This window comes from Caballeronia sp. SEWSISQ10-4 2 (assembly GCF_030464885.1).
Classification (GTDB): Bacteria; Pseudomonadota; Gammaproteobacteria; order Burkholderiales; family Burkholderiaceae; genus Caballeronia.
Genome location: NZ_JALPRJ010000043.1, coordinates 1 through 57189 on the forward strand (window position 1 = coordinate 1; position 57189 = coordinate 57189).

Below are 57189 nucleotides of genomic sequence, written 5' to 3' on the forward strand. Positions count from 1 at the left end.
AAGCCAAGCGCTTGAATCACAATGCAAACTTGTCTATCTCGCCGTGGAATCTCAGACTAGTTTCCGTGGCGCGAGAAGATGTGAGCCGAGCGTTGCATGCAGATTTACGCGCGGGGATCCGTTGGATTGCGTTGCTTGCTAAAATCGTGACGGTCCCCGTGTCTTTGCCATCACATTCATTGTGCGACGATGTTGAACGCGCGGCGGTACATGAGGTGTTGAGAGCCGACGCCAGTCCCCTTTGCGTAGTAGAGGTAGCCCGTCTGATCCGAAGTCCGGTCGGACGGCTGATCAGTGCTGACAATAGTCGGATACCAGTTGAACGGCGATGGCGGCTTCGTCGAGAAGCTCACGGTTGAATCTGGAACAGGAGCTTTCAGAATGACAACGCCCGGCGTCCAGCTAATCAGATCAGGCGACGTCTGGGCGTAAATTCCGCCATTTCCGATACTGACCATTAGAAACTGATTGAGATAGGTATTGAATGAGACTTGGGGTTGTCGCATATCGCCTGGGACTGTGGGATCGAGAACAATGTTCAACGGTGTGAATGTGCCCCCCAGGCCTGCAGTGCTAAAAGTGCCGCCGCTGTACTTTTGCCAACTCCCCGGCATGCCGTCGCTTGCGATCGGTGCTCGTGCGATCGCGAAGCCAGTCACCCTGCTCTGCGGATCGATTTCGCGAAAGACAACGTAGATGTACCCTCCGGACTCGACGGCCGAAGGCGTGAGCGCACCTGCGCCGCCACTCGCCTGCGTCGGCAATTGGGGATCTTGAGCCCCGATAATCTCCCCCTCCCGCGTCCACGTCACGCCTCCGTCGCTAGACCGCGCGAGCCCTATAGCGGCATAGAACGGATTACCCGAAGAGAGAACACCGTTGAAGAGGTGATTCTCGGCGTGATAGATCATCAATAGATCGATCCCGTTGGCAGCAGACGCGAACACGCTGCCCGCACCGACGTAGTCGGCATCGAACGCGGTGGTTCGAGGTCCGGAGGGTAGCAAGACGCCTGTCGGAACGCCTCTGGAAGCCACGAGCGACGTAAAGGACAGCAAATCCGGACTCGCCAATCCGTAGGTCCCTGCACTACCACCGCCAGCGACCCAAAGCCGAAAGCTTCCGTCCGCCTGACGCCGAAACGACAGATGTTCATCCGGGTTGTCCGCTCCGAAGGGTGAGCCCGGGGGGATGACATTTTGTTCGTCTGAGCTCACGATGAACGATGAAATCGACTTTACAGTGGAGACTGGCGCGGCCGTGTTTCCACTGCCTCCGCAGCCACATAACGACAGAATCACCGCAAAGATGATGTTTCGTTTCCGGCTGTAAACTGAGAACCGCAGCGAAGATCGAAAGGACAGCAGCGAATGATTTAGCATGAGACCGTCACCTTGGTTAAGCTAGGTTGGCCGAAGCTAGGGGCACTAAACCAGGAGTGTATTTCAAGCAGAGGGCGGCAACAAAACGCTGCCCTGGTCGAACAGGTGTCGGCCGCGTCGCGAGCGCTTGCTGAGCAGGCGAAGGCATTCCGCAAGACTGTTGCGGTATTACCGTTGCACGATGACTATACGGTGACAGTATTGGGATCTATGGTCTGACTGAGGCCGTCATCAGCCAACCCTTAACCCTTTCGGAGGCGTCTTCCAAATTCGAGCGCCTTGATTGCTATCGATCTGGGCGCCGATGTCGAACAGCCGCAACCGATTCTGGTCTATCGGCCACGAACAGATGTCGAGCCACTGCAGCCACGCAACTTTCTACGGGACGGACACTCGCGATCGACAGACACAACTTCGCCATGTCGAATGAGTTAGTCTCCAGTATTCGCAAAATAAACGACGCGCTCCAACCAATGGGCTACCCGACGCCTGCGTACCGCGATTATTGACGAAGAACACTAAAATGCCGAAAACCAACGTCTTCCCGGCAATGCTTGTTCCTGCACTTTCTGCTGCTATTGCCAGTGCGCTGACGAGCTCGTTCGCACTGGCAACAAGCCTTTCCGGACCAGTTACGTTCGGGTCTCCGAATCAGCCGTTCGGTATGAGGCGGCCGGTTACGGCTGCAGATCATGCACTGATAGCGGGTTATCGTTCAATGTCGCCGACCTTTACAACAACCTTCTCAAACCCTGACGAGCTTCGGTCGGATTGGACGGCTCAGACCGACGATCTCGCAGCCCTCAAATCGTGTCGCCGGCCCGGTAACGTGGAAACATCGAATGTCGGGGCGAGATTCACGACTTTGGTCGCCGCTGATTGTCGTGCGCGCTGGTCTACCGGTTCGATATTTACCAAGGCACAGTACTCCTATGGTTTTTTTGAGGCCACGATAAAAATTGCTGACATCAAGGGCACGAACAACGCTTTCTGGTTGACTACTCAAGACCATTACGAGATCGACATTGGTGAGATCCAGTATCCGAATTACAGCCATATTGGATTGCAGTACTGGCCTGCGGATAAGAGCGAAAAGCATGCTGGGGTTGGATTTGGCGCGAAGTTCACCGATAACCTTTCTTATGGTTTCCATGATTACGGCGTTTTGTGGACCCCGAAAGAGTTGATTTTTGAAGTCGATGGGGAACCCGTCGCAGCGTTGGTAACCAACGACACCATCAAGGGACCTGCCAATATCTGGCTATCCGCTGCACTGGCGGATTGGGCGGGCGGCAGCGTCCCGGATCATCCCGAGGGGCACGGCATGGTAGTGAAGTCGCTTCGCGTCATCGGACTCAAAGCCAGCCAACGGTGAGCGGCGACAGGCCAGGATTTGTCGCGTGAATCCCAGCACCGGCAACGTTTAACTGCGTGGAGAACTTCGTGCGCGTAATGGAGCGATATGGCGGCCTGACGGCTGTCTGCGTTCTTCTCATCACGTTACGATTCGGGGGGGCGGCGCAAGCACAAAACGTCGTGCGCGGCGTCAACTTTGTTCATCCGCTGCAGTACAGCGTGGCCGATCAGAATACCGCCCTCGTCAATCTGAAAGCTGCTGGAGTCCATGTCATTCGCTTTGGCATAGAGGCGGATGTGGATAAAAACATCGATTTTGTCCAGCGAGCCAATGCGCAAGGAATTGCGACGGTTTTGATCTTGCATGGGAAATACGCACCCAATGCACCGGTCCGCCCGTATCGTCCAAATGAATTTCCGGGTATGTGGGCGGGGCCGCCGTTCTCAGCTGTAGACCCTGACATCTCTCGACAATATTTCCAGCAGGTGATGGACAAGCTGGATGCCGACGGGATTGTTCTGGCCGGACTGGAACTGGAAAATGAGATCAACATGGCCGGAAACAACCCGGACTTTAGCTTGCCTGGAGAGGGGAAAGTCCTTGGTTTGAACGATCTCTACCATGATCCGGAAGGGCAACAGGTCGCGAAAGGTTACCTGCAGTATCTTAAAGAGCTGGCTGCCCTAAAGCAGGCAAGGGATCATTCGAAACTAAACCGACAGACGCCACTGCTTCCGACGAGCCTTGTCGATATCGTGCAGGAAGGGCCATGGCCAACGCCCAAGAAATATGATGGGGTCAGCGTTGGAGCAACACTGGCTTTTTTCCGAGCGAACGGGTTGGACAAGCTGGTCGATGCCTACAACCTTCACACCTATCCCTGGGCCGATGGTCCCGGCAATCAGGTCTCCGCCACGCATCGTCTGCGACGCTTGCAGGGGTTGGTTATGCCGGTGTGCTCTCCGGTCGGTTCGCCAAATGGCAAACCTTGCTGGATTACGGAGTGGGGATTTACGAATGCTAGTAAAGTCTGCCCTTCAGATGAAAATTCGCGCAGCGCACTCGCGCAAGAAATGATGGGAGACTTCGGTCAACTGATCCACGAGAAGCGTCTCGCGGCACTGATCTATTATTCCTGGATCGGCGACCCGCCGTTCGATGTTTATCGCTGTGGTGATCTGACGGAAAGCGGCAGAGCGGCGATCGGCCCGATATCGACTCGTTGACTATCAATGGTGAGTTGTAAGTACGAAAGTTTGTCGCAGGAATTGTCAATCACGCGTTCCCCAGACACTTACGAGAAAAATGATGGCCGTAACCTGTGTATAAAAGCCTATAGAGACTCGTTCGGCAATTTGTCACGCTCGATTTTTGGCGCTTGCCCGACAATTTGCTTGATGTCATGGAAGTAAATGGTCGCGAGGTAGGCCCGGATGGCTCCCCAAGCATCATTGAGTGTGGTCAATGCTGTACCTCCCGATTCATTGCCGCAATGCAGTTCAGTCTGCCGGCGTGACCGAAAGAAAGTTCCGGCAGGCTTGAATGGCGTCCGAATGGGACCTCTCCTGGGCGGAATTCGTCTTTCCCTAGTCAAGCTGTGTGGAGCAAAGCATCGGGACGGCCCCCGAATACACTACGCCTCGTCAGGAGGACCAGGGGGCATTTTGCAAAACGATTCGGTACCCATCGAGATCCTCGAATGTTCGACCTGATACGTCCCAATAGGGATTGAACGACGTCACGCAAACGAATCCGTTCTTGATAAGGCGCTCACACGTCGACTGCCAGGCTTCTCGATCCGGAACGTAAAACACCAGCAAATCCTCGGGCGTCGGAGTTGGCGATACAGGGTGTTCGCGACACTGGGTGAACTCGAAGTGATAGTCCATTCCGGAACACCCGAGCATCACCCCATCGAATCCCTGATGATCTTGGAATCGTGCTAGCACAACCAGGTTGAGGGCTGTGCAATACATGCTTTCCGCCCGGAAAAGGTCACTGACAGGTCTCGCGATTCTGAGATGTGCTTGCATCGAATGATGTTATAGAGATCGTTGACTACGGGTGTTCGAACATCTGATTCGAGAGAATATGTCGGACGAAAATCGTCGACACCCATTCTCGCCACCGTGTCGAACCGCCGCTTGTGGCCGGCTGCACCTAGCCGCTTGACACTCCATTCGCGGATTCGCGTTCGCCCCGCTATGGCGCAGAGGAAAGCGCGCGTTGCACGTTAGGATCGAAATGGTTCTGATACCAGTTAATCATTCCCCGCATGTACAGCTCGGCGGGTGGCGCATCGTCCGCGCCTACAAGTTCTGCACATGCGGCCGCTACAGCGGTGAGAATACGCGCTGATTCCGGAACATAAGGAAGGTCGAGATTCTTTTCATGACGCGCCCGGATCACCTCGTAGCGAGCGTTCTCGGGCAACGTCCACGCACTAATCATGAAATCCTGCACGCTTACCTGTTGCCCATTGACCTGGACGGTCTGACTACGATGCTCTTCAGCGTATCCCGCACGTTCCAACCCCTCACAGGTATCAATGGCGGCATTCAATACTTCACGAATCAAATTCCAATCAGTTTTCATATCGCGCCCTTGAGGTCGATTCGATGGAACGTTCAAAACGTCGGATCGTTAAATTCGATAATCACAATGATTGTCGCCGATTCGTCGTAATGCGTCGAATGCCCGTCGTTGGGCCGACCTCTGCCTGCCGACGATCGGCGGCTCGCGATCCGGAGCGGTCACAGGGATTTCACGGGAAGGTCTATTGCGCGATCCCTTCCTGCAAACACAGGGTCAAGGTTTGGATGGATAGAACTCACCGTCGTCGCCCTGCACACGAGCGTGCAAGCTCCGCGCAATGTCTTCCAGCTTGCGGATAGCGGTATCAGTCGGATCCTTCGTATAAAGCTCACCAAGCTGCGCGTTATACCAAAGCGGGAATGATTCTCCCGGCAATGAGACCAGAAAATCCTGCGGGCTGTTGGCAGGGTCTCTGACGACTTGGGGGTCGGTATGGACGTATGCCTGACATTGATCGAACGTGATTTTCGGACCTGAATCATCCGCCCAAAAGGATTTGCGAGTGATGTGGATATCGTAGCCGGCTACCGCGAGGGTACTGGCTAAGGAGAGAAGCAGAACAATGAGAGTGCGCATTCGACCTTCACTCGAGAATTTTGGCCAAGATTGTCGACGAACTTGATGTTAACGTCGAATGACCGGTTGTGACCGGAACGCGCCCGCAACGGGAGATGCCCCGAAGCAGTTGGCTACAGCTTCAACGGCACGGAAGGACGAACGGTAACCCGATTCAGGGCGCGGCAAGCTGGCAGACTGTGGGGCACAACGGCAACCGTTGCTGGAATGCGCCAGCCGGTTAACGTCCAGATGATGAGACGGGTTCGGACAACGAGGCGCAGCCAAGGTCGTTGATACCGGCCCTGGCGTAGCGATAGTTAGCACCCTGCGTTCAAGATCGGCTACGCCCAGACCGATGCGAGTGCGGACATTCGTGGCGGACCTGTCGACCGCGCCGGCCGACGCGGTCTCTGAGGAGTTGCTTGCCGCGACCATATTGCGCGGCAAGCAACGCAAGCGCGTTACTGTTGGCCGTTGTCTGTCGGTACAAAAGCCATGCCGTGCGGGCTAAGCAGATTGCTCACCAACGGCAGGAGTGCTCCGCTGCGCAAATCGAGCTGGCCGACATAGGCCGGCACCGCCGGTGTGGTAGCCGTGGCGGCTACGCCCGTAGATGCGGAAAACGCGGCGTCATGCTCCCAGACATCGGCACTGATCTTGTAAACCCTGTTTGCCTTCGTGTCGGACACAAGGAGAAAACCCCTTGGCGCAGTGGCGAACACGGTGTCGTCGATCTGCACCCGGCCGAGCAGCGGCAGATATTCCACGCGCGGATTAGCGCCCGGCCCGCGCAACAGAACGAGCTGGCCGTCGCCCTGATCATCGAGCAGAACATCACCCGACGGCGTTAGCGTCATCGAATCCGGATCGGTCAGGTTGAGCTGCGCCACGGTGCCGAACGGAATGCTGCTGGCCTGAGGCATGCCGGGCAACGCCGGAGAGACCTGGATCGTGCCGTTTCCGAGGAGCAGCGCGCGAACAATCGCAGGCCCCGTGTTGTGGCCGCTGGCGTCAAGGGTGGGGTTGGACGCGCTGACGAAGGCCTGACCGTCCTTGAAGATGATGTCGTCGTAACCGCCACCGTGCAGCGTCTTGCCGAAAACATAGTTTGTCGTTTGACCGGTCGCCGCGTCGATCGTGACGAGGTTGGCATTCGCATCCTCATTCTGCATCGCCCAGATTTGCCGGGTGTAGGGATTGACCTTCAGGCCATCGTTGTGTCCTGCCACAGTAAAGGTCCGCATGACCTTGCCGTCGAGCGAGTACTCAACGATCTGGCTTTGCGCGCCACCCGAACCATCCGGTGCGCCCCCGTTCGCATAGCCCACCCAGACATGATCGTCGAGCACGGCCAGCGAGTCCGGCGCGCTCGACCCGGCGGGGGCGTTCGCGAAGATGCTGATGCTAAAACCCGGCGTGACCACGGCTTTTGGAGGGTTTTCCGCGTTAGCGACGCCTGTCGCGAGACATAACGCGGCGAAGGCTAGCGCGGTGCGATTGAAAATGCGGCTGGCTGCGGAAATACGTCGATTGTTTGCCATGTTCGTTTCCTGAGATGTGGGTGCGAGCGGGAAAACCGGGGGGCGCAGAATGGATTGGCCTTGGCCCGAGGCTGAGTCGATGTAACGACCGGTAAAAACCAGTAAGACATAGAAACATATGACTATTACTGCGCGGTGACATCACCAACCAAGAGCAGCGCATCTTCGTGTTTGTTAGCTATTCGAAATGTCTGCGGACTGCAACTTACAAATGTCTAACGAGCGATACGAGTCCGGCACGACGCCTCGTTCGGCCTATCAGGCGCGTATTCCGGCAAACATGGCGAGTGCGATGGGCGAGCCAACCACTGCGATCAGCGATCGTGACGCAGGTTGCGCGCGGCATACGGCAGGCCGAGGGGCAGAACCGACCCTGAGCGGACTGTCGAGATGCAGCGACATCAATGGCTCTTTATGAAGCGCCGCAGACGGCGGGAAAGTAGACGCACATGTCCGCCTCGTTTTGCTTCGCTCACCTCGACACGCCCGATTCGCTGCTGCCCGCATTCGACGTCATGCGTCAGTTGCGCCCACATCTGACGGACGCGCACCCGTTCGCCGCGCGCGTGGCCAGCAGCGCGAGCATGGCGGCAGGTACGGCTGCGCAGAGCGCATAGAGCACGCCCGACGGGATGCGTTCCAAAAGCATCTTTGTCGCATCGTGCGAAGGCGTGCCGCGCTGCGCTTATTCGAGATCTGGACACATGCGTTTCGCGTCAGCCGTCCAGACACGCGCGCAACGTTCGCGCGAGACGGCCTGCCTCACCCGCATTGGCAATGTTCGCGAAGCCCATCACGAGGCCGCGCCGCGTGTGCCGCGCGTGGCTGTTCGCGTACCAGATCGAAAGCGGCAGCACCGCGAGCCCCGCCTCGCGGGCGCGCGAGGCGATGGCGACGTCGTCGACCGAGCCATCGGGGCCTTCGGCAAACTGCACTGCGAACTGGATTCCACCCGGCGGCAAATCGACAATCAGCCGTTCGCCAAACGCCTGCTCCAGCGCGTGCACGATCAGCTTGCGCCGTTCGCTGTACAACGTACGCATCCGCTTCAGATGCCGCGCAAAATGCCCCTGCTCAATGAAATCCGCCACGGCTGCCTGCAATAGCGTCGGCGACCCGGCGTTCATGCTGCGCGCAACCCTCCCGACGCGCTCGACGGCCCGCTCCGGTACCACCGCATACGCGAGCCTCAAACCGGGAAACATCACCTTGCTGAACGTGCCGCAATAGATCACGCGATCGCGCCGGTCGAGGCTCTTCAAAGCCGGCAATGGCCGGCCCAGATAACGGAACTCGCTGTCATAGTCGTCCTCGACGATCCAGCTGGATGCTTTCTCTGCCCAGTCCAGCAGCGCCACGCGTCTTGCGAGCGACAGCGTGTGCCCGAGCGGGCTCTGATGTGACGGCGTGACCAGTGCGAAGCGCGCCTGCGCATCCAGCAGTGTGCCGCGCTCCACGTCGATCCCTTCGCTGTCCACTGGCACCGGCACGAGCTGTACGCCGGTCTCGGCCAGAAAACCGCGCGCGAGCAGATAGCCGGGATCCTCGAACCACACGCGATCGTTCGGGCGGGCGAGACTGCGCAACACGAGTTCAAGAGTCGCACGGTAGCCGCCGGTAACGAACACCTGTTCCGGCAGGCAGGTCACGCCGCGCGAAAGCCCGAGATAGGTGGCGATATGTTCCCGCAGCGGTCGGTAGCCGGCCGGATCCGGGTACGCGAGCATCGCGCGTTCGCCGCTGCGCGCGCGCTGCGCAACGAGCCGGTTCCATACCTTGCCAGGAAATGCATCGAGCGCCGGCAGCCCTGGTTGCAACGGCCGTGGCTCGCCGCTCATGGCAACGGTGATGGTCGGCTGGCGCGGCGCCGGTTGACCGCCGCGCGATTCGCCTGGCGTCCCCGGCGTGCCAGTTCCTTCAGTGCTCTGGCTACCGTGCGCGTCCTGAACACCTTGCGCACGCGACGAGCGCATCACCGATGCAGGCAGCGACGGTGATACGAACGTGCCTGCCGCGCCGCGCATCTGCAGGTAGCCCTCGTCGACGAGGATCGTGTAGGCCAGCTCGACCGTGCCGCGCGCCGTGTTCAGCTGCGTGGCGAGGCTGCGCAGCGCGGGCACGCGATCGCCGGGACGTAGATGCCCCGCGGCGATCGCAGTCCTGAAACGCTCACAGATCTGCAGATAGATCGGCAACTGCTGCCGCCGATCGATTTCGATGGTCAAAGCGGGCGTCGGCACGGTCATGACAGTCTCGCGGACAAGGGGCACGGAACCGACTTGGACTAGTCGGCTCGACAGTTCTTGTCACTTTTCGATAGAGCATGATTCTTCCACACTAGCTTCACACGATGCGACGGCGGCGAACACTTCACGCAATACGATGCCCGCTAGCGCCCCGCACGTTCAATTACTTTCATCTGGAGAATCTGCCATGAAGATCGTCGTAATCGGTGGTTCCGGCCTGATCGGCTCGCGTGTGGTCACGCTGCTCAACGAGGCAGGCTATGAGGCGCTCGCTGCGTCGCCGCGTACCGGTGTGAACGCTGTAACGGGCGAGGGCCTGAGCGATGCGTTGACGGGCGCGGACGTCGTAGTGGATGTGACGAACGCGCCGTCATGGGAGCCGCAGGCGGTGCTCGACTTCTTCCGCACCTCGGCGCGCAACCTCGGCAAGGCCGAAGTGGCCGCAGCGGTGCGCCATCACGTCGCGCTATCAATCGTCGGCTGCGACCGCACGCCGGAGAACGCGTATTTCGTTGCCAAGGTTGCGCAAGAAGAGGTGATCGAAGCGGCGGGCGTGCCGTACACGATCGTGCGCGCGACTCAGTTCATGGAGTTCATCGGCGGTATCGCGGATTTCGGCACGAACGACGGCACGGTGCGAATCGGCGATGGACTGTTTCAGCCGATCGCAGCAGACGATATCGCGGCGATCCTCGCGCAGACCGCGCTCGCTGCGCCGCTGAACGGCAGGGTCGACATCGCCGGTCCAGACCGCGCGCCCTTCGCGGAGATCGTCACGCGTTATCTGAAATCGGTAGGCGACGCACGCCCCGTGGTGACGGATCGCGATGCGCGGTACTACGGCGGCCGTGTCGAGGAACAATCGCTCGTGCCGCTCGGCGACGCGCGGATCGGCCGCGTCAGTCTCGACCAGTGGCTGGCGCAGGCTAAAAAGGGTTGATTGCAGGTTTATGCGAAACCTGAATCAACGCGTCTACATTTGCCTTGATCGGAACCGTCGGCGCGATCGGCGTCGAAGCCAAACAAAAAATTTCGGAGTATTGAATGAATACGTCACCAAAGGTCGTCGTCGTTACAGGCGCATCGCAAGGCATAGGCGCCGAGGTCGTCAAGGCGTTTCGCAAGCTCGACTACCGCATTGTTGCGACCGCACGTTCGATCAAACCGTCGTACGATGAGAACATCCTGACCGTAGCGGGTGATATTGGTGATCCGGAGACTGCCCACCGTGTCATTTCCGAAGGTGTCGCGCGCTTTGGCCGGATCGATACGCTGGTGAACAACGCCGGCATATACATCGGGAAACCTTTCACCCAACATACCGCCGAAGACTTCGCCGCGGTGATGAATGTGAATATCGCGGGTTTTTATCACATCACGCAACTCGCCATCGCGGAAATGGAAAGGCATTCGAGCGGCCACGTGGTTAGCGTGACCTCCAGCGCCGTTGACGCCGCGATCAGCGGCGTGTATTCGGCACTGGCAGCCCTGACGAAGGGTGGTCTGAACGCCGCCACGAAGTCGCTGGCGATTGAGTACGCCAGGAAAGGTATTCGCGTGAATGCCGTCGCGCCGGGGATCATCAAGACGCCGATGCACGCGCCGGAAACCCATGAAGCGCTGGGCGCCTTCCATCCGCTCGGGCGCATGGGCGAGATGAGTGATATCGCCGACGCGATTCTGTTCCTTGATTCCGCACCGTTCATCACGGGAGAAATCCTGCACGTCGACGGCGGCCAGAGCGCCGGTCACTAAAATTTCTCGGGCACCGCAAGCCGGTGCCCTTTCGTATCCCAACAGCAACTACATCATTCGAGAGTTCCTGGAATCACGCTTTGCACGCGTGCGAAGGGCCGTTATACACAATCGAACCGACGTCCCAATGTCTGCGCAACAGTTGGGATGAGGGAGGTGACACATTTATTATCGCAATGTTGACAGATCTAATTCGCTCTACGGATGTCGAGCCAGAGGCTTACCTGCGCCACGTGCTTAGTCACATTGCAAATCACCCAATCAATCGTGTCGATGAACTGTTGCCCTGGAACCTGGCGGTGCAGCTTCCCGAAAACGGCCGCATCTAACGGCGCACCATTTAGATTTACATGAGCCAATAACGACATCGAGAATTAGTCTTGCAAAAATCGGGGTGACCATAGGTTTCTTGAGGTCGCCCCGTACAACACAGCTATGAACCTCGCTTGCGGCTCGGCTTAGAATCGATGAATGATCCCGATACCAAAGGCCGCCTGCGACGCCGAAGACGACGGTGTCGTGTTGAAGCCATCGCCGAGGGTCGCGGTCGCGTCGATGATATGCCCCGCGCCGCTGGTTCCAAGCGTCTTGCCGGATGCTCGCTGATAAGCTTGCAATGCATACAGCCCGGTACGCTTGGAAAGCGAGTAGTACTCGGACAGGTTTGCCTGCTGATAGCGCGCGCTGTCTTGAATGCCATTCGCCCGCGTTGCGCGCGTGTAGCTATATCCAGTAGCGAAGTCCCACGCCGCCAGCGGCTTCCAATGCAAGACGGCGCCGCCCGTATTGAAGATCGCCGTATCGGTGAACTTCGAGTTGATGCCCGGGATGTACTGCACGTTCGAGTACGTCGCGGTGAGGTCCCACGCGCTATTGAACTTATAGCTGGTGCCGACCGCGAAGCGCTGCTGCGCCTTCGCCGTCTGATACCCGTTTGTGAGCGCTGATACGCCTGCCTGAGACCCGTTGTTCGACGTCGTCGAATCCGAACCCCAGGCACCGCCGCCCACGGTCGAGTTGTTGATACGCGAAAAACCTACGCCAATGCCAACGGGTCCCATTGCATATTGGATCGCGGTGTTCCAGGTCGAGCCCTGGTTCAGGCTGCCAGCGACTCCGCCCATCGAGTACGAGCCGCTGACAGTCACGCCGTACAAGGTCGGCGACTTGTACAACAGCGTATTGTTTGACCGATAAATCGTATCGAGACCGTCGATGTCGCCTGGGTGCGCGCCATAAAAGCCGGTAAGCCAGGTTGTCGGGCTATACGCGGACAAGAGCTGGTAGTACGAACCATATTGCCGTCCCGCAGTCAATGTCCCGTAAGTGGGATTGGTTATACCGACCCATGCCTGGCGTCCGAACATTGCGTTGGTGTATTGCACCGCACCCGTGGCGGAATTGAAACCCGATTCAAGTTGGAAGATTGCGCTAGTTTTCCCGCCAAGGTCCTCTGCGCCCTTTAAGCCGAAGCGGCTTCCCGCCCATACACCAGGCGTCATCTTTGTCGCAGACTTGCCGCCGCTTGTTGCACCAAGCGACGAGGAGTTACTGACATAGCCAAGACCGTTATCGACGATTCCGTAAAGCGTCACGCTGCTTTGGGCGAATGACTGGGCGCTTGCGGTGAGTGTGAGGGCAAAGAAGGCGTGTCTAATTGCGTTCGATCTCGAGTGCATATCTGTGCCTGCGTATTTAGTATTGTTGAGTTTTCTGATGGAGCGGTTTTACGAGCGGCTTTTTCCCCAAGCTGCTCGGGACGCACTCTATAAGGCAAGTAAGCCTTTAGAAAGAGGGGGTAAAAGTTGAGTCCTTGCCCATCCCTGGAAAGGTGAGGTAACTTGTGGGTACCGTTCTGAAAGACCCGTCGTCGGGAGCCGCATCAGAGACGCATTCTGCAAATGCGCGCGTAAGGATTGGATTGAACGCAAGGCTTTGAGAAACCGTTGGCGATAAGCAAAAGAGATGGGATAAAGCAAAAGTCGCAAGTTGAGCGCTATAGAGCGAGCATCCAAGATGGCGGCACTGGGAATGAACTGCGTCGCGTCGGCGAGCGCAGCAGCGTAGTGAAATGGTTGTCGAAGCATGTTGACGTATTCTTAAAAACCGTGGGGTCGACGATCCAGGAGCATTGTTCATCCGACTGGATGGCACACCGCTCACAGTGAAGTCAGCATCAGAGGCGATCCGGCAGTTGCTCCGGCAATTGTCGATGAAACCACCCAATGGAAGAATCAGGCCCAGGTCATTCGAGTTTCGGCACGCCTTCGCAGTGCATCACCTCATGCTTTAGCCCTGGGTGTGCCAGCAATCCTCGTCGAGTTGCATTGTGGACTACACCTTCAATTGCGGAAGACAGTACCTGTGCCGTTATTCCATCAACTTTCTACCGCTGTGTCCGCGATAGACAGCAACGATAAGCGCATAACTCCGTTGCAGGAACGCCATGCCATTCGAGACAGCCGAGACGACGATGTGGCGACTTGTGCAACTCTACACAGGTCGAGTCGGTTACAAACGAGGCGTGAAGTCTGAAGGTTTGTCGATGACCCCACCGGTCATCGATTGCTCTGGATGGACCGGGCTGCTTCTTATGCGGGCCATGCACGCAGAAAACGAGATGGCCGGTCGCACGATCTTCGGCGTTGATGACGTGCACGCTCTGCAATCGTGGTCGGATCGGATCATCCACGAACTTGAAGCGCGAACGGGATTCATTCTTGAGGGGCGAGATGTCACCGCCCATAACCTCCCGCGATGCGCCACGATCGGACTGAAAATTGGAGAGCCTACTTGGGCGAACAACCATCCTCGTCCGCGCAGCATTACCCATATTGTTCAAGTCGTCCGGCGTCCGGAGGATGACACTCCGTTCGTTTCAGAGTCCTTTGGCGGTTCGGCTCCACCTGGCATAAGCCTTACTCCGCTGGGCGAGTGGCTTGTTCGTGCGGAACCGCGCCTCGACGCAGACGAAATTTGGGCCGTTGATCCTTTTCGGTTGGCCTTAAAAAATTAAACAGCCATCTGGAATTTCTCTTCCTGACAGGCCCCTGCCTGTCGGCGATTGGCCGATGCTTGTCGTACACCTTTAGTCACCAACTTTCGGCTTGAACCGGCTCAATACATGAAGTACGTCGAACGTCTCGCACACAAGAGGCATCGATTCATCTACTACACGCCCGATTCGAAGACACTCATCAGAGAAGAAACGCCAGTGCTGCCTCTGCCAATACGATAGGGAAAGATCCACTTCACCTTCACGAGCCGCAAATCCGACGGTTAGCGTCGGGCGTTTCCACTCTATAGCGTGCGCATGACGAGGACGCTTTTCCGCTAGCTAGAGCCTTCGACGTTATGCGTTCGTATACGGACAAACCCGACGCTCGCCACAAGGCGCATCGAGTCTTACAGCTCAAATCATCCCAAACTGTAGGAGCGCTGCACGCACTGGCATCCCGACTTCCCCTTGCAATCAGCGGTTAACCACTCCCGCCGCGATCCCATCCCGCAACAGGACTGGGGCATACCGGGTTTGATATCGGTATTGCTAAAAACCGATTGGAAAGGAATCGCCTGCTTCCTTAAGATTCACTCGAACATTAAAACTCCGAGACACCGCTGCTTCGATGAAACGCGCATCGCACGTTCCCACGCTATTCAAGCATTACCTCAACGGCGGCCGGGCGACGAGCGCAACCGTGGTCTTTCCGTCAGTCCATCCCGCCCGAGAAACGCGATCCGTCCAGTGCGCAGTCACGTGCACGGCGTTGCTGAACCCTGCGCGGCATGTCGAGCGTTTTAGCTTGAGCACCGCGATGACAGAGAACTTCCGACGACGGCCGCGAAGCCGCATCCGCCGATACAACGCGAATGCAGCGGACTAACGATTAACCAGCAGGACCGCAAGAAGGGGCGAACGGGCTGCAAGCCTGCGCTCCGCTGCAGAACACTTAAGCCATGCAGCCTTTATTCCACCAGGAGACTCCGCCATGAACCACAAGCTTCGCCGTTTGACCTTGTCCGCTATCGCCGCTGCCACGCTCGGCATTCCGTTCGCCTCGCAGATGTCGGCTCACGCCGACGAGCCGCTGAAGGTGGGTTTCCTCGTCAAGATGCCGGAGCAGGCGTGGTTCATCAACGAACAGAAAGCGGCGACGGCACTTGGGCAGAAGGAGAAGTTCTCGGTGGTGAACATCTGCACGCCGGATGGAGAGAAGGTGCTGTCCGCTATCGATAATCTCGGTGCACAAGGCGCGCAAGGTTTCGTGATCTGCGCGCCCGACGTGCGCCTCGGACCGGCAATTCAGGCGCGCGCAAAACGCTACAACATGAAGTTCGTGACGGTGGATGACCAGCTTGTCGATTCGACCGGCAAGCCGTTGCCGAACGTGCCGCACCTTGGCATGTCCGCGTTCAAGATCGGCAATCAGGTCGGCACCGCTATCTCCGATGAAATGAAAAAGCGCGGCTGGAAGCCTGAGGAAGTAGGTGCGCTGCGCATCACGGATTACGAACTGCCCACGGCGAAACAGCGCACGGACGGCGCGACGGAGACACTGCTGGCCAGCGGCTTCAAGAACGAAAACATCTTCGATGCCCCGCAAAAAACCACCGATGACGAAGGCGGTTTCAACGCGGCGTCGCCTGTGTTGTCGCAGCATCCGAACATCAAGAAGTGGGTGATCTATGCGATCAACGAAGAGACCGTGCTTGGCGCCGTACGTGCCACGGAACAACTGCATATTGCGTCGGCGGATGTGATCGGCGTGGGCATCAACGGCGCTGGCGAAGCGTTCGCCGAGTTCCAGAAGAAGGAACAAACCGGCTTCTACGGCACCATCGCGGTGAGTTCGACGAACCACGGCAAGGACAGCACGCAGAACCTCGTCGACTGGATCAAGAACGGCAAGCAGCCGCCCGCCGACACGCAGACCACCGGCAAGCTGATGGTCCGCAGCAACTGGCAGGATGTGCGCAAGGAACTGGGTATCTGAGCGTTTTGCCGGGTGCTTTACGACGGGCGTCGTTGGATCCTCAACGGAACAACGACGCCTCGATTTAGCTTTCAACGAGGAACGCCCAATGATGGATACCGCAGTCGCCACGGCGGCGCTTTATCTTTTGCTCGACAACATCACCGTGCGTTTTCCCGGCGTGCTTGCGCTCGACTCTGTATCGCTTGGTGTGCGTACCGGTGAAGTTCACGGCCTGATGGGCGAGAACGGCGCGGGCAAATCGACTTTGCTGAAGGTGCTCTCGGGTGTCAATTCAACGAGCGGCGGCAGCGTGTCGCTGGCCGGGATAGAACAGCAGTTCACGACAACCAAAGCGGCAATTGAAGCCGGCATCGCGATCATCTACCAGGAGTTGCATCTCGTGCCGGAGTTGACGGTGGCCGAGAACCTGATGCTCGGCGCGATGCCAAGCCGCTTTGGCGTGCTGGATGAAAAAGCACTGGTGAAGCGCGCGATCAGCGAGCTGGAGCGCCTGGGCGAAAAAATCGATCCGAACATGCAGGTCAAGCATCTTTCGATCGGGCAGCGCCAGATAATCGGGATCGGCAAGGCGTTGATGCGCAACGCGCGCGTGATTGCCTTCGATGAACCCACGAGTTCGCTGTCCTCGCGCGAGACGGAGCAGCTGTTCAAGATCATCCGCGCGCTCAGGGGCGAAGGGCGGGCGATCATCTATGTGACGCATCGGATGGACGAGGTGCATGCGCTCTGTGACCGCGTGACGGTGTTTCGCGATGGCCGGCGCATCGAGACCTTCGAGGAAGTGGATGGACTCGAGCGCGACCGGTTGATCAGTTGCATGGTCGGGCGCTCGATCCATGACGTGTACGGATACCGCACGCGCGATATCGGCGATGTGCAGCTTGATGTACAGGGGCTGATGGGACCGGGTTTGTCGGAGCCGGCTTCGTTCAGCGTGCGCAAGGGCGAGATAGTCGGATTCTTCGGGCTCGTTGGCGCCGGTCGTTCCGAGTTGATGAAGCTGATCTACGGCGCGGTGAAACCGGTCTCAGGTCAGATCGTGCTCAAGGGTTCGAGGCGCAAGTTCAGGTCGCCACGCGATGCCGTGCGCGCAGGCGTGGCGCTGTGCCCGGAGGACCGCAAGCAAGAGGGCATTGTCGCGATTGCTTCCGTGTCCGATAACCTCAACATGAGTTGCCGGCGTCATTTCAGTCCGTTCAACGTACTGAACAGCCGCAAGGAAGCCGCCACCACGACCGACTACATCACAAAGCTTGCCATCAAGACACGCAACGGCAACACGCCTATCGGCACGCTTTCCGGCGGCAATCAGCAGAAGGTCATTCTTTCGCGCTGGCTGGCGGAAGACATCGATGTGTTTTTGATGGACGAGCCTACACGCGGTATCGATGTCGGCGCGCGCAGCGAGATATACGGTTTGTTATATGGACTCGCGGAAGCCGGGCGAACAGTCATCGTGGTGTCGAGCGATCTGGCCGAAGTGATCGGCGTGGCGGATCGTGTGATGGTGATGCGCGAAGGCAAGATTGTCGGAAACTTGCCCAAGGCGCAGGTTACACCGGATCAACTGATCAAGCTCGCTCTACCGAACTGATATTACTAGTTGCGCGGGTCAACGCGCTGTGAACGAAAGAGATGCCATGCAAATAACTCCAGTCACCAATCAGTCGAACCCAGCGGAAAGTACCGGCGCTCGCGCCCGCGCTGCAAGGACATAGGACGTCATCAACAAGTCCGGCATCGTCATGGTGTTCGTGATCTTGTTCGTGGCTCTATCCCTGACCGTGCCGGGTTTCGTCAGTTCGCGCAACATCCAGGGCCTGCTGCTTTCGGTCACGCTGATCGGCTCCATCTCCGTCACCATGATGTTCGTGCTTGCGCTCGGCGAGGTGGATTTGTCGGTGGCATCCATCGTGGCGTTCGCGGGCGTGGTGGCGTCCACGCTGATCACCGCGACGCATAGCGTCACGCTCGGCATAGCGGGAGGCGTGCTGGCGGGCGGCGCGGTCGGGCTGGTGAACGGCGTGCTGATTGCGCGCTGGAAGATCAACTCGCTGATCGTCACGCTGGCGATGATGGAAGTCGTACGCGGGCTTGCCTATATCACGTCGAGCGGCGACGCCGTGATGATTTCCGAAGAGAGTTTCTTCGATCTCGGCGGTGGTTCGTTCCTTGGTATCTCGTACCCGATCTGGTCGAACATCATTGGCTTTGTGCTGTTTGGTTTTCTGCTGAAGAAGACAGTCTTCGGGAAGAACGTACTGGCCGTCGGCGGCAATAGCGAGGCGGCGTTGCTGGCGGGTTTGCCGGTCATGCGCATCAAGATTACGGTGTTCGTGCTCCAAGGGCTGGTGACCGGATTTGCGGGCGTGATGCTGGCATCGCGGATGAGCCTTGGCGATCCCAAGACATCGGTCGGGCTTGAGCTCGGGGTGATCTCCGCGTGCGTGCTGGGTGGCGTTTCGCTGACCGGCGGCGTGGCCACCATTTCCGGCGTGCTGGTCGGGGTGTTGATCATGGGCTCGGTGCAGGACGCAATGAGCCTCATGAATGTGCCCACGTTCTATCAGTACCTGATTCGTGGCGGGATCCTGCTGTTAGCCGTTTTGTTCGATCAGTATCGCAGGAGCAAACGAGTCGCTTAATAGGGTTAAAAGGGGTGCTCGCGTTGCCGGGAGAACCGCCCGGAAGCGCGAGCGAAACTTACTCCTCAAACACCTCCACCTCGTGGCGCTTGCCAAGCAACAGTGCATCGGCAACATGTTGAAGCGGGCCGACATCCACGTCGCTGGCGTTAGTTGAAATCAAGTCGAAGAACCGATCGTAAAGACTCGGGTATTCCCGTTCCAGTCCAATGTCGATCATCTCTGCATCGATCTGCAAAAACTTCCCGCCTTGAGCCAAACGCAGAACGCCGTTGCGGGTGATTACCTCGATCTGCCACAACTCCACCGGACCATGCCGCCAGTCGAATTCGGCCCGGATCGGCGTACCAAGGGCATCGCTGAAATCAAGATTTGCGGCAATCGGGTTGTGCCTGTTCGCCGGAACAAACAACTCGGCCGATTTCAGAAAGAACGCGTGCGGCAGGATGCGCGTCATGATGGATAGCGCATTGATACCCGGATCGAATACGCCGAGCCCACCCGGCTGCCAGATCCAGTCCTGACCAGGATGCCAGCGGCGAACATCTTCTTTCCATTGAACGTTAACCGCCGTGATCGCCTTGTCCGCGAGCCACGCACGCGCGGCTTCAACCCCCGGTGCATGACGGGAATGCCAGGACGCAAACAAGGTGCATTGATTTTGCCGGGCCAGCCCGGCGAGCACGCCTACCTCGGTTACGCTCGCCCCCGGTGGTTTCTCCAGCATCACATGCTTGCCTGCCGCGAGCGCAGCGCGGGCCTGAGCGAAACGGACTTGCGGCGGCGCGCACAACGACACGGCTTGCAGCAGAGGCTCCGCCTTCAGCATGTCCTCGACATTCTGATAATTGTTGATCCCATCGATCCGCGCATTCCTGCTCGCACCAGCAATGAGTTTGAACCCGGGGTGACCGGCGATAGCGGGTAAATGCTGATCGCGAGCGATCTTGCCGACACCGGCAATCCCTATCGCAACTTGCTCTGTCATGGTTGGTTGGACCCTATTAATGCGAATGTCGTGGCACATCGGCGCCACGGCATCCTACGAGGAAATCAAAATCGCAGCCCTGATCGGCTTGCAGGACGTGATCGACATACAGCTTTCTATACCCGCTTGTGTCCGCAGTCGCAACTGTCTGCACTTCGGCCCAATTAGCGAGACGCTGGGTGAGTTCCGCGTCGCTGACATCGAGATGCAGCGTCCCGGCCAGGCAGTCCAGCTCAATCCAGTCGCCTTCCTTCACGACCGCCAGCGGACCACCGGCACGTGCTTCGGGCGCGACGTGCAACACCACCGTGCCATATGCCGTGCCGCTCATGCGGGCGTCGGAGATCCGCACCATGTCGGTTACGCCTTGCGCCAGCAACTTTGGCGGCAAGCCCATGTTGCCCACTTCGGCCATGCCCGGATAACCCTTCGGTCCACAGTTCTTCAGCACAAGAACAGAGTCCTTTGTCACGTCCAGTTCTGGATCGACGATGCGGGCTTTGTAGTCATCGAAGTTTTCAAACACGACCGCGCGGCCACGATGCTTGAGCAAGGCCGCTGTTGCCGCCGACGGTTTTACTACCGCGCCGTTCGGCGCGAGATTGCCTCGCACAATGCAGAGACCGCCATCCGGGACGAGGGGCTTGTCGAGTGGACGGATGACTTCTTCATCGTAGATCGGCGCTTCTTTCGTGTTGTCCCATAGCGAATGGCCGTTAGCCGTCAGTGCGTCGGGATGAGGCAGCAAGCCTGCTTCGCCCAAGCGCCGGATCACACCGGGCAAACCGCCCGCATAATAAAACTCCTCCATCAGGAAGCGCCCGGATGGCTGCAGATCGACAAGCGTCGGCGTGCCGCGGCCAATGCGCGTCCAGTCATCGAGCTCCAGATTCACGCCGATACGCCCGGCAATCGCCTTCAAATGAATCGCTGCATTCGTTGATCCGCCGATAGCCGCGTTCACGCGAATTGCGTTCTCGAAGGCTTCTTTCGTCAGGAGTTTCGAGAGCCGTACATCCTGTAACGCCATCTCCACGATACGCATGCCCGACATATGCGCGAGCACGTAGCGCCTCGAATCCACAGCAGGAATCGCGGCGTTGTGCGGCAGCGTGACGCCAAGTGCTTCGGCCATGCAGGCCATCGTGGACGCCGTGCCCATGGTGTTGCATGTACCGGCCGAGCGCGACATGCCCGCTTCCGCCGACATGAATTCGTGTAGCGTGATCTTGCCCGCCTTCACCTGTTCGCTGAGCTGCCAGACGACCGTGCCCGAGCCGATATCGCGGCCATGATGCTTGCCGTTGAGCATCGGCCCGCCGCTTACCGCAATGGCCGGCACGTCGCAACTGGCTGCGCCCATCAACAAGGCAGGCGTGGTTTTATCGCAGCCGACGAGCAGCACGACGGCATCCACCGGGTTCCCCCGGATCGATTCCTCGACGTCCATGCTCGCGAGATTGCGGGTAAACATTGCTGTGGGGCGTAGATTCGATTCGCCGTTGGAGAACACGGGGAATTCGACCGGGAATCCGCCTGCTTCGAACACACCGCGCTTCACGTGCTCGGCGAGCTTGCGGAAATGCGCATTGCACGGGGTGAGTTCGGACCACGTATTGCAGATGCCGATGATCGGCTTGCCCTGGAATTCGTGATCGGGGATGCCCTGGTTTTTCATCCAGCTTCGGTACATGAAACCGTTCTTGTCGGCAGCGCCGAACCATTGGGCTGAGCGCAGAGGGCGTTTTGCGTCGGACATCGATTTTTTCCTTAACCGTTTGCTATTTCAAGATTTCATACGTGCGAACGCGTCATGCGTTCGGGATCTTTTTGCGATTGCGTCAACTCCGCGACCCCAGCGCAACGGGATCGGCTTTGTTCGCGGCGTCGGGTTGCTGTGCCGCATGCCGTCTTAGCTTCGAACTTGCTCGCTCACCCGACGCTGTCCCATCCGACTTGCGCCGTGCCGCATGCCGTTCGATCAGGCGTTGCAACAAGCAGAACGCGCATAACAGGGCGCCAATCACAATGCGGGTCCACCACGAGCTCAGCGTGCCGTCGAAGGTGATGAGCGTCTGGATGGTGCCGAGAATGCCCACGCCGAAGACCGAGCCGATCACATAACCGACGCCGCCCGTGAGCAAGGTCCCGCCTATGACCGTGGCGGCGATTGCATCGAGTTCCATGCCCTGGCCCTGCAAGCCGTAGCCCGACAGCACGTACAGCGTGAACACCACGCCGCCGAGCGCCGAGCAGAATCCGCTCAATGCATAGACGCCGACCTTGGTACGTGCCACCGGCAGCCCCATGAGCAACGCGGAGCGTTCGTTGCCGCCTACCGCGTAGACGTTGCGCCCGAAGCGCGTGAAGTGCGCGACGAAGATGGCGAGCAGAAGCGTCGCGATTGCGATCAGGCCGCCGGCCGTAATCGAGGCGCCGTGAATGTCGATATGGAAGCCTGACAGCGCGTGGAAGCTGGGATCGTTGATGGTGATGGACTGCGTCGTGATCAGGAAACACGCGCCGCGTGCGAGGAACATGCCCGCCAGCGTGACAATGAACGGCTGCAGTTTAAAGAAGTGGATCAGCGCCCCCATTGCTGCGCCATACAGCGCGCCCAGCACGAGCACGAGCGGCACGATCACCCATATGGACCAATGCAGGTGCTCGGTGAATACGGCACAGAGAATGGTCGTCAAGGCGACGACCGAACCCACCGACAGGTCGATGCCGCCCGATACGATCACGAACGTCATGCCGATCGCGACGATCAGCAGGAAGGCGTTGTCGACGAGCAGGCCAAGCAGCACCTGCAGCGAGAAAAATCCGGTGTACATCACCGAGCCGAAACCGAACAGCGCGAAGAACAAAACGATGGTGACGACAATCGGCAGCGTGCGCGGATCGACCAGGCGGTCGAGAAGGTTCCTCATTTTGCAGCCTCGGCAAGGGGCTTCTTCAGGGCGAAGGGGAAGGCGCGTTTCACTTGTCGCATGATTACCGTACGGGCGCTGGCGGACTGGATCACGCTCACCACGAGCACCACGGCCGCTTTCACAACGAGCGTGGCTTCAGGCGGCACCCCGATGGAATAGGTGGTGTACGTCAGCGTCTGGATGATCAACGCGCCGAGCACGGTGCCCGCAAGGCTGAACCTGCCGCCGAGCAGCGACGTGCCGCCGAGTGTCACGGCGAGGATTGCATCGAGTTCGAGCAGCAGCCCGGCGTTGTTGCCATCGGCACTGCGCACGTTGGAACTGATCAAGATACCTGCTATGGCCGCGGTTAAACCGGAGAAGGTATAGACACCGAACACAATCGCACTCGAGCGCAAGCCGACCAGTTTTGTTGCTATGGGATTGATGCCGATCGCGCGGATGAACATCCCGAGCGCTGTGCGATTCATAAGCAGCGCGGTCACTGCAATAGCGCCGGCCGCGACCCAGACGGAACACGGCATGCGGGCCAGATAACCGCCGCCGACCACAAGATATCCCGGCGCGCCGATGGGGATGATCTGGCCGCCCGTAAGCAACTGTGCGACGCCGCGGCCGGCCACCATCAGGATCAGCGTTGCGATGATCGGCTGCATGCCCACGAACGCCACCAGCACGCCATTCCACATGCCGGCGAGCACGCCCACCGCAAGCGCGGCGGCGAGTGCTTCAGCGATATGCGCCGGATTGTCAGCCAGGATGCTGGCCGCCGCCGCGCCGGCAATCGCAACGACCGCGCCGACAGAGATATCAATGCCGCGTGTCGCGATCACCAGAGTCATGCCAAGCGAGACGAGCACGAGCGGGGCGGCACGATTGAGGATATCGATGGGCGCGCCGAACCAATGACCATCGAGCACAGAGATCGACAGGAAGTGTGCGTTCTGGCTCAGGTCGAGCAAGATCAGTAACACGAGCGTGAGGCACGGCCATACGAGAGGGTGCTGCAGTGCGGCCTTGATCCGGTTCATCGGCTGCCTCCCGCAATGAGTTTATAAACCTGATCCTCCGACGCCGCGTGTCCCTCGACCTCCGCCACCTTGCGACGGTCGCGCAGCACGGCAATCCTGTGACTCACGCGCACGACCTCGCTCACCTCCGACGAGATGAAGACAATGCCGAGCCCTTTCGCGCAGAGCGCCAGCACGCGATCCATGATTTCGAATTTCGCCGCGACGTCGATGCCGCGCGTCGGTTCGTCGAGGATCAGCATCTTCGGTTCGGTTGCAAGCCAGCGCGCCAGCAGGACTTTCTGCTGGTTTCCACCCGACAAAAGTCCGATGGGCTGTTCAGCATCGGGCGCCTTGATGCCGAGCTGCTGGATGTAGCTGTCCGCGATCTGGCGCTGTTTCGCTTTGCCGATAGTGCGCCACCAGCCGCGTCTCACCTGCAGCGCGAGGATGACGTTTTCGCGTATCGACAGATCCGCGACGATGCCCTCCTTCTTCCGGTCCTCCGGGCAATACCCTATGCCGCGACCCACCGCATCACGAGGAGAACGAAGCTTTACCGGCTTGCCGTCGATAGACATAACACCGGCATCTGCGCGCTCGGCGCCGAACAGGAGCCGGGCGGTTTCGGTGCGGCCAGAACCGAGCAAACCTGCGAGTCCGAGAATCTGGCCCGGCTGAACGTCGATATCGACGGGATTCATGAGGCCGCGCCGGCCGCTGCCACGCATCTCGAAGAAGGGCGGCACCGCGGCCTTGTGCGCGGGTGGCTCACCGGCCGCGCGCTTCAGGCGCTCGGTCATCCGTTCGTGGCCCACCATCTTTGAAACAAGTAATTCCACCGGCAAATCGCAGGCGAGATATTCGCCTTCACGTTCACCATTGCGCATGACCGTGATGCGATCCGACACCGCGTAGGTCTGCTCGAGAAAATGCGTGACGAACAGGATCGCGATGCCCGATTGTTTAAGCTTGCGCAGGACGTCGAAGAGCCTTGCGACTTCGCCATCATCCAGGCTCGAGGTCGGTTCATCGAGTATCAGGACACGTGCGTCCACCGAGACCGCGCGCGCGATCGCCACCATCTGTTGCACGGCGATGGGATACGTATCGAGCGATTTGGTCACATCCAGGAAGACGTTCAGGTCGGCAAGCGCCGCTTCGGCCCGCGCATGAATGTTCTTCCAGTCGATAGCGCCACGCCGTTTCGGCTGCCGTCCGGCGAACACGTTTTCAGCGACGGACAGATTCGGGCACAGGTTCACTTCCTGATAAAGCGTCCGGATGCCGGCCGCTTCCGCGTTGAGCGGCGCAGCGAAGTTGACGACTTCACCGCCTAGCCGTATCTCGCCGGCATCGTGTGTATGTACGCCGGTGAGCACGTTGATGAGCGTCGATTTACCGGCGCCGTTCTGACCCATCAGCGTATGGATCTCGCCGGGAAACAAGCGGAAATCAACGTTCTGCAACGCCTTTACGCCGGGGAATGACTTGGAGATGCCGATGGTTTCAAGAATGGGCGAGCCGGTCATGAGCGAGGCCGAAGAAGGAGGTTGGAAGTCCGCCGCCGCACTTTTCAGCGGCGGCGGACTCGCGGCAACTCAGTACTTGCGCTGCGGCAGTACTTGCGCGGCAACGCTCATCGGGAACACCGTTTCCTCGGTCACGATGCGCTTGGGTAAGGGTTTGCCTGCCACCACCTCCTTCACTGCTGTCATGAGTTGCGGTCCGAGCAGCGGACTGCATTCCACGTCGACGTTGATCTTGCCCGCGACCATGGCTTCGAAGCCGCCTTTGGTAGCGTCGAACGAGACGACGCTCACGTCCTTGCCGGGTTTCACTCCGGCTTCTTCCATCGCCTGGATGGCCCCGAGCGCCATGTCGTCGTTATGGGCGTAGACCACGTTGATCTGCTTGCCGTAGGTCTTGACGAAGGCTTCCATGACCTGCTTGCCGCCGGCGAGCGTGAAGTCGCCGCTTTGCGACGCGATGACCTTGAACTTCGGATCGTTCTTGATCACTTCCAGCAATCCGGCGCGGCGGTCGTTGGCGGGCGCCGAGCCGACCGTGCCTTGCAACTCGGCGATGTTGATGGGACCTGGATCGTTCTTATAGTGATCTTCGAGCCATTTGCCGGCGCGCCGGCCTTCTTCGAGGAAGTCCGAGCCGATCATCGTGACGTATAGCGACTTGTCTTTAACATCGATATTGCGGTCGGTGAGAATCACCGGAATCTTCGCGTTTTTCGCTTCGATGAGCACCGGTTCCCAGCCCGATTCCACGACGGGAGAGAAAGCGATCACATCGACTTTCTGAGCGATATACGAGCGGATCGCCTTGATCTGATTTTCCTGCTTTTGCTGGGCGTCGGAGAATTTCAGATTGATGCCCGCGTCTTTGGCTGCGCTTTTGACTGAAACAGTATTGGCGGTGCGCCATGCGCTTTCCGCGCCGACTTGTGAGAAACCGAGGGTGATTTTGCTGTCTTCGGCGTAGGCAGTTACGCTTGCGGCCAGCATCAGCGCAGAACCAAGCAGCGCACCGATGACTGCGCGTCGAGCATGTCTCATGTTTGTCTCCGATTTAGTTGTGTTTGTGTTCGGTACTGCCGCGATTGCTGATGCGCGCGGTCGACTGGTTCGAATGCGTACCGTATTGAAGCGTAGCGCCGGGGTTCATGGCGGTCCAATCAGTTATTTCGCGGTTGTGATACCAGAATTGGTATGGGGAAGGGGAGGTTGGCTCGCGCCGATGGATGAATCAGAAATACTGTGTCCGATGCACGCAGGTTCCGAGAACAGCACCACGCGATTGATTTCGTTTCATTTTTCAATCGCAGGAAGGACAGGTCGCAGCGAGGTCACAAATCGCATCGCCAACCGACCCCGGAACAATGACCCGAACCTAAACCCGCAGCGTAGCTGCTGGACATCCGCAAGCCGCCCCCCTGATGCTCCAGGACCGACCGATCTCAACGCCGATTGGGGGAATCTCGAAGGCGCGTCTTGAGGTCGCACTCGTGCAAGAGCGCCGGGATCTACCTGGTTACGGTGGCTCTTCTGAACGCGTCGCGCTAGGCCCAGTGGCGGCCCAGGAAGGCGGCCACCGCGTTGAGCGCGCGGCGCGCGGTCGGCAGGTCTCTCGTCGCGCCTTGGAAAACGTGGTGCAGCCCTTCGAAGACATCGAGCTGCACCTCGCCGCCCTTGTTCGCGGCCGCCTGCGCATAGCGCCGCGCGTCGTCGAGCAGGATCTCGTCGCCGCCCACCTGGATGAGCAAGGGCGGTAGGACCTCGGGCACGGCGTAGAGCGGCGACGCCCGGCCGTCCTTCGGATCGGCGCCGGCGAGATAGGCCGCGGCAGGCCCGGCAAGCATTTCCGGCTGGGAGAAGATTGGGTCGTGGATGTCGGGACTGCTGACCGAGGCGCCGGTCATCGCCAGATCAAGCCAGGGCGAAAAGGCCGCGATGGCCGCTATGGCGGGCGAGGTCGTCGCCGTATCGCCCAGCACGCTGAGAGCCAGACCGCCGCCCGCGGAGTCGCCGACCAGCGCGATCTGCGAGATGCCCTGGCTGCCCAACCAGCGGCGAAGGGCGATAGCGGCCTCGGGCGCGGCCGGGAACACATGCTCCGGCGCCAGCGGATAGTCCGCCACGAACGCCGCCACCCCGGCGCGGACCGCCACCTGGCTGGCCAGGCCGCGATAGGCCTCGGCCGAGCCCAGCATGTAGGCGCCGCCGTGCAGGAAGAGGATTGCCCGATCGGCCGGGGCGCCGGCCGGCCGCACCCACCAGCCGCTGACGCCGTCGCGGTCGATGGCTTCCAGAGTGACGCCATCGGCGATCGGCGTCTTAGTGATCAGCGTGTCATAGGTCTCGCGCTGATTGCCGGTGGGGTTCGAGAACAGTTGGTGGATCTCGGCGAGCACAGTTTGCTCGATTTGGCGCTCGTCGTCGGACAGAACGTGCCGGGTCTCAATAAAGGTCGTCTTGGTGGCGGTGGTCATGGAACTTTCCTCTCGTTTTGGGGCTGGAAAGCTCCAGCCTCGTCGGACGACAGAATTATCCATTTCCATCTGGCGCGGAAGTCCGGATTGCGGAATACAATCCATTCCAAATAGGAAGTATTGGGAACCTTCAATGGACCGCCTCGACGCGATGCACCTCTTCGTCCGTGTGGTCGAACGCGGCAGCTTCTCGGCGGTTGCCCGGGAAGCCGGGGTCGGCCAGTCGGCGGTCAGCAAACAGATCGCCGCCCTCGAAGCCCACCTGGGTGCGCAGCTGCTGCGCCGCACCTCGCGGAGCATGACCCTCACTGACGCCGGCCAAGTTTTCTACGAATCAGCCTTGCGCCTGGTCGACGAATTCGACGCGGCGGAGTCCTTGGTTGGCCGCGGCCAGTCCGCGCCGTCCGGCCTGATCCGGGTGACCGTTGCACCGGTGTTCGGGCGGCTCTACATAGTGCCGCGCCTCCCCGAGTTTTTCGCTCGCTATCCGGACATCTCCATCGAGCTCACCGGCTCCGGGCGCAACATCAACCTGATTGAGGAAGGCGTCGACCTGGCGATTCGCAATGGTGAGCTCGCTGACTCGAGCATGATCGTGCGCCGCATCGGCATGGCGCCTTTCGCGACCGTCGCCACGCCGGCGTACCTCGCAGTCCGCGGCGAGCCGCGGACCCCCACCGACCTCGACGCCCACGCCTGCCTGATTTTCGCCCCGCTCCACGAGCCGCTGCCGTGGGAGTTCCGGGACGGATCGAGGTCAATTCTGCATCACCCAAGGGCGAACTTCCGTACCGCCGACGCCGAACAGATCCGCGCCGCGGTGCTCGCCGACCTCGGCCTGGCCCACGGCCCGGTCTGGGCGTTCGCGCCTGAGATCGCCTCGGGCGCGGTCCGCGTCGTGCTGGCTGACTGCGCCCCCGGCCCGCTGGCCATCAGCGCCGTTCACCCCGCCGGCCGCCGCCTGCCCACCAAGGTCCGGGTGTTCATCGACTTCCTGGTGGAGATTCTGGCGGGCAATCCGGCGCTGACGGGGTAACCGGGCTGAGTCGACATTGAACGGCGTCGCGAAATGCATTAATAGACAGGTCTGCTGCTACGAGAATGATCAACAGACGGCTCTGGTCGACCTGGGGCGGTCTTGCGTGAACTCGCTATAGGGGCGACCGTTTGGGGACCCGAGCAGCCACTCGTGGGGAGTGCCTGAGTTTTTGTGTGAAAGGCGCCGTATACCGCGCCTTTCATTGGCTATCCCAATTTGACGAGATTAAGCACCGGCAGCGGGCCGCCCGGTATTTGAACTAGCCGCCCCCCGCCTTCGAGCGAACCCAGGTCGATGCCGAAGAAGCCGAGCCGCTCGATCAGTCCGCTCACTGCCGCTTTTGCATGCACGTCATCTCCCGCGAAAAACAACACGCGGTGTCCACCCTTGGCCTGCGGATCGTCGGAGATGAGGCGCGCCGGCAGATGATTGAACGCCTTCACGACGCGTGCGCCCGGCACGAGCTCCGCGAATGCTTCGCTCGACGTGCGGCCATGCAATTCGGCTGGTTCGAACCGCGGCGCCTCGATCGGGTTGTTCGCATCAATCACGATGCGTCCGCCGAAGTCCGGCAGCCCGGCTAGGGCGGCCGGCAGCTTCGACCAGTTCACTGCGACGAGGACGATGTCCTGCGCGGCCGCTTGTTCGCGCGTTCCCGGCGTGATCGAGGGGCCTCACTCGCGCGCAAGGCCCGCGAGTGAGGCCGGGCCCCGGCTGTTCGCAATGATGGCCTCGAGGCCTTTGCTCGCCAGCGCTTTCGCGAACGCAGACCCGATGGCGCCTGCTCCGATGATACCGATGGTGCTCATAACGATGCTCCTGGTGAAGGGTGATGAATCAAGTGGTAAAGCCGCCGTCCGTGCCGGCAAGGGCAAGAACATGTGGCGTTCACTCCCCAAGGCTGAATGAGTGAATGTTGCCGCCTTAATTGCTCGATGATTAGCCGGTAATTATTTTAATTATTTTCAATCAATACTTTAAGATTCCCGAATGGAAACCCTCGTCAACCTCGAGTCGTTCGTACGCAGCGCCGAAACGGGCAGCTTCTCCGCGGCCGCGCGGCGCCTTGCGCTGACGCCCGCTGCGGTCAGTCGGAACGTTGCGCTTCTAGAACGCAATCTTGGCGCGCGACTGTTCCAACGCTCGACACGCAAGCTCACGCTGACTGAGGCGGGCGAGCGCTTTCTCGTGGAAATTGGCGGCAATCTAGACGCGCTGCAAGCTGCGATCGCATCCGTCTCGACCGATCGCAGCGACCCGGCTGGCGTGCTGAAAGTCAGCATGGCGCCGACGTTTGGCATTACGTACGTATTGCCGCTGCTGCCGGCGTTCCTCGCCCGGTATCCGATGATTCGTCCGGATTGGCACTTCGAGAACCGACAGGTCGACTTGATTGCAGAGGGATACGATGCAGCGCTGGGTGGTGGGTTCGATCTCGCACCGGGCGTCGTGTCGCGCACATTGGCGCCAGCGCATCTCGTGGCGGTGGCGTCTCCGGCTTACATGGCCGGCCGCGTGCCACCGACCGATCCTGGCGATCTTGCGGACCTCGATGGCATCGTGATGCGCTCGAGCCGAACCGGCCGCGTGCTCCACAGGACGATGCGCGACACGGTGGGTGGCGAGATGCTTGCGCGACTCGGCGAGACCATCACGGTCGACGACCCGGCGGCGATGCGCGAGGCTGCGATTCTCGGACTGGGTGTTGCGCTGCTGGCCGTGTCGGATGTGCTGTCGTCGATCGAACGTGGCGAACTCGTGCGATTGCTGCCGCGCTGGTACGCGGACGCCGGAGCCATTTCGATCTACTATGCAACGCGAGCGCTGCTGCCGGCGAAAACACGGGTGTTTGTCGATTTCGTCGTCGAGGCTTTCGAGCGGGAGCGGTTAGCTGAAAGGTTTGCGGGAAGCGTCGAGTGAGTCGCGCCGGGCAGGCAAACTGGCATGTAACCCGGGGCGTGAGTGATGCATATGGGCAGCCGTGCTTCCATCGCCGCTTCGGCCGGCGTGTACGGCCGCATCGATACAACCATCGGCCCGCGAAAAGCGCCAGCGGATTGCGTCTGAATAGAGGTGCGGTACATTGGAACGACTTTACCTTCGTCCGCGTGGCGCACCCGCAAACCTGCAGATTCCAGCGCGTGCCCGAACGACATCGAACAGCCAAGCACGAAACCATCTCCGCCTGTGACACAATCATTTGGTGTCGGCTGATTCATGGCATTTCCACGATCAGCATCACCCGCGACAACGACCAATTCCAGTTGATGCACCATGCCAGAAAATAGAGAGAAACCTGCAGCCGATACTTCGTCGAACACGGAGCAGTCAAGTGACGAGCCGAGCAAGCCGAAGCGCTGGCGACCGTCCCGTGCTCTTCGCAGCATCCTGATGGTGTTCGTCGGCTTCGTCGCTTTCGTTATCGTCTCGGGCATTGTGCTGTACAAGACGATCATGTATGGCGACATGATCGAAAACTTCGGCATTGTGATGATGCTGACTGTTCCGGTGATCGCGGCCGTCGCGTTCCGCGTTGGCCTGGATTCCTGGCTGGATGCGGAATAAATCGGGTCGGGAAGGCACGGCGCACCGGCCGTGCTTCCAGGTTGACCGTTTCAGTCTCCCCGGCACCGGCGATGAAATGCAAAAATCACTGAGCGCGTTCTTGTTCGCAAGGATGAGGTGCTAGAGGTGTGCCATGGCGGGCGTCACGCGCGCCATCCCAAAGTCACGCCCGCGAGCGTCCGGAGCGCCCGACGTGCCCGTGCGGAACACGGCCACCGCCGCGGTGAGGCGGCGTGCCTGATCTTCCAGCGAGCCTGCCGCAGCGGCCGCCTGCTCGACGAGCGCGGCGTTCTGCTGGGTCACTTCATCCATCTGCACGACCGCGATATTGACCTGATCGATGCCCGAGCTCTGTTCGATCGCCGCCGCCGCGATGTCCCCCATGATCGCGCTGACACTTGCGATCGCCTTGACGATCTCCGTCATCGTCGACCCTGAGCGCTCGACCAGTTGCGCACCCGATTGCACGCGCGCCGTCGATTGTTCGATCATGCCTTTGATCTCCTTGGCGGCTGTCGCGCTGCGCTGCGCGAGCGAACGCACCTCGCTCGCGACCACGGCAAAGCCGCGGCCTTGCTCGCCTGCCCGCGCCGCTTCGACTGCGGCATTGAGCGCGAGGATATTGGTCTGGAACGCGATCCCTTCGATTACGCCGACAATATCCGCCATCCGGTGCGAGTCGTCGACGATCTGATGTATCGTGCCGACGACCTGCTGAGTCAGCTCGCCGCCCTCCGCGGCGAGGCTCGACGCGCCTTGCGCGAGCGAACTGGCCTGCTTGGCGTTATCGGCGGTCTGCTTGACCGTTGAATTCAGTTCCTCGATGCTCGCTGCGGTCTCTTCCAGCGAGGCCGCCTGCTCCTCGGTGCGTTGGGACAGATCGGTGTTGCCCGACGCAATTTCGCGCACACCGGTATCGATCGATTCGGTCCCCTGGCGCACCGTGTTCACCGTCGCGATCAACGAGTCCTGCATCTTGCGCAACGCACTCGCGAGCTTGCCCATTTCGTTGTCGCTGCTCACGACGATGCGGCTCGTCAGGTCGCCGCTCGCAATGCGCTGGAATTGCGCGATGGTGGCATCGACCGGGTGAACGATCGCGCGCACCAGCACGATCCGTCCCAGCCATGAGAACAGCAGCGCCAGCACCATGCCCACCGCGACGGCGACACTGACGGCAGAAAAGCGATCGTGCGCGTCCTGATAGCGCTGCGCGCCGTGATCTATCTGCAGTTGCTCGAGCGTGAGCATCGACTTTTCGTAAGCGTTGTAGAGCGAAGGGAGCTTGTGAGCCTGCAACTGCTGAAACCCTGCCTTGTCTCCGGCCTTCAGCGCGGCCATCGCCGGTTCGATCCCGTCATGCAGGAACGTGGCGCGCTTGTCCTGCATGTCCTTGATCAGACGCTGCTCGTCGTCATCCGTCCCCGCGCTGCTCATATAGTGCGCAAGGCGGTCGTTCGATACCTTCAGATATTGATCGAAGCGTTTGAGCACCGCCGCTGCGCCGTCCTGATCGTTCAGATCGACGAGCGACGCATAGGTCGCGAGTGCAAGGCGCAGACGCAACAACTGTCCGGCGCTGCCCTCGAGATCGGCGACCGCGGGCGTGTCGACCGTGTACATCTGTTGCAGGGAAGCATTGCTCGCGCGCAACGACAGCAATCCAGCTGCTGCGCCAAGCAGCAGCACGATGCCGAAGAAGGCAATCATCACGCTCAAACAGGTGCGAATGGACAGGTTTTTCAGCATTTTCTTTTCCCTCTCTCTTATTTTCTCTGTTACACCGCGCTGATCGGCAAGCGAATGGCGCGCCGCGTGCGGATATGTTGTCTGCGTTCCCGCCGCGTGAGCCTCGATGTGCCAGGCAAATACCATTCGGCAGGATGCTTAACTGCTTACAAGAACCTTCACGGCTTGTCGCCTCACGCGTACTCTGCAGACGGCGGGTCGCTATCGGCTTCGTCCTCCAGCTGCAGGTCCGGCCGCATCGCGAAAGCCAGCAGCGTGCCGCTCAGCATCAGCCCCATCGACACGATGAACGGCAGATTCCAGTTTCCCGTGTGGTCGATGATCCAGCCGCCAACCACCGGGCTCACGATTGCCGCTCCCGCCGAGCCCATGTTCATGATGCCGCTCGCGGTGCCGGCGTATTTCGGTGCGATGTCCATGGGTACGGCCCACATCGGCCCGATCGTCATCTCGTTGAAGAAGAAACCCACTGACAGGGCGAGCGCGGCGAGGGGAATCGACAGCGAGTCGACAAGCATGATCGGCATGAGAGACAAAAGCGTGAGGAACATGCACGTCGAAACCATGATGTTGCGCGCGAGGCGCGGATTACCGGTTCGGCGCATGATGAAATCCGTAAGCTCACCGCCAAGCCAGTCGCCCAGCACGCCCGTGAGGAATACGCCTGACGCGAACAACGCCGACTTGCCGAGTTGCATGTGCTGGTGCTGGAAGTACTGCGGCACCCAGCCGAGGAAGAGCCACAGCACCCAGCCATAGCAGAAATACACGGCGGTGACGGGCAGCATGCGTCGAAGCAAAGCTCGCCAAGGTACGCGCGTGCTCGTTTGTGCCAGGGTGTACTCAGGCAGCCGGTCGGCTTCGGTGGAAGTCATCGAGCGATGCTCGCGCGGGTTGTCGCGGAAATACCAGACCCATATGACAGCCCACAGGACGCTCACCATGCCGGTGATGACGAACGCCCCGCGCCAGTTCGTCGCTAGCATGAGCCATGTGACGAGTGGCGGCGCGAGTGCATTGCCAATACGCGACGCTGCATGCGTAATGCCTTGTGCGAAACCGCGGCGCTCGGGTGTCGTCCAGTTTGACATTGCACGGGTGGCGGCCGGAAAGGTTGCGCCTTCGCCGAGACCGAGCAGCAGGCGGGCGAACACCAGCGAGACGAGGCCGCTCGCCAGCCCGGTCAGCACGGTCGCACCGGACCAGACAATCGCGCAGATCGTCAGCGTGCGGCGCGGACCGAAGCGATCGGCGAGCCAGCCGCCGAAGATCTGAATGACCAGATACGGATAGGCAAAGGCGGAAAATACGAAGCCGATTTGAGTATGCGATAGGTTGAATTCCTTACCGAATTGCGCGGCGGCGGTACTGACATTCACGCGGTCGATGTAGGTGATGCAGTACATGACGCATAGAAGGACGAGTACCTTCGTAGTAACGCGGCGAAACATGGGTAACTCTCCAGATGTCGGATCAAATGGTTCGCCTGGGGCAGGTTGTCCGGCCGCCTTAGCGCTAATCCACGCGCCGCATCCGCCTTGCCTGCCAGTCCCTGATGCCTTTGCTTCGTGCTCCCGCGACAATGTTTAAAGTACAGCATTCATTAGATGATATCGGCGACCCTAAGCTGAACTTGAGCGGGAAATAGGTGTTTCCTCGAATTGGCGTTTACCAAGCGGGATTGTGGGCGCGCGAGGCCTGGCCACATGTGACGCGATTCCTGGAGGACGATCTCTGGCGGGCCGTCAAACCCCTGATGCACAGCAAATTGCGCTGAAATGTTATATGATGGTCGTCATGAAAAAGCCATCGATCAATCGTAAAACCGTCAGCCGCAAGGAAATTACGCACGAGCGCATCGTCGAGGTTGCCGCGCGCGCGATTCGGCGCAGCGGCTACGACGGCACGGGCGTGGCCGACATCATGAAGGAGGCAGGCCTGACGCATGGCGGCTTCTATGCCCACTTCCCATCGCGCGAGGTGCTGCTTGCCGAAGCTGCTGACCGCGCCGGTGCTGAAGCCGTAGCCCTGTCAGAACATATCGCCGCCTCCGTGCCGCCAGAGCAGGCATTGCCCGCGATGGTGCGCGCCTATCTGTCGAAGGAGCATTGTGAAAACATGGAGACTGGCTGCCCGGTCTCCGCGCTTGGCTCGGAGATGCCGCGCCAGGCGCCGGTCGTGCGACGCGCGGCCACCCGCCGCATCAAGGAAATGATCGATGTCGTTGCGCGTCAATTACCTGATTGGGGCCAGCCGGGCGCGCACGAACAGGCGCTCATGACGGTGGCCACCATGGTCGGCACCATGGTGCTGGCGCGCGCCGTTGACGACTCCAAGCTGTCGGAAAATTTTCTTGAAGCCGCAGTAAAAAAACTCGCGTCCATTGATGCGTAAATCCTCCTGCCCGGTGCCGGTTTTTGTTGGATCAAAAATATGATGATCATAATATTTTAACAAGATAAATACTCAATCAACGACGTAAAGACATCCCTCAATATCGGAAGAACATCATGGAAACTGGAATAGCGCTCGTTACGGGCGCATCGTCAGGAATCGGCGAAGCCACGGCAAAGCGGCTCACGAAGGCCGGATACAAGGTCTACGGCACTAGCCGGCGCGGCGCACAAGCCGGCCAGCGGACGTTCGAGATGCTGCCGCTTGATGTGACCAGCGAAGAATCAGTCGAAGCTGCCGTCAAGGAAGTACTGCGCCTGCACGGCCGCATCGACCTGCTGGTGAACAACGCTGGCTTCGGCGTCGCCCCCGCCGCAGCAGAAGAGAGTTCGATTGACCAGGCCCGCGCGATCTTCGATACGAACTTCTTCGGGATTATCCGCATGACGCGCGCCGTGGTGCCTCATATGCGGCAACAAGGCAGCGGCCGCATCATCAACATCGGCTCTGTGCTGGGTTTCTTGCCCATGCCCTATATGGCGCTGTATTCCGCTACCAAGCATGCGGTCGCGGGCTATTCGGAGTCGCTCGACCATGAGTTGCGCACGATGGGCATCCGGGTATCGGTCATTGAACCTGCTTATATCAAGACGCTTTTCGACGCGAACTTCATGGCGCCCGATGCCCCCCTCGACGAGTACCGCGAGATACGCTCGGCCGTGGATAAGCGAGTGAAAGAGGTGGTCGAGGGCGCTGACGGTCCTGAGGTTGTAGCCGAGACCGTATTGCGGGCCGCCATCGCGGTTCGCCCGAAACTCCGCTATACAGCCGGTGGACTTGCCGCCCGTCTGCGATTGCTACGCAGATTTGCACCCGCCGGCTTGGTAGACGCCGGCATTCGCAAAGATCTGCGGCTCTCGACGTAGGCGGGGTTTCTGCCCTTTCCCGTAGAAAGGGCAGACTGCAAGGACGTGCTGGCATGGTCGTCGACGTCAATGCATGACCGTGCTGTGACCGATCTGCAGCTCTACATATTTGACGCAACGAAAAACTGACAAGGAACAAGGGAGCATGATGAAGGCATTCGTCGTTGATCGATATGGACGCAAGAATGGCATACGAGCCGGCGATATGCCGACGCCAGAGCCGCGCGAGGACGACGTATTGATCCAGATCCACGCCGCTGGCGTGAACCCTCTCGATTCAAAGATCAGGGATGGAGAGTTCAAGCTCATTTTGCCTTATCGTTTGCCGCTGATTTTGGGCAACGATCTGGCCGGCGTTGTTGTTCGCGTTGGATCGCGCGTACGACGATTCAAACCGGGCGATGAGGTTTATGCGCGACCGCACAAGGATCGCATCGGCACCTTTGCGGAATTCATTGCGGTCAAAGAGGATGGCGTGGCCCTCAAGCCCACAGCACTCACGATGGAGGAAGCGGCTTCAATCCCGCTGGTGGGATTGACTGCCTGGCAGGCGCTGATCGAAAAAGGGCAACTCAAGAAAGGGCAGAAAGTGCTCATCCATGCTGGCTCGGGCGGCGTCGGTACCTTTGCCATTCAACTGGCGAAGCATGTGGGCGCGACTGTCGCAACGACTACGAGCGCGCAGAATATCGAGCTCGTGAAGCGACTCGGCGCGGATATCGTCATCGATTACAAGAAAGACGATTTTTCGGCCATCCTGAAGGACTACGACGTGGTACTGGATACGCAGGGCGGAAATGCCCTGGAGAAGTCGCTGCGAGTGCTTAAGCCAGGTGGCAAACTCATCGGGATCGCCGGTCCGCCTGATCCTGATTTTGCTAAAGAGATGGGTGCCTCCTGGTTCCTGAAAACCGTGATGCGCTTTTTGAGCTATCGCATCCGAAAAGCGGCGAAGCGTCATGGCGTCAGCTATTCATTTGTTTTCATGCGTGCTGATGGAGGCCAGCTAAGCCAGATCGCTACGCTCATCGACGCAGGTGCCATAAAGCCCGTGATCGATCGGGTTTTCCCGTTCGAGTCAACCAAAGAGGCTTTGGCTTACGTCGAAACAGGACGTGTAAAGGGTAAGGTTGTCATCAAGATCCAATAGAAGGAGCCATGCCTGTTTGCTTCCTCGCAGAGGTCGCGGCGCGTGCGCCGCGGCAGTCCACATTGCCGCGTCGGGCAATTGAACATGGGCAAGCCGGCGCTGACTGCGTTGCCGATCACGCACCGGCAAGCAATGCTCCCGCGCCAGGGACGATCGGCTCAAGCTTGAGATGATCCAGCATGCGCCGGACGGTGCATACAGCAGTCGAGACGGTGCGGATTCCCAGCATGTCTTCGATGCGCTGAATCGCCGGCAATGAAGGCATTTGGACGCATGCGGACGCCACCACTACCTCCGCGCCTTCGGTGTTCAGGCCCCGAACGTCGTTGACGAGCTGCATCGGGTCGCGCAGACCGACTTCAAGGTTGTCGGGAATCTCAAAGCAGAGGGAATCGATTACCTCAATTCCTTCGTTTTCGATATAAGCGACAACGAGATCGGTCAAGGGCCGCATGTACGGCGCCATAAGCGAGATCCGGCGAGCGCCCAGGATCTTCAGACCTTCCACCAGAGCTCCCGCAGAGGTCATGACCGGCGCCAGACAGTGATTGGCACGAGCGACCTCCAACAGTTCGCGTTCAGTTTCCCGATGATATCCGGGCCCCATCGCCATGATCGCGACCAGGCACGCCGTGCTCATGACATCAACACGAGCGTCGGCGAGTTCCGCCGCGCAGCGCAGGCCTTCCTTGTTCATCGCGACCAATTCTTCCTTCGTGACCTTGTGCATTCTCATCCGACTCGAATGGAAAGTGAACCGCTCGGGGCGGATTGCTTCACGGGCACGCAACATGGCGGGGATTTCAGTTTCCATGGTCGTATTCGAGCTTGGAACGATTTGTCCAACACGAAAATTTTGAGGCATTTTCCTCTCCAGAATAGAGTTAGGTATCCAAAATTCTGAACTGTCTCAGTCCGGCATGCCTGCGCCACGCGTTTCAGGCAAGAACCATGGCAGCACGATGCCAAGCAGATACACCGAACCGAGTACCAAAGCAGCCTGCGACACGCCGCCGAACGACTTGATCATGCTGCCCGCAATGATCGGGAAGACCCATGCAATCAGGCGCGCCGCATTGAAAACGAAACTGATCGCAGTGGAGCGCACGCTGCTGGTGAAAAGTTCGCATGGGTAAATTGCCATCCAGACATAAGCACAGCCCAGGGTGAAGAAGCCATTGATCGGCGCCACGATCAACATCGCTTCGACACTCGTCGTCAGCTTGTACGTGACGAACGTTGTTACCAGCGAACCGACGAAAGTGAGCGACAGGAAGGCCCGCCGGCCGATTGCATCCACCACGAAGCCCGCGATCATGTAGGCCGCAATCGCGCCAATGGTGTACGCGATCGATATCTTCGAGCCCCACGACAAGGCGTCGGGGATACCTTCGGCTTTAGCGAGCGACACGGTGTAGGTCGGCAGCCAGCTGGAAATGGCCCACCAGCCGACAGTCGTAACAATCGACAGCACCAGCAGAAGCACCGTGCGGCGCAGCGCTTCCGGTTCACTGAACAGTTGCGTGAGCGTGAAGGGGCGCTTCCCGGATGCAGGCGCGTCGCCCGCAACCGGCTCGGTGCTCGTCGCGCTCCAGCGTTTCTCGCGCACCGCACGTTGCCATTTCTCCGACTCGTTGACTCCGCGGCGGATGTAGAGCACAAAGAACGCCGGGACTGCGCCAAGCACGAACATCAGGCGCCAGGTTTCGGCACCGAGTGGATGCCTCGACGAAAGCGCGTACCACACGACTGCCGCGATCAGCGTGCCCCAGCCGAAGCCCGATTGCAGGAAGCCTGCCCCTTTCGCGCGAGCCCGCTCCGGCCAGGTTTCCGACAGCAGCGCGACGCCCGTGCTCCATTCGCTGCCCATTGCGAGGCCAGTCAGGAAACGCAGCCCGCACAACACCCAGAAGGTTTGCGAGAACGCAGTCAAACCCGACAACACCGCATAGAGGAATACGGACCAGAGCATCATCCGCTTGCGTCCGACATAGTCCGCGAGAATCCCGCCGATCAGACCTCCCGCTCCCCAGCCAAGCAACGTAATGCCGATCACCAGACCCGCGTAAGTCGTGGGGGACTCGGCCTGCGCCGGCGACAGCACCGAATGCAGCATCGGCCCAAGAACAACGACGAGTGCCAGTGCTTCATAGCCGTCGAAAATCCAGCCGAGAAAGCTAGCTTTCAGCACACGCCAGTGCATCGACGTGAGACCCTCGTACCAATGAGTTGGTGAGCTCAAAACAACTTGTTTGTGTTCCACCTTTCGTCTCCTTCATATTTTCAACGGAGTTTTCATGCGTTCCGGCCGTGCAGGCTGATGTTCTGGCACTCAGGACAACGTCGCCTCCTCGACATAAAATCGCGATGCACGCTGCCCGGTCCCGCGCCTTGATCGATGATCCTGCGCCGATCGAACTCCATCGCACATAGGATGCCGGTTGCCGGGCGTATTGAAAATTTCTCAATGTTCAATACAGGCATCGCCAAACGCGATGGGTGCGAACCGAGCGGATATCCAAACCGAAGGAGCGAGGATGCGTGTTTCAACAGATCGGCCGCTGCGACTTGATATGGAATCCCTGCGCATTTTCGTGGCTGTCATCGAGGAGGGCAGCATTGCTGCCGCGGCGGCGCGCACGCATATCGTGGCATCGGCCGTCAGTAAGCGCATATCGGATCTCGAAGACGACGCCGGCACGCTACTGTTATATCGGCACAGCCGCGGTGTTCAAGCTACGCCTGCGGGCGAGGCGCTCTATCATCATGCGAAGCGGTTGAGCGAGCACTTGCAGCAAATTTCGGATGAACTGTCTGAATATTCGGCAGGATTGAGGGGGCATGCCCGGATTTATGTGAACTTTACCGCCATGGTCCAGTATCTGCCCGGTGCGCTGCGCTCCTTCCTGCGCACAAATCCGAAAGTGCGGATCGATATGGTCGAGAAATCGAGCGATGAAGTGGTGCAGGCGATTGCAAGCGGCGTTGCCGATCTTGGCATCTGCTCGGCCACCGAGGACTCTCTCGGCGATCTGCAATGGCGTCCGTACAGCATCGATAAGCTGGTCGTAATCGTGCCGTCGGATTATCGGCTCGCCGAGCACGCAAGCGTGACCTTCTCGGAAGTTCTGGACGACGACGTCGTCAGCATGCCGTACGGTACGTCCATTCCGAAATTGTGTCGCGCCGCCGCTGAGCGTGCCGGCAAGCGGCTTCGCGTGCGCATAGAGGTGACAAGCTTCGAGGGCGTGCGCAACATGGTCAGCGCGGGTCTCGGCATTGGCGTGCTGCCCAAGGGAAGCGTGACACCTTATATGCATTCGGCGCCATTTCGCGTCGTTGAACTTGACGAACCGTGGTCGCTGCGGCCGCTGTCAATAATCGCGCGCAATTTTGACACGCTGCCGCTTCCCGCGCGCATGCTGGTCGACCACCTCGACAAGCACCGAGGCAACGTGTCATGAAGCGCTAGCGCCATCGCCATCGCGGTTCGCGATGGGTGGCCTCGCTACATATTGATTTACGTCCTGGGCCGGGTTTCTTAGCATTCGTTCAGGGAAGTTCTGATCAAGGCACTAACCCTTTCAATTCCTGGAGCGCGCAACATGGACCCCAAATTTCCTGTCAAGGTAGCAATCCTCGACGACTATCAGAACGTCGCGCTGAGCATAGCGGACTGGTCGCCCCTTGAGAACCTGGCAGACGTTACGGTGTTCAACGACCACGTCGCCGATATCGGGAGTCTGATTCAACGCCTGCAGCCATTCGATGTCGTATGCGTGATGCGAGAACGCACGCCGCTGTCCCGCGTGGTTGTCGAAAGCCTGCCGAACCTGAAGCTGATCGCCTCGACCGGCCCAGGGAATGCGTCGATCGATCAGAAGGCGGCTGCGGAACGCGGCATCGAAATTCGTCATACGGGCTATTCGTCCACGCCGACGATCGAGATGACATGGGCGCTGATTCTCGCGATGGCCCGTAATATTCCCCTCGAGAATCAGTCGCTGCGTCAGGGAGGCTGGCAGCTTTCGCTTGGCGATGAACTCGCGGGCAAGACGCTCGGATTGCTTGGTCTTGGCCATATCGGCTCGGCTGTCGGCATCATCGGGCGGGCATTCAGAATGAACGTCATCGCATGGAGCCAGAACCTTACCGCGGAGCGCGCCGCGGAAAAGGGCGTGCAGCGAGTCAGCAAGGATGTACTGTTCTCCACGGCAGATTTCCTGTCGATCCACGTGCGGTTGAGCGAGCGAACCCAAGGTTTGGTCGGCGCGACAGAACTCGCGCAGATGAAACCCACAAGCCGGCTGATCAATACGTCCAGGGGACCGATCGTCGACGCTGCCGCACTGCTTGGGGCACTCACGACCGGTCAGATTGCCGGCACCGCACTGGACGTATACGACGTTGAACCGCTCGACAATCCGCACCCTCTGCGCGAATTGCCCAACGTGCTCGCGACGCCTCATATCGGCTATGTGTCGAAGGAGTTGTATCGCACCTTCTATGGCGATACTGTGCAGAACATCATTCGGTGGCTTGATGAAACCGGACGTTCTACGCAAGGCTAGCGGAGGAGATCCGGCTGCTGCATTTTTTATCCGGCTGACATATGCTGAAATTTGCACAATGACCCGGTTGCAGAATGCGCGATAAAAAATCGACAACCCGATGCGCTATTACCAATTTCAGCGGCAGGCTGCAGAAACTGCTGCTGCGAGTCGCTGTGCCAGCATGTGCTTTTGCATGCACTGTCGTGAGCGCGCTTCCGGCGTATTCGGGCGAACTGGTGCGGCTGCCGATACGCGCGCAGCAGACGCAGGCAATCTTCGTCGAACGGCCCTCTGCCGCGCCGCCATGGGTCATCGTACTGTTTGCCGGCGACAACGGTGCGGTCGCTCTCGACGACACCGGTCCTACGACACTGAGGGCAAATTTTCTCCTGCGGACCGCACAATACTGGATGTCTGCGGGCGACGCGTTCGCTATTGTCGATGCACCGTCGGATCGATCATCCGGCATGAATGATGAGTTTCGGCTGAGCGACGCTCACGCGCAGGACGTACACGTCATTGTCGCGGCGCTCAGGCAGAGCTTTCCAGCCGCAAAGATTGTGCTCGTGGGCACCAGTCGCGGCACGATTTCAGTTGGCAACGTGCTCAAGCGGGAGCCGCGGTTGGCCGACGCGTATGTCCTCACTTCGCCCGTCACAATCGGCATGAATGGCCAGTCAGGTCTCTCGGGTATGCGCTGGGAAGTCAACGCGACGCCGGTCCTCGTTGTGTCGAACGAGAATGATGGATGCCGGGTCTCACCATTTAGCGCGGCCCGTTCTCTCGCTGAGGACAGCCGGCTGCAGTTTCTGGCCGTGTCGAGCAGCGAGCGCGGCGGGCTTCGCGCTGGCGAATGCGGCGCCAAGTCGCCGCACGGCTTCCTCGGCATAGAGACCCAAGTGCTGTCGGCCATCTCCCGGTGGCTTGAGAGTCCGAGTTCGGTTGGCACCCCGTCGCACTAACTCATCGAAGAAATTATGACCAACACGGATCTGTCACTCCGCCGCTTCGAAAATCTCCCGAACCCATTGCGCGAACACCCGAACCCGTGCCGATAACTGCCGGTTCTGCGGATACAAAACCGAAACCGGCATGGGAGGCGGCGGAAACGCATTGAGCACGACCTTCAATTTCCCTGCCGATAATTCCCCCATCACCCGATACCGTGGCACCTGCACCATCCCCAATCCCGCCACCGCCGACCCCGTGTACAAATCCGCACCCGTAACCGACACCACCGCCGCAAGCTGCATCTCGACTACCCGGCCATCGACGGTAAATTCCATAGGCAAGATCCGCCCCGATCCACTCGATAAGTAGTTCACCGCCCGATGCGCACCCAGCGCCTCGAGCGTCTCAGGTTCACCAAACCGTTCCAGATAAGCGGGACTCGCCACCGTGACCTGCTCCATCAATGCGACGCGGCGCCCGACCATCGATGAATCCTGTAGCGTGCCCGCCCGCAGTACGCAATCGATCCCCTCGCGCACCAGATCCACCAGCCGGTCGTCCTCGCCAATCTGCAATTCAATCTCCGGATATTGCGCGATGAACTCAGGCAGCGCCGGCACGACGAAATGCTTCGCAAGCGTCCCCTGCAGATTCACGCGCAGCAGACCCTTCGGGGCGACATTGCGAAACGATCCCTCCGCTTCCTCCATATCCGCGATCAGCCGCACGCAGCGCCGGTAAAACGCCTCGCCGTCGTGCGTCAGACGCACTGTGCGCGTCGTGCGTTCGAGCAGCCGCGTTCCAAGCCGTTCCTCCATGCGCTTTAAAAGATTGGTCACAGTGGCGCGCGGTATCTGCAAATCGTCCGCGGCCTGCGTGAAGCTGCTGCGCTCGGCGATACGAATAAACACCTGCATTTCCTGAAACCGGTCCATAAGCAACTCGCGAGCTCAAATTGTTGAAGTAAATGGAACGATATTACCAAATTGATGCTAATTATCAATCGACGTTAATGATCAATACTTCATTCCACGCACTCACCACCCAAAGGAGCAAATCATGAACACAGTCAAGAACAGCCAGGTAGCTATCGTCACGGGCGCATCGCGTGGTATTGGCGCAGCGGTGGCGCGGCGTCTCGCCAGCGACGGTTTTGCCGTGGCCATCAACTACGCATCGAGTTCGAATGAAGCCGACGCGCTCGTCTCGGAACTCACCGCGCAGGGGACGAAGGCCATCGCGATCAAGGCCGACGTAGCGAACGCCAATGAAGTCCGCGCCATGTTCGAGGCGACCGAACAGCAGCTCGGCAAGATCGACGTGCTGGTGAATAACGCCGGCGTGCTGAAGACGGTCCCGCTCGCCGATACCTCGGACGCGCTCTACGACCAGACCTTCGGTATCAACGTCCGCGGCACCTTCAACACGCTGCGCGAAGCGGCAGCGCGGATGAACGACGGCGGCAGGATCGTGAATTTCTCGAGCACCACGCTTGCCCTGAACATGCCCGGCTACGCCGTCTACAACGCGACGAAAGCAGCGGTTGAGGCGTTCACGCATGTGTTCGCGAAGGAGCTGCGCGGCCGCGGCATCACGGTGAACGCCGTTGCGCCGGGTCCGATCGCGACGTCACTGTTCCTCGATGGCAAGACCGAAGAACAGATCCAGACCTTCGCCAAAATGCCGCCGCTGCAACGCCTCGGTCAGCCCGATGACATCGCTTCGGTCGTGTCCTTCCTCGCCGGTCCGGATGCGGGCTGGGTCAACGGCCAGATCCTGCGCGCCAATGGCGGTGTTGCTTAAGAATGCAGAAACATTAGCTTATCTAAACGATTGGAGAGTCATCATGAAATCAGTCATTTTGGTAACGGGCGCAGGCACGGGTATCGGCAAGTTGAGCGCGCAGGCGCTGGCGGAAGCGGGGCACACTGTGTACGCGACTATGCGCGACGTGGAAGGCCGCAATCGCGGTCGTGCCGACGAATTGCGGGCATTGTCGGCGGAGAAGGACATTGCGTTGATTCCACTGGAACTCGACGTCCTCTCGCAGGATTCCGCCGTTGCCGCCGCCGCAACGATAGTCCGCGAGCAGGGCAGGATCGACGTGGTGATGCAGAACGCAGGACATTTGGTAGTCGGCCCGGCGGAAGCGTTCACGCCGGAAGAGATGATGAAGGTCTTCGACACCAATCTGTTCGGCGCGCAACGCGTCAACCGCGCGGTGCTGCCTTATATGCGCAAGCAGGAATCCGGGCTTGTCTTGTGGATCAGCAGCACGACGACCAAGGGCGGTTTTCCGCCGTTCATGGGCCCTTACGGCGCGGCGAAGGCAGCAATGGATTCGCTCGCCGTCACGCTCTCTTATGAACTTGCGCGCTTCGGTGTGGAGACATCGATTGTCGTGCCGGGCGCGTTCACCAGCGGCACCGATCACTTCCCGAGCGCAGGCAAACCGGCAGACACGGCGACAGCCGCAGCCTACGCCCGATACGACGGCGTGATGGACCAGATCGGCGAGCGTTTGACCGCACTGACACCGGCTAACTCAGATCCTAAAGCCGTCGCGGATGAAGTGGTTCGCATCGTCGGGCTGGAAATGGGCACGCGTCCGATGCGCTCGGTGATCGATTTTGTCGGCGACGGCGCGGCGCAGGTGCTGGAGGTATCGGAGCGAGTGCGGATCGAATTCGCGCAGCGCATCGGCATGGGCGATCTGCTTGAAGCGAAGGTGCAGCGATGATGTATGCCGGGCGTATCGTTCGCGGCGCCTGGCTTAGCCTTCTTATGCTGACGGCCGCGTGCGGTCAGCAGGGCTACGCGGAACAGGAGAGCAAGGCCATGAAAGCATCGACGACTTATTTGTATCTGCTCAGGAAGACGCCGTTTTTTACGGGTCTTGATACGGCGCAGTTGCGCTGGACCATCGGCCATTCGCGCGAGTGGGAAGCGCAGGCGGGTACGGTTGTGGCGAATTGCGCGGCGGCGGATAAGAGCGATGATTTCTGGATCTTGCTCGATGGCCGCTGGCAGGTGGAGCACGAGGGCCACACGTATCAGGCCGGTCATGCTGACGCGGGCAAGTGGTTTAGCGCTTCGGAGACGCCGGGGAGTTGCCGGTTGGTCACGACGGAACATAGCTACGTGATGAAAATCACGCGTGCCGATATGAACGACATGCTGAGCCGTGGATTCGCTTTTGAACCGCACCTGGAGCAGGGGCGTGCCTATTACCGGACGGTATTTACGGCGGCTGCGACGGGATATTGATGGAACAAATCCCTGTTGTTCACCGTTCGTGCTTCGTGGGTTTAGCTGAGCATCAGAAAGAAGCGATACACCCGCTTCTGGCACATGGAAAAACAAAAACGCCCGAACGTGCTGTCGGGCGTTTTCTCTGTCGAATATCAGATAGCTTGAATTGTGATGACACTCAGGAACGAACCGGTTGTTACACGTGTGAAGCACGTTCCAATACTTCGTCGGCCCACTGGCTGATGCTTTTGCCTGCGGCCGCGGCGGCTACGCCCACAGCAGCATGCACTTCCGGCCGTATCCGCAACATGAGTTTGCCCGATGCCGGCTTTTGCGGGTCGCGACCTGTCTTTGCGCAATCTTCAAGATAATGATCGACGGCCTCATGAAAATCCGTGGTCAGTTCAAGTACGGTTTCACCGTGAAAGCTGATGTGCTCGGACACGCCGAGCACATGCCCGACGAAAATGCTGTCGCGCGGATCGAACTCAACTCGCGCAAGATACCCCTTATAGTTCATTGCGTTTATCACGGCTTAACCCCCAATTCGATAAACCACTCTCGCACTTCTTCCACCTGATATTTTTTCGCGTCCTTGCCTGGATGCGGTCGATGCAAATATCGGCGGCGGCCATTCAACTCGAATGCCACGCGTGAGCCCGAGCCCTCCCGTATCTCACCGCCAAGCGCGATGACTAATGATTCGATTTCCGCGAGCACCACGCCGCCGCCCGTGGGCTTTTTGAATATCGCTTCGAGCGTTTTCCTGTGCTTGGCTTTCACTGTGGAATGATATCACAAATTGATATCAAAATCGCAAGCCAGCTTTTGATGAGATGAGTTTTCTGGACCCGCACCGACACAATGGCCGTTGACGTCGAGCGCCGCCTAAACCCGAAACACCGCCACCGCGACATCCAGCTGCTTGGCCTGCTGCTCAAGCGACGCCGCCGCAGCCGCCGCTTCCTCCACCAGCGCCGCGTTCTGCTGCGTCACCTCGTCCATCTGCGCGACCGCGCGATTGATCTGTTCGATCCCGCCGGTCTGCTCGTTCGATGCCGCGCTGATCTCGCTAATGATGTCCGACACACGCTTCACCGCCGCGACCACTTCGCTCATCGTCTGGCCGGCTTGCCCCGCGAGCGCATTCCCCGCCTGCACCTTGTCCGCCGATGCATTGATCAATTCCTTGATCTCTTTCGCAGCCGCCGCGCTGCGTTGCGCAAGGCTGCGCACCTCACCCGCGACCACGGCGAAACCACGCCCTTGTTCGCCCGCCCGCGCGGCTTCCACCGCCGCGTTCAGCGCGAGAATATTCGTCTGGAACGCAATCCCCTCGATCACGCCAATGATGTCCGCAATGCGCGTGGAACTCGTCGCGATGTCGTCCATCGTATGAACGACCTTGCCCACGACCGTGCCGCCGCGCACAGCAGTCGCGGATGCATCGACGGCCAGTTCGCTCGCTTGCCGCGCGTTGTCGGCGTTCTGGCGGACGGTCGCCGTCAACTGCTCCATGCTCGATGCCGTTTGCTGCAACGAAGCCGCTTGCTCCTCCGTGCGTTGCGACAAATCGATGTTGCCCGCCGCAATCTCACGCGCGCCGTGCGAGATTGCGCCCGTGCCGCCGCGCACCTGCTGCACCGTACCGACAAGACCCTGCTGCATCTTCCCAAGCGCCGCGAACAAGCGGCCCATTTCGTTGTTACGCGAGGCGTCGATGCTCGCTGTCAGATCGCCCGCGGCAATCTGTTCGAAGTGATGGATCGCCGATTCAATCGGCTTCATCACCGCCGCACTCAACGCACCACGCGCGATGAAAGCAAACACCAGCGCCAATACCGCGACAACTACCGCCGCCGTCGCCATCGTGTGGAACTGCGCTTGAGCCTGCGCATAACGGTCCTGTTGATGCGCGATCTGGAACGCTTCCACCGCGGACATCGCGTGGTCATAGGTGGCGTATAAACCATCCGCCGTCTGTACCTGGAGCGTGCGGAACGTCGTGAAATCGTTTTGCGCGAGTGCATCGAACTCAAGGTTGAGCGCCTTCGCGATCAACGCATCGCGCGCCGCTTTTGCCGCTTGCACGAGCGGCTCTTCCTGTGGATCGCGCGGCTTGGCGAGATAGGCATCGAACTCGGCATCGCTTGCTTTGAGCGTCTTGCGCGCGTTGGGCAGCAGGTCATCGCCGGCCTTGCCGAGCATGAACAGCGTCTCGAAGCTTCCGAGCGCGAGACGCACTTGGAGCAAGCGCTGCGAACTCGTCTTGAGATGCGTGATGGCGACGGTATCGGTTGCGACCATCTGCTCAAGCGCCTGGTTGCTCTGGCGCAGGCACGCAGCGGCTGCAAGCAGCACCGCCACGAGCGCGAGCGTATAACCGGCGATGGTAATCGTGAGCCCGCGGCGAATCGTAAAGTTCTTGAGCATGGTCTTGATCGCGGGCGAACGCGGCACCCGTGGTTTTCCTCGGTTGAGTCTTTGGCGTCGTTTAGTTTTCTTGAATAAACAGCGGGCGCTGCCGGTCTATGCTCAGGCGGCTCATGCTGATTGCCTTGATTGCCAGACCAGCCGATATGGCTCGTTGCGCGATTTTCACGCATGTCACGCGATGGCGACATCGGGAAATGTGCGCCTTCAGAATTTGCGTGTTCGTGCCGATAAGTGGGGGATGCTGCGCGGCGAGGGTCGTTAGTCGAATGACCACTAGCTTCAATTCGCGCTAGGCACCGATTTTGTAAGGGCGTGTCATGACCTCTAACAGATGGCCGTCAGGGTCGTCGAAATAGACGCCCCGGCCACCGTTATGACCATAAGTTTCGCCGGCGCGCTGCTTGCCTGGATCGGCCCAGTACTTGAGCCGCCGGTCACGAATCCGGGCGAAGACCTGATCGAATTCGTCTTCGCCAATCAGAAACGCGTAATGCTGCATGGAAATCGGGTCCTCGCTGTTGAAGAAGTCTAGCGAGACGCCATTGGCGAGTTGAACGACGAGCATCTGCCCGAACTCGACCGGGCTTGGCAAGTCCAGGATGTCCATGAGAAAGCGTGTCGACTTCTGCTTGTCGCGACACCAGACAATAGTGTGGTTTAGCTCGACACTCATGGTGCGACTCCTCACGGATTGCGCTCATTTCGGGGCGACGGACTCTCGTCTTTCCCTAGCTACACGATAGCCGAAAACGATCCCGATCACTTTGACCGAGTCGCGAACGCGTAGCCGTTCTTGCCGTTTCGTTTCACCTGGTACATCGTTTCGTCGGCCACCGAGACGAGATGATGGTAGTCCTCGACGGGGTCGGGGAAGCTCGCAATGCCGATGCTGGCCCGGACAAAACCGATGCCCATCTGCTCGTCCGTCTGAACCACGCAGGCGATCAGACGCTGCGCAATAGCTTCCAGTTCTGCGGTCGTTGAAAACTCGCGAACCAGCACGACGAACTCGTCGCCGCCGAAGCGCGCGACCACGTCGACTACACGCACTGTTTGACGAAAGCGCCTGGAAACGGCGATCAGGAATTTATCGCCGATGTGATGCCCGAGCGAATCATTGACCTGTTTGAATCCGTCCAGATCGACATAAAGGACGGCAATTTTCCGGCGCTTCGGATTCCCCTCTGACACCGCTGCCGTTTCCGCCAGCGTGGCAAACAATTTCCGTCTGTTTGGCAGGCCGGTCATGGCGTCGTGCAGCGCTGCATGCTCGAACTTGTGCGACTCGCCTGCCAATTGGCGAGTGCGCTTGGCATACATCCCCAGGGCCGTGATCAGCGCGCCGAATACCAACGCCGACAACACGATCAACGTGTGCGCCGCACGGGTGATACGCGTGCGTGCATCGACGCTGTCGCGATCACGCTGTTCACGCCAGTACACCGATTCCACGGCGAGCAACGCGTCTGTATCGTCGAGATTTGCATCGGGCGATAACGCGGATTGAGGGATGCGCGGTGCCGCCGACGGGCTCGCGTTCACCAGGGCGGCGAGTGATGCGATGCGAGCTGCGAGATCAACGCGTGCACGTCGATAAGCTTCCGATTGTTGCGATTGGGTGTTGCTGTTATCGGCTTGTTGCTGCCAGACGCGGACCAGGTTGCGAGCACTTTCCGCTCGTTCAACCCCTTCGAGAACGAGGCCGCTGTATTCCTGCTTCAACTGGTCCGAGAAGATTGTCTTGATTTGCAATGCCAGGAACAGAAGACCGATCAGCAGGCAAAGGAAGGATGCGCTGGCGATCGTAGCCGGGCCCGGCCTGAAGCGTATGTTGAGGACATGTCCCACTCCGCCGCTCACGGACGGGAGTAAATATCTCGCTGACCTTCGGTGTCACGCTGCCGGTAGCTCACGCGATGAAAGAATGAACCGACGCGGGTGAACAGGCTATTCGATTTGGTGCGCGACGCCGGACGGTGGCGATCCAGGCTTGCAGAACAACTCGCTCGATCCGGGCGCGTTGTGGCCAGCTTTGGTGCAGTGGTATTACGAGAAGGCGCTGCGCGGCGGTCAAGCTGGGTCGAAAAAACGGGCGCGTTCAGATCGACACTGGAAACGGTGGCTGCCGAAGGGGTCGATGAGGATAAGTCACCATAACCGGACGAAGACGTTGGTTGCGCCGCCGGCGTGGATGCGGTGATCCAGAGCGTTTGTCGCGCGTTCTCCATGGCTTCGGTGTAGGCATGCTGATCCTGGTTGAACCAGACGCCATACGCGACCGTCCCGACTACGCCGGCTGCCAGCGCACTTGCCGACGCAACCCAAAGCGCGAGACGCCCGAACCGCACAGGCGTTGTGGCAGGCGCTGGATTAGCGTCGAGGTTGAAATCTGCATCGGGGCGATCTGCGTCCGATTGCGACGCGGTATGTTTGGACATCGCAATAGTCTCCGGCCTTCCGTCTGAAATTTCGACGAAATTTGTTCTTACAATTGGGCTGCAATTTGGCGAGTGGTTTTGGAAGAATTTACCCCGCTCATCGAGGAGCAGCAATCTGGCGATACAGCAGTTAATGTGCCCGTGCCGTTCATCTGCCGGGGTCGTTCGGATGCAGTCGACATCGCACGTCCGGGTGGGCAAACTGTAGGACTTTTCTAACGGGAGTAAACGGTGAATCCAAAACAGCCAGTTGATATTGCACGGATTCTGCTCGTGATCGTCATCCTGTCTGCGTTGATGGTCGGCAGCCTCTATATCCTGCGGCCGTTCCTTCCCGGGATTATCTGGGCGACCACCATCGTGGTTGCTACCTGGCCGGTGATGCTGGCAGTTCAACGCCGCTGCGGCAATCGCCGGTGGCTGGCCACTGCAGTGATGCTGATTATCCTGCTGGTTGTGATCGTGCTGCCGCTCTATGAAGCCATCTCGACATTGGCTCTCCATGGGAGCGACATCATGGCGGCCATCAAGGGTCTGCCCAGCTATGCGCTGCCGCCGCCGCCCGGCTGGGTCGGCGATATTCCGCTAGCCGGCCAGCGCGCCGCGCACGAATGGCAGACGCTGTCGGACGCCGGGCCGGGCGGCCTGCTGGCGAAGCTGGAGCCGTATGCGACGATCGCTGCACGCTGGATGCTCGGTCATGCTGCGCTCGTGGGGGTGTTCGTGATGCACATGTTCGTCACGATCATTATCTCGGGCATTCTCTATAACCAAGGTGAAGCAGCGGCCCGATTCGTTGCACGCTTCGCAACCCGGCTCGCCGGCCAGCGCGGCGCGGAAGCTATCAAGCTGGCGGGACTGTCGATTCGCGCGGTCGCGCTCGGGATTGTCGTGACGGCGGTGGCGCAGTCCGCGCTGGGTGGGATCGGCCTGTGGATAGCGGGTGTCCCCGCGGCCGGAATACTGACCGCGCTGATGCTCATGTTGTGCCTGGCCCAGATCGGCCCCATGCTGCCCTTGCTCGGCGGCGTCGCGTGGCTTTTCTGGCATGACGCAACCGTAGCCGCGATTTTGCTGTTGATCTGGTCGGTGGTGGTCGCGATGCTCGACAGCTTGCTGCGGCCGGTCTTGATCAGGCGCGGGGTGAATCTCTCAATGCTTTTGATCTTGTCCGGTGTGTTGGGCGGCTTGTTTGCGTTCGGGATCGTCGGCCTGTTCATCGGTCCCGTGATCCTGGCGGTGACGTCGACGCTGTTGGAGGCGTGGATCGACGAGCCTCCGCCGGTACAGCAAATCGATGCAACATAGCTTGAATATAGGGGCGCGGGCGCTTCCGCTGCCCCTACACTCGCTTGTGCATTCTCTTTATCCGTGTCAATCTATTTCGCGTTCGCCGCGGGATGTTTACAATCTCCAAAGCGGCGACCAGTGCCACGCGAGCCCTCCGTTTCCACGGTTAAAAAAAGAAGAAAAAGCCTTCCGGCGCGGCAGCAGTTTCATTCAGGTGCTTCATTAATAGACGGAGTCAGCCATGTCTATTTTTGCCATTGATGGTGTTCGTTGGACCAATGATCGCGTCACTCATGTACGTTGGGGCAATGTCGATGAATTGACGGCCATCTGGACGACAGTCCCCAAAGTCGTGGATGTGGACCGCGTGGTGAAAGCCCTGGAGAAGGGAGAACAGGTCCGGACGGTGTTCAAGCTCGGTGGTCGAAGCTATCTGGGTCCTCAGGTTAGTTCCATCCCGTACGCTAACGGCCATATCGGAATCGAAACCTCCTTTGAAGAGGGTCGGATTGAAAAAACGTTGGAAGACCTGCCAAACGTTTAATCGAAACAACTCACTTCATTCCATTCAGCAGCGGCGCTGGGAGCACGCTTGGCGTGTCGCGGTAATTGCGCTTGGGCCAAGCTTGCCCGTTAAGTTCACTTGTCGAGGAGCGACGGTTCCGGCTCGTCGGAATAAATCTCCGCAAGCAGCACGCCGGCAAGCCAAAGCGCTCACGTCACCCCTGCACGCGCCAGCCGAGCCCCAGGCTCTTCTGCAACGACACAAAATCCTTCAGCAGTTCAGCTTGTCCCGCAACCACGTTCTGTTGCGCGCTGAACTGCGTGCGTTGTGTATCGAGCAAGTCGATCAGGCTCGACGTACCCGCGGTATAGCGTTGACGCATCAACGTAGCCGAGCGGTCCGCCGACGCCTGCACCTGCTGGAGCGTGGCGAGATGTTCACGCTGATGCCCATAACGCGAGAGCGAAGTATTCGCGTCCTGCAACGCGGCGAGCACCGTATGCGCGTATTTCGCATCGGCCTCGTCACGCGACGCCTCGGCGCCGTGAACGCTTGAAAGGGTGCGGCCGAAGTCGAGCACATTCCACTGCAGATAAGGCGCGCCGATCCAGCTGAAATTGTTCTGGCGCAAAAGATGGCCCGGGTTGGCGGCGGTATAGCCTATGTCGCCGAACAAGGTCACCTTCGGGAAAAAGTCAGCCTTGTGCTCGCCGATCTGGGCATTGCTGGAGGCCAGCCGCCGTTCCGCCGCGCGAATATCGGGCCGTTGCTGCAACATTGAAGCAGGGTCGCCGACAGGCACGGACGCGGGCAAGGCCGGCATGGGCCGCAACGCCGACAGCTCCTGATCGAGCGCGCCCGGAGCCTGGCCCGTCAACACCGCAAGCTGGTCGAGCGACGCCTCCACTTGTTCGTCGAGCGGCGTCAGCGTCGCGCGCGTGTTTTCGACCTGCGTGGTCAGCCGCTCGACATCGACATCCGCCGCCGTGCCGTGTGCGCGACGCTGCTGGGTCAACGTGAGCATCCGCTGTTCGATCTCCGCCGAGCGTTGCGCAAGGGTCAGGCGCTGCTGCTCGTCACGCAGATCGACATAAGCCTGTGCGACTTCCGCCGCGAGCGACACTTGTGTGTCGGCGAGATCGGCGTCGACTGCGTCCGCTTCCGCGGTTGCGGCTTCGACCGCGCGTCGCGTACCGCCGAACAGATCGATCTCCCACGTTGCATCGAAGCCTGCTGTGTAGAGCTGAAGCGGCCCTCCACCGGACGATGACAACGCACTGAGATTAGGCTGACGCATGCGTAACGCGGCGGCATCGACCGTGCCCTTCGGCATGCCGTTCGCTTTCTCGTGCTGCAATTGTGCGCGTGACTCACGCAGACGCGCCTGCGCGGCGTGAATGTCCGGGTTGTGCGCGAGTGCGGCGTCAATCAGCGTGTTCAATTGCGGATCGTTGAGCGCAAGCCACCATTGATTCGGCGCGCGTGTCGACACGATGCCAACCGCGGGCACGCGCACGAAGTTCGCGGCGCGTGCTGCGTCGGGAGCCACCTGCGGCGCACCGGCGTAGTCAGGGCCGACCGTGCAAGCCGAGATGGCGCAGACGGCTGCCAGCAGCGTAAGAAATAGAGGAGCAAAAGGGCGAGAGAACATCGTGGATATCTTAAGGGCCGTCAATGACCGGCGGACGGCGCAACGGGGCCGCGCGGAGTCTTCAGAAGGAGTGCCAGCGGCACGCAGGCAAGCAGCGCGATACCCAGCAGATAGAAGGTTTCAGAGTACGTCATGACGATTACCTGCATCTGGATCTGCGCCGCAATCTGTCCGAGCGCACGCATCTTGGCGTAGGCCATGTCGCCGGTTTGCGCGAACCAGTTCGCGGCGCTCGACGTCAGGCGCTCCTGTCCCACCAGTGAATTGGCCGTCAGCGATTGGCGGATCATCGCGGTATGAAACGTGGTGCGCCGGTCGATCACGGTCCCGATGATCGCCAGCCCGACCGAGCCGCCGAGATTGCGGGCCATGTTGTAGAGACCGGCTGCATCGCCGGAATCTTCGCGCGAGACCGCGGCCATCGACGCCTGGTTCAACGGCATGAGTGCAAGGATTTGCGCAAAGCCGCGGATCAGTTGGGACCAGAAAAAGTCGTGCCCGACACTCTGCGCAGTCAGGTTGATGTCGAGCATGCAGCTCAACGCAAACAACACCAGTCCTGCGATCACGAGCATGCGAAAGTCGAGCTTGCCGAGAATACGCGGCAGCACCGGCATGATCAGGAAGGCAGGCACACCCGATATCAGCATGACCGCGCCGGCTTGCTGCGCGTTGTAGCCGGACACAATGCCGAGGAACTGCGGCAGCAGATACGACACACCATACAGACCTGCACCGACAGCAAACACAATGACAATAACGCTTGCATAACGCGGGTTGCGCAGCAGGTTCAGACGCATGATCGGCTTCTTCGCGATGAACTGCGAAACGGCGATCAACACCATGCCGGCAAGCGTCACGCAGGTCAGCGTGACGATCATGCTCGACTCGAACCAGCGTTCACGCTGGCCTTCTTCGAGCACCACGGTCAGCGAGCTCAGGCCAATCGTGAGGCCGACAATGCCGACCCAGTCAGCTTTGAAAAAAGTCTCCCAGTGAGGCCGGTCCGAGGGCAGTCCGACGATCAGCAACGTGATCAATGCAATACATACGGGGAGGTTGATAAAAAAGCACCACGACCAGCTGATGTTCTCCGCCAGCCATCCGCCGAGCACTGGTCCCAGCAACGGGCCAAGCAACACGATCAGCCCGAACATCGTCATGCCGACTGGCATCTGCGAGCGCGGCAGTCGGGTGCGGATAATGGTCTGCGCCGTCGGGATCATGGCGCCGCCGGCAAAGCCCTGGCCGATGCGTCCGGCGATCATCATGGGCAGGCTGTGCGACCATCCGCACATCATCGAGAACAAGATGAACAGCGTGGCATTGGCGAGCAGAAAATTACGCAGGCCGAACACGCGCGTAAGCCATGCAGCGAGCGGGATCATCACGATCTCGGACATGAGGTAGCCGGTCGAGATCCACGTACCCTCGGTCCCGGTCGCGCCGATCTCGCCCTGGATCTGCGGCAAGGCCGAGTTCGTGATCGAGATGTCCAGCGTGGCCATCAGCGCGCCCAGCGAGCCGGCGGCAACGGCGAGCCAGTCCGTCGCGCTCGCGCGCTCAGCCTCGGGTGCTGCAGGCGACGAAGCGGTCGCCTCAGCCATGGTTGTTCTCGGCTTCGATGCGCTTGTCGCCCTCGCGTGAGGACCGCGTGTCGACGTCGGCGGTTACCGATAAACCCGGCAGCAACACGCTGCGTGTTTCCGGACCTGTCTCAATGCGAATGCGCACGGGAATGCGCTGGACGATCTTGGTGAAATTGCCGGTGGCGTTCTCGGGTGGCAGCAGCGCGAACTGCGCACCGGTGCCCGGTGCGAAACTGTCGACCACGCCGTGCAGATCCGTGCCGGGCAGCGCATCCACATGCAGGATTACGGGCTGGCCGACACGCATATGGCCGACCTGCGTTTCCTTGAAATTGGCGGTCAGATAGGTGCTTTGCACGGGCACGACCGACAGCATTCGTGTGCCGGGCTGGACGTATTGACCGACCCGGACCGAGCGGTCGCCGACCTTGCCGGCTAACGCGCTGCGCACGACTGTGTCCTGCAAGTCGAGGTGCGCTTGCCGCGCGCTCGCCTCCGCTGCGTCGAGCTGGGCACGTGCCTGGGCGATCTGCGCAGTCGTGGCGGCGATCTGTGTCTCGGCGGCATCGACGGCAGCGGTGTTGGCCGCGAGCGTCGCCAGCGCCTGATCGCGCGTGCTGGTCAACTCAGCCAGCCGTTCGCTGGTTTCGGCGCCGGTGGCCGCGAGCGGGGCGTAGCGCTGGACTTC

52 protein-coding genes and 3 pseudogenes (1 of these 55 only partly in view) are annotated in these 57189 nt (G+C 59.8%); 24 read left to right on the forward strand and 31 right to left on the reverse strand.

Annotated features, from left to right (window positions below):
- Positions 1–176: 176 nt before the first annotated feature.
- Positions 177–1382: a hypothetical protein gene (locus M0D69_RS26260; protein WP_301784789.1), complete on the reverse strand. Its 1206-nt coding sequence runs from the start codon at positions 1380–1382 to the stop codon at positions 177–179.
- A gap of 523 nt (positions 1383–1905) precedes the next feature.
- Between M0D69_RS26260 and M0D69_RS26265 the strand changes: the two genes are divergently transcribed.
- Together M0D69_RS26265 and M0D69_RS26270 are read left to right on the forward strand one after the other, a co-directional pair.
- Complete coding sequence (locus M0D69_RS26265) at positions 1906–2757, forward strand: glycoside hydrolase family 16 protein (protein WP_301784790.1); 852 nt, start codon at positions 1906–1908, stop codon at positions 2755–2757.
- Positions 2758–2825: 68 nt separating this feature from the next.
- Positions 2826–3965 carry a hypothetical protein gene (locus tag M0D69_RS26270; RefSeq protein ID WP_301784791.1) on the forward strand — a complete coding sequence of 380 codons (1140 nt, stop codon included), beginning with the start codon at positions 2826–2828 and terminating at the stop codon, positions 3963–3965.
- A gap of 417 nt (positions 3966–4382) precedes the next feature.
- Here the strand turns inward: M0D69_RS26270 and M0D69_RS43875 are convergent, their stop codons facing one another.
- The 4 genes from M0D69_RS43875 to M0D69_RS26285 form a co-directional block, all read right to left on the reverse strand.
- Positions 4383–4772, reverse strand: coding sequence for a VOC family protein (locus M0D69_RS43875; RefSeq protein WP_367619764.1), 390 nt, complete (start codon positions 4770–4772; stop codon positions 4383–4385).
- 169 nt (positions 4773–4941) lie between these two features.
- The gene (locus M0D69_RS26275) at positions 4942–5334 is read right to left on the reverse strand and encodes a hypothetical protein (RefSeq protein WP_301784792.1); all 393 of its coding nucleotides are present in this window, start codon (positions 5332–5334) and stop codon (positions 4942–4944) included.
- A gap of 213 nt (positions 5335–5547) precedes the next feature.
- Entirely contained in the window at positions 5548–5910 is a 363-nt protein-coding gene (locus M0D69_RS26280; protein WP_301784793.1) for a hypothetical protein, read from the reverse strand.
- A gap of 443 nt (positions 5911–6353) precedes the next feature.
- Positions 6354–7433, reverse strand: a complete 1080-nt coding sequence (locus M0D69_RS26285; protein WP_301784794.1) for a hypothetical protein — start codon at positions 7431–7433, stop codon at positions 6354–6356.
- A 449-nt stretch (positions 7434–7882) separates the two neighbouring features.
- Between M0D69_RS26285 and M0D69_RS26290 the strand changes: the two genes are divergently transcribed.
- Positions 7883–8050, forward strand: coding sequence for a hypothetical protein (locus tag M0D69_RS26290; RefSeq protein ID WP_301784795.1), 168 nt, complete (start codon positions 7883–7885; stop codon positions 8048–8050).
- Positions 8051–8149: 99 nt separating this feature from the next.
- On the opposite strand, the gene M0D69_RS26295 is transcribed toward M0D69_RS26290, so the two are convergent.
- Positions 8150–9679, reverse strand: coding sequence for a PLP-dependent aminotransferase family protein (locus M0D69_RS26295; protein WP_301784796.1), 1530 nt, complete (start codon positions 9677–9679; stop codon positions 8150–8152).
- A gap of 187 nt (positions 9680–9866) precedes the next feature.
- Between M0D69_RS26295 and M0D69_RS26300 the strand changes: the two genes are divergently transcribed.
- From M0D69_RS26300 to M0D69_RS26310, 3 genes and pseudogenes are all read left to right on the forward strand, one after another.
- Positions 9867–10619 carry an SDR family oxidoreductase gene (locus M0D69_RS26300; protein WP_301784797.1) on the forward strand — a complete coding sequence of 251 codons (753 nt, stop codon included), beginning with the start codon at positions 9867–9869 and terminating at the stop codon, positions 10617–10619.
- Between the two features lie 104 nt (positions 10620–10723).
- Entirely contained in the window at positions 10724–11434 is a 711-nt protein-coding gene (locus M0D69_RS26305) for an SDR family NAD(P)-dependent oxidoreductase (RefSeq protein WP_301784798.1), read from the forward strand.
- Positions 11435–11640: 206 nt separating this feature from the next.
- Positions 11641–11763, forward strand: a pseudogene (locus tag M0D69_RS26310) (transposase domain-containing protein); the annotation flags it as partial.
- 129 nt (positions 11764–11892) lie between these two features.
- Here M0D69_RS26310 and M0D69_RS26315 read toward each other — a convergent pair.
- Positions 11893–13113 carry a porin gene (locus M0D69_RS26315; RefSeq protein ID WP_301784799.1) on the reverse strand — a complete coding sequence of 407 codons (1221 nt, stop codon included), beginning with the start codon at positions 13111–13113 and terminating at the stop codon, positions 11893–11895.
- A 767-nt stretch (positions 13114–13880) separates the two neighbouring features.
- Between M0D69_RS26315 and M0D69_RS26320 the strand changes: the two genes are divergently transcribed.
- Entirely contained in the window at positions 13881–14450 is a 570-nt protein-coding gene (locus M0D69_RS26320; RefSeq protein WP_301784800.1) for a hypothetical protein, read from the forward strand.
- Positions 14451–14522: 72 nt separating this feature from the next.
- Here the strand turns inward: M0D69_RS26320 and M0D69_RS26325 are convergent, their stop codons facing one another.
- Positions 14523–14738, reverse strand: coding sequence for an ASCH domain-containing protein (locus M0D69_RS26325; RefSeq protein WP_301784854.1), 216 nt, complete (start codon positions 14736–14738; stop codon positions 14523–14525).
- A 685-nt stretch (positions 14739–15423) separates the two neighbouring features.
- Here M0D69_RS26325 and M0D69_RS26330 point away from each other — a divergent pair.
- The 3 genes from M0D69_RS26330 (at position 15424) to araH (ending at position 19076) form a co-directional block, all read left to right on the forward strand.
- Positions 15424–16428 (forward strand): arabinose ABC transporter substrate-binding protein, encoded by a 1005-nt coding sequence (locus M0D69_RS26330; protein WP_301784801.1) that lies wholly within the window; start codon positions 15424–15426, stop codon positions 16426–16428.
- 88 nt (positions 16429–16516) lie between these two features.
- The gene (gene araG, locus M0D69_RS26335) at positions 16517–18025 is read left to right on the forward strand and encodes an L-arabinose ABC transporter ATP-binding protein AraG (RefSeq protein WP_301784802.1); all 1509 of its coding nucleotides are present in this window, start codon (positions 16517–16519) and stop codon (positions 18023–18025) included.
- Between the two features lie 151 nt (positions 18026–18176).
- On the forward strand, positions 18177–19076 hold the full coding sequence (gene araH, locus M0D69_RS26340) for an L-arabinose ABC transporter permease AraH (protein WP_301784803.1): 900 nt from the start codon (positions 18177–18179) through the stop codon (positions 19074–19076).
- Positions 19077–19134: 58 nt separating this feature from the next.
- On the opposite strand, the gene M0D69_RS26345 is transcribed toward araH, so the two are convergent.
- From M0D69_RS26345 to M0D69_RS26375, 7 genes are all read right to left on the reverse strand, one after another.
- Complete coding sequence (locus M0D69_RS26345; RefSeq protein ID WP_301784804.1) at positions 19135–20064, reverse strand: Gfo/Idh/MocA family protein; 930 nt, start codon at positions 20062–20064, stop codon at positions 19135–19137.
- Positions 20065–20080: 16 nt separating this feature from the next.
- The gene (locus tag M0D69_RS26350; RefSeq protein ID WP_301784805.1) at positions 20081–21823 is read right to left on the reverse strand and encodes an IlvD/Edd family dehydratase; all 1743 of its coding nucleotides are present in this window, start codon (positions 21821–21823) and stop codon (positions 20081–20083) included.
- An 82-nt stretch (positions 21824–21905) separates the two neighbouring features.
- Positions 21906–22997: a galactofuranose ABC transporter, permease protein YjfF gene (gene yjfF / locus M0D69_RS26355; RefSeq protein ID WP_301784806.1), complete on the reverse strand. Its 1092-nt coding sequence runs from the start codon at positions 22995–22997 to the stop codon at positions 21906–21908.
- On the reverse strand, positions 22994–24031 hold the full coding sequence (locus tag M0D69_RS26360; RefSeq protein WP_301784807.1) for an ABC transporter permease: 1038 nt from the start codon (positions 24029–24031) through the stop codon (positions 22994–22996). The genes yjfF and M0D69_RS26360 overlap by 4 nt, the downstream gene beginning before the upstream one ends.
- Positions 24028–25542 (reverse strand): sugar ABC transporter ATP-binding protein, encoded by a 1515-nt coding sequence (locus M0D69_RS26365; protein ID WP_301784808.1) that lies wholly within the window; start codon positions 25540–25542, stop codon positions 24028–24030. The genes M0D69_RS26360 and M0D69_RS26365 overlap by 4 nt, the downstream gene beginning before the upstream one ends.
- 69 nt (positions 25543–25611) lie before the next feature.
- Positions 25612–26580: an ABC transporter substrate-binding protein gene (locus M0D69_RS26370; RefSeq protein ID WP_301784809.1), complete on the reverse strand. Its 969-nt coding sequence runs from the start codon at positions 26578–26580 to the stop codon at positions 25612–25614.
- A gap of 503 nt (positions 26581–27083) precedes the next feature.
- Positions 27084–28013 carry an alpha/beta hydrolase gene (locus tag M0D69_RS26375; protein WP_301784810.1) on the reverse strand — a complete coding sequence of 310 codons (930 nt, stop codon included), beginning with the start codon at positions 28011–28013 and terminating at the stop codon, positions 27084–27086.
- A 133-nt stretch (positions 28014–28146) separates the two neighbouring features.
- Here M0D69_RS26375 and M0D69_RS26380 point away from each other — a divergent pair, with 133 nt between their 5' ends.
- Positions 28147–29049, forward strand: coding sequence for a LysR family transcriptional regulator (locus M0D69_RS26380; protein ID WP_301784811.1), 903 nt, complete (start codon positions 28147–28149; stop codon positions 29047–29049).
- 209 nt (positions 29050–29258) lie between these two features.
- Here M0D69_RS26380 and M0D69_RS26385 read toward each other — a convergent pair.
- Positions 29259–29861, reverse strand: a pseudogene (locus M0D69_RS26385) (NADPH-dependent F420 reductase).
- A gap of 181 nt (positions 29862–30042) precedes the next feature.
- Here M0D69_RS26385 and M0D69_RS26390 point away from each other — a divergent pair.
- A complete protein-coding gene (locus M0D69_RS26390) occupies positions 30043–30972 on the forward strand; it encodes a LysR family transcriptional regulator (RefSeq protein ID WP_301784812.1) in 930 nt (309 codons plus the stop codon).
- Here M0D69_RS26390 and M0D69_RS26395 read toward each other — a convergent pair.
- Positions 30861–31226, reverse strand: a pseudogene (locus M0D69_RS26395) (DUF1445 domain-containing protein); the annotation flags it as partial. The gene M0D69_RS26390 and the pseudogene M0D69_RS26395 overlap by 112 nt on opposite strands.
- Before the next feature lie 100 nt (positions 31227–31326).
- On the opposite strand from M0D69_RS26395, the gene M0D69_RS26400 reads away from it, so the two are divergent.
- Positions 31327–31617 carry a hypothetical protein gene (locus M0D69_RS26400; RefSeq protein ID WP_301784813.1) on the forward strand — a complete coding sequence of 97 codons (291 nt, stop codon included), beginning with the start codon at positions 31327–31329 and terminating at the stop codon, positions 31615–31617.
- A 120-nt stretch (positions 31618–31737) separates the two neighbouring features.
- On the opposite strand, the gene M0D69_RS26405 is transcribed toward M0D69_RS26400, so the two are convergent.
- On the reverse strand, positions 31738–33366 hold the full coding sequence (locus tag M0D69_RS26405) for a methyl-accepting chemotaxis protein (RefSeq protein ID WP_301784814.1): 1629 nt from the start codon (positions 33364–33366) through the stop codon (positions 31738–31740).
- Positions 33367–33539: 173 nt separating this feature from the next.
- Positions 33540–34817: an MFS transporter gene (locus tag M0D69_RS26410; protein WP_301784815.1), complete on the reverse strand. Its 1278-nt coding sequence runs from the start codon at positions 34815–34817 to the stop codon at positions 33540–33542.
- 334 nt (positions 34818–35151) lie between these two features.
- On the opposite strand from M0D69_RS26410, the gene M0D69_RS26415 reads away from it, so the two are divergent.
- The 3 genes from M0D69_RS26415 to M0D69_RS26425 all read left to right on the forward strand — a co-directional run bounded on the left by M0D69_RS26415 (position 35152) and on the right by M0D69_RS26425 (position 37836).
- The gene (locus tag M0D69_RS26415; RefSeq protein WP_301784816.1) at positions 35152–35760 is read left to right on the forward strand and encodes a TetR/AcrR family transcriptional regulator; all 609 of its coding nucleotides are present in this window, start codon (positions 35152–35154) and stop codon (positions 35758–35760) included.
- Positions 35761–35876: 116 nt separating this feature from the next.
- Positions 35877–36686, forward strand: a complete 810-nt coding sequence (locus tag M0D69_RS26420) for an oxidoreductase (protein WP_301784817.1) — start codon at positions 35877–35879, stop codon at positions 36684–36686.
- A gap of 148 nt (positions 36687–36834) precedes the next feature.
- Positions 36835–37836 carry an NADP-dependent oxidoreductase gene (locus tag M0D69_RS26425; protein WP_301784855.1) on the forward strand — a complete coding sequence of 334 codons (1002 nt, stop codon included), beginning with the start codon at positions 36835–36837 and terminating at the stop codon, positions 37834–37836.
- 115 nt (positions 37837–37951) lie between these two features.
- On the opposite strand, the gene M0D69_RS26430 is transcribed toward M0D69_RS26425, so the two are convergent.
- Positions 37952–38701, reverse strand: coding sequence for an Asp/Glu racemase (locus M0D69_RS26430; protein ID WP_301784818.1), 750 nt, complete (start codon positions 38699–38701; stop codon positions 37952–37954).
- Positions 38702–38746: 45 nt separating this feature from the next.
- Positions 38747–40099, reverse strand: coding sequence for an MFS transporter (locus M0D69_RS26435; RefSeq protein ID WP_301784819.1), 1353 nt, complete (start codon positions 40097–40099; stop codon positions 38747–38749).
- A 274-nt stretch (positions 40100–40373) separates the two neighbouring features.
- On the opposite strand from M0D69_RS26435, the gene M0D69_RS26440 reads away from it, so the two are divergent.
- From M0D69_RS26440 to M0D69_RS26450, 3 genes are all read left to right on the forward strand, one after another.
- Complete coding sequence (locus M0D69_RS26440) at positions 40374–41300, forward strand: LysR family transcriptional regulator (RefSeq protein ID WP_301784820.1); 927 nt, start codon at positions 40374–40376, stop codon at positions 41298–41300.
- A 141-nt stretch (positions 41301–41441) separates the two neighbouring features.
- Positions 41442–42407, forward strand: coding sequence for a D-2-hydroxyacid dehydrogenase family protein (locus M0D69_RS26445; protein WP_301784821.1), 966 nt, complete (start codon positions 41442–41444; stop codon positions 42405–42407).
- 185 nt (positions 42408–42592) lie between these two features.
- A complete protein-coding gene (locus tag M0D69_RS26450; protein ID WP_301784822.1) occupies positions 42593–43351 on the forward strand; it encodes a S9 family peptidase in 759 nt (252 codons plus the stop codon).
- 33 nt (positions 43352–43384) lie between these two features.
- Here the strand turns inward: M0D69_RS26450 and M0D69_RS26455 are convergent, their stop codons facing one another.
- Entirely contained in the window at positions 43385–44275 is an 891-nt protein-coding gene (locus M0D69_RS26455; RefSeq protein WP_301784823.1) for a LysR family transcriptional regulator, read from the reverse strand.
- A 124-nt stretch (positions 44276–44399) separates the two neighbouring features.
- Between M0D69_RS26455 and M0D69_RS26460 the strand changes: the two genes are divergently transcribed.
- The 3 genes from M0D69_RS26460 to M0D69_RS26470 all read left to right on the forward strand — a co-directional run bounded on the left by M0D69_RS26460 (position 44400) and on the right by M0D69_RS26470 (position 46607).
- Complete coding sequence (locus tag M0D69_RS26460; protein WP_301784824.1) at positions 44400–45143, forward strand: SDR family oxidoreductase; 744 nt, start codon at positions 44400–44402, stop codon at positions 45141–45143.
- Between the two features lie 43 nt (positions 45144–45186).
- A complete protein-coding gene (locus M0D69_RS26465) occupies positions 45187–46080 on the forward strand; it encodes an SDR family oxidoreductase (RefSeq protein ID WP_301784825.1) in 894 nt (297 codons plus the stop codon).
- Positions 46081–46178: 98 nt separating this feature from the next.
- Entirely contained in the window at positions 46179–46607 is a 429-nt protein-coding gene (locus M0D69_RS26470; protein ID WP_301784826.1) for a hypothetical protein, read from the forward strand.
- Positions 46608–46788: 181 nt separating this feature from the next.
- Here M0D69_RS26470 and M0D69_RS26475 read toward each other — a convergent pair whose 3' ends face one another.
- The 6 genes from M0D69_RS26475 to M0D69_RS26500 all read right to left on the reverse strand — a co-directional run bounded on the left by M0D69_RS26475 (position 46789) and on the right by M0D69_RS26500 (position 51466).
- A complete protein-coding gene (locus tag M0D69_RS26475; protein WP_301784827.1) occupies positions 46789–47124 on the reverse strand; it encodes a type II toxin-antitoxin system HicB family antitoxin in 336 nt (111 codons plus the stop codon).
- Complete coding sequence (locus M0D69_RS26480) at positions 47121–47375, reverse strand: type II toxin-antitoxin system HicA family toxin (protein WP_301784828.1); 255 nt, start codon at positions 47373–47375, stop codon at positions 47121–47123. Before M0D69_RS26480 ends, M0D69_RS26475 begins: the two co-directional genes overlap by 4 nt.
- Before the next feature lie 105 nt (positions 47376–47480).
- Entirely contained in the window at positions 47481–49052 is a 1572-nt protein-coding gene (locus M0D69_RS26485; protein ID WP_301784829.1) for a methyl-accepting chemotaxis protein, read from the reverse strand.
- Between the two features lie 265 nt (positions 49053–49317).
- Entirely contained in the window at positions 49318–49701 is a 384-nt protein-coding gene (locus M0D69_RS26490; protein WP_301784830.1) for a VOC family protein, read from the reverse strand.
- Between the two features lie 86 nt (positions 49702–49787).
- Positions 49788–50876, reverse strand: a complete 1089-nt coding sequence (locus M0D69_RS26495; protein WP_301784831.1) for a GGDEF domain-containing protein — start codon at positions 50874–50876, stop codon at positions 49788–49790.
- An 8-nt stretch (positions 50877–50884) separates the two neighbouring features.
- On the reverse strand, positions 50885–51466 hold the full coding sequence (locus tag M0D69_RS26500) for a hypothetical protein (protein WP_301784832.1): 582 nt from the start codon (positions 51464–51466) through the stop codon (positions 50885–50887).
- 231 nt (positions 51467–51697) lie between these two features.
- Here M0D69_RS26500 and ydiK point away from each other — a divergent pair, with 231 nt between their 5' ends.
- Together ydiK and M0D69_RS26510 are read left to right on the forward strand one after the other, a co-directional pair.
- A complete protein-coding gene (gene ydiK, locus M0D69_RS26505) occupies positions 51698–52774 on the forward strand; it encodes an AI-2E family transporter YdiK (protein ID WP_301784833.1) in 1077 nt (358 codons plus the stop codon).
- 223 nt (positions 52775–52997) lie between these two features.
- Positions 52998–53300 (forward strand): hypothetical protein, encoded by a 303-nt coding sequence (locus tag M0D69_RS26510; RefSeq protein WP_301784834.1) that lies wholly within the window; start codon positions 52998–53000, stop codon positions 53298–53300.
- Positions 53301–53475: 175 nt separating this feature from the next.
- On the opposite strand, the gene M0D69_RS26515 is transcribed toward M0D69_RS26510, so the two are convergent.
- The 3 genes in view from M0D69_RS26515 to M0D69_RS26525 are tightly spaced (at most 20 nt apart) and all read right to left on the reverse strand, a layout consistent with a single transcriptional unit that may run on beyond the window.
- Positions 53476–54912: an efflux transporter outer membrane subunit gene (locus M0D69_RS26515; protein WP_301784835.1), complete on the reverse strand. Its 1437-nt coding sequence runs from the start codon at positions 54910–54912 to the stop codon at positions 53476–53478.
- Between the two features lie 20 nt (positions 54913–54932).
- Positions 54933–56519 carry an MDR family MFS transporter gene (locus tag M0D69_RS26520; RefSeq protein WP_301784836.1) on the reverse strand — a complete coding sequence of 529 codons (1587 nt, stop codon included), beginning with the start codon at positions 56517–56519 and terminating at the stop codon, positions 54933–54935.
- On the reverse strand, positions 56512–57189 hold the 3' portion of the coding sequence (locus M0D69_RS26525; protein WP_301784837.1) for an HlyD family secretion protein. The gene runs 462 nt beyond the window's last position; the window shows 678 of its 1140 coding nt (coding positions 463–1140); the start codon falls outside the window, past its right edge; the stop codon is at positions 56512–56514. Before M0D69_RS26525 ends, M0D69_RS26520 begins: the two co-directional genes overlap by 8 nt.

Excerpts from the sequence above, each read along its gene's own strand:
- araG (WP_301784802.1), top strand. The coding sequence starts at position 16,517 with ATGATGGATACCGCAGTCGCCACGGCGGCGCTTTATCTTTTGCTCGAC.
- M0D69_RS26330 (WP_301784801.1), top strand. The coding sequence starts at position 15,424 with ATGAACCACAAGCTTCGCCGTTTGACCTTGTCCGCTATCGCCGCTGCC.
- M0D69_RS26515 (WP_301784835.1), bottom strand. The coding sequence starts at position 54,912 with ATGTTCTCTCGCCCTTTTGCTCCTCTATTTCTTACGCTGCTGGCAGCC.
- M0D69_RS26365 (WP_301784808.1), bottom strand. The coding sequence starts at position 25,542 with ATGACCGGCTCGCCCATTCTTGAAACCATCGGCATCTCCAAGTCATTC.
- M0D69_RS26375 (WP_301784810.1), bottom strand. The coding sequence starts at position 28,013 with ATGACCACCGCCACCAAGACGACCTTTATTGAGACCCGGCACGTTCTG.
- M0D69_RS26305 (WP_301784798.1), top strand. The coding sequence starts at position 10,724 with ATGAATACGTCACCAAAGGTCGTCGTCGTTACAGGCGCATCGCAAGGC.
- M0D69_RS26265 (WP_301784790.1), top strand. The coding sequence starts at position 1,906 with ATGCCGAAAACCAACGTCTTCCCGGCAATGCTTGTTCCTGCACTTTCT.
- M0D69_RS26380 (WP_301784811.1), top strand. The coding sequence starts at position 28,147 with ATGGACCGCCTCGACGCGATGCACCTCTTCGTCCGTGTGGTCGAACGC.
- M0D69_RS26420 (WP_301784817.1), top strand. The coding sequence starts at position 35,877 with ATGGAAACTGGAATAGCGCTCGTTACGGGCGCATCGTCAGGAATCGGC.
- M0D69_RS26470 (WP_301784826.1), top strand. The coding sequence starts at position 46,179 with ATGAAAGCATCGACGACTTATTTGTATCTGCTCAGGAAGACGCCGTTT.
- M0D69_RS26455 (WP_301784823.1), bottom strand. The coding sequence starts at position 44,275 with ATGGACCGGTTTCAGGAAATGCAGGTGTTTATTCGTATCGCCGAGCGC.
- M0D69_RS26460 (WP_301784824.1), top strand. The coding sequence starts at position 44,400 with ATGAACACAGTCAAGAACAGCCAGGTAGCTATCGTCACGGGCGCATCG.
- M0D69_RS26440 (WP_301784820.1), top strand. The coding sequence starts at position 40,374 with ATGCGTGTTTCAACAGATCGGCCGCTGCGACTTGATATGGAATCCCTG.
- M0D69_RS26295 (WP_301784796.1), bottom strand. The coding sequence starts at position 9,679 with ATGACCGTGCCGACGCCCGCTTTGACCATCGAAATCGATCGGCGGCAG.
- M0D69_RS26345 (WP_301784804.1), bottom strand. The coding sequence starts at position 20,064 with ATGACAGAGCAAGTTGCGATAGGGATTGCCGGTGTCGGCAAGATCGCT.
- M0D69_RS26410 (WP_301784815.1), bottom strand. The coding sequence starts at position 34,817 with ATGTTTCGCCGCGTTACTACGAAGGTACTCGTCCTTCTATGCGTCATG.
- yjfF (WP_301784806.1), bottom strand. The coding sequence starts at position 22,997 with ATGAGGAACCTTCTCGACCGCCTGGTCGATCCGCGCACGCTGCCGATT.
- M0D69_RS26280 (WP_301784793.1), bottom strand. The coding sequence starts at position 5,910 with ATGCGCACTCTCATTGTTCTGCTTCTCTCCTTAGCCAGTACCCTCGCG.
- M0D69_RS26300 (WP_301784797.1), top strand. The coding sequence starts at position 9,867 with ATGAAGATCGTCGTAATCGGTGGTTCCGGCCTGATCGGCTCGCGTGTG.
- M0D69_RS26520 (WP_301784836.1), bottom strand. The coding sequence starts at position 56,519 with ATGGCTGAGGCGACCGCTTCGTCGCCTGCAGCACCCGAGGCTGAGCGC.
- M0D69_RS26360 (WP_301784807.1), bottom strand. The coding sequence starts at position 24,031 with ATGAACCGGATCAAGGCCGCACTGCAGCACCCTCTCGTATGGCCGTGC.
- M0D69_RS26405 (WP_301784814.1), bottom strand. The coding sequence starts at position 33,366 with ATGCTGAAAAACCTGTCCATTCGCACCTGTTTGAGCGTGATGATTGCC.
- M0D69_RS26415 (WP_301784816.1), top strand. The coding sequence starts at position 35,152 with ATGATGGTCGTCATGAAAAAGCCATCGATCAATCGTAAAACCGTCAGC.
- M0D69_RS26315 (WP_301784799.1), bottom strand. The coding sequence starts at position 13,113 with ATGCACTCGAGATCGAACGCAATTAGACACGCCTTCTTTGCCCTCACA.
- M0D69_RS26445 (WP_301784821.1), top strand. The coding sequence starts at position 41,442 with ATGGACCCCAAATTTCCTGTCAAGGTAGCAATCCTCGACGACTATCAG.
- M0D69_RS26275 (WP_301784792.1), bottom strand. The coding sequence starts at position 5,334 with ATGAAAACTGATTGGAATTTGATTCGTGAAGTATTGAATGCCGCCATT.
- M0D69_RS26425 (WP_301784855.1), top strand. The coding sequence starts at position 36,835 with ATGAAGGCATTCGTCGTTGATCGATATGGACGCAAGAATGGCATACGA.
- M0D69_RS26320 (WP_301784800.1), top strand. The coding sequence starts at position 13,881 with ATGCCATTCGAGACAGCCGAGACGACGATGTGGCGACTTGTGCAACTC.
- M0D69_RS26260 (WP_301784789.1), bottom strand. The coding sequence starts at position 1,382 with ATGCTAAATCATTCGCTGCTGTCCTTTCGATCTTCGCTGCGGTTCTCA.
- M0D69_RS26285 (WP_301784794.1), bottom strand. The coding sequence starts at position 7,433 with ATGGCAAACAATCGACGTATTTCCGCAGCCAGCCGCATTTTCAATCGC.
- M0D69_RS26390 (WP_301784812.1), top strand. The coding sequence starts at position 30,043 with ATGGAAACCCTCGTCAACCTCGAGTCGTTCGTACGCAGCGCCGAAACG.
- M0D69_RS26490 (WP_301784830.1), bottom strand. The coding sequence starts at position 49,701 with ATGAGTGTCGAGCTAAACCACACTATTGTCTGGTGTCGCGACAAGCAG.
- M0D69_RS26430 (WP_301784818.1), bottom strand. The coding sequence starts at position 38,701 with ATGCCTCAAAATTTTCGTGTTGGACAAATCGTTCCAAGCTCGAATACG.
- M0D69_RS43875 (WP_367619764.1), bottom strand. The coding sequence starts at position 4,772 with ATGCAAGCACATCTCAGAATCGCGAGACCTGTCAGTGACCTTTTCCGG.
- M0D69_RS26290 (WP_301784795.1), top strand. The coding sequence starts at position 7,883 with ATGTCCGCCTCGTTTTGCTTCGCTCACCTCGACACGCCCGATTCGCTG.
- M0D69_RS26350 (WP_301784805.1), bottom strand. The coding sequence starts at position 21,823 with ATGTCCGACGCAAAACGCCCTCTGCGCTCAGCCCAATGGTTCGGCGCT.
- M0D69_RS26465 (WP_301784825.1), top strand. The coding sequence starts at position 45,187 with ATGAAATCAGTCATTTTGGTAACGGGCGCAGGCACGGGTATCGGCAAG.
- M0D69_RS26510 (WP_301784834.1), top strand. The coding sequence starts at position 52,998 with ATGTCTATTTTTGCCATTGATGGTGTTCGTTGGACCAATGATCGCGTC.
- M0D69_RS26400 (WP_301784813.1), top strand. The coding sequence starts at position 31,327 with ATGCCAGAAAATAGAGAGAAACCTGCAGCCGATACTTCGTCGAACACG.
- M0D69_RS26500 (WP_301784832.1), bottom strand. The coding sequence starts at position 51,466 with ATGTCCAAACATACCGCGTCGCAATCGGACGCAGATCGCCCCGATGCA.
- M0D69_RS26370 (WP_301784809.1), bottom strand. The coding sequence starts at position 26,580 with ATGAGACATGCTCGACGCGCAGTCATCGGTGCGCTGCTTGGTTCTGCG.
- araH (WP_301784803.1), top strand. The coding sequence starts at position 18,177 with ATGGTGTTCGTGATCTTGTTCGTGGCTCTATCCCTGACCGTGCCGGGT.